Annotated in this window: 50 protein-coding genes, 2 tRNA genes and 2 rRNA genes; 53 read left to right on the top strand and 1 reads right to left on the bottom strand. The window is 36.4% G+C overall.

Going from position 1 to position 48,669, the window contains the following annotated elements; all coding sequences use genetic code 11:
- The 10 genes from rrf to rsmI form a co-directional block, all read left to right on the top strand.
- A 5S ribosomal RNA gene (rrf, locus tag ACXVYO_RS00390) occupies positions 1–105 on the top strand; the annotation flags it as partial.
- 191 nt (positions 106–296) lie between these two features.
- Positions 297–476, top strand: a complete 180-nt coding sequence (locus tag ACXVYO_RS00385; RefSeq protein WP_061678926.1) for a sigma factor G inhibitor Gin — start codon at positions 297–299, stop codon at positions 474–476.
- A gap of 72 nt (positions 477–548) precedes the next feature.
- On the top strand, positions 549–1,970 hold the full coding sequence (locus ACXVYO_RS00380) for an aminotransferase class I/II-fold pyridoxal phosphate-dependent enzyme (protein ID WP_458465739.1): 1,422 nt from the start codon (positions 549–551) through the stop codon (positions 1,968–1,970).
- A 1-nt stretch (position 1,971) separates the two neighbouring features.
- Positions 1,972–2,598: a dTMP kinase gene (tmk, locus tag ACXVYO_RS00375; RefSeq protein WP_061678924.1), complete on the top strand. Its 627-nt coding sequence runs from the start codon at positions 1,972–1,974 to the stop codon at positions 2,596–2,598.
- Between the two features lie 35 nt (positions 2,599–2,633).
- Entirely contained in the window at positions 2,634–3,617 is a 984-nt protein-coding gene (gene holB / locus ACXVYO_RS00370; protein WP_000169570.1) for a DNA polymerase III subunit delta', read from the top strand.
- 5 nt (positions 3,618–3,622) lie between these two features.
- A complete protein-coding gene (locus tag ACXVYO_RS00365) occupies positions 3,623–4,450 on the top strand; it encodes a PSP1 domain-containing protein (RefSeq protein WP_000272429.1) in 828 nt (275 codons plus the stop codon).
- Positions 4,451–4,464: 14 nt separating this feature from the next.
- Positions 4,465–4,818 (top strand): DNA replication initiation control protein YabA, encoded by a 354-nt coding sequence (yabA, locus tag ACXVYO_RS00360; RefSeq protein WP_000412055.1) that lies wholly within the window; start codon positions 4,465–4,467, stop codon positions 4,816–4,818.
- 120 nt (positions 4,819–4,938) lie between these two features.
- Positions 4,939–5,679 (top strand): tRNA1(Val) (adenine(37)-N6)-methyltransferase, encoded by a 741-nt coding sequence (locus ACXVYO_RS00355; RefSeq protein WP_458465738.1) that lies wholly within the window; start codon positions 4,939–4,941, stop codon positions 5,677–5,679.
- Positions 5,666–5,956 (top strand): GIY-YIG nuclease family protein, encoded by a 291-nt coding sequence (locus ACXVYO_RS00350; RefSeq protein ID WP_000414344.1) that lies wholly within the window; start codon positions 5,666–5,668, stop codon positions 5,954–5,956. The genes ACXVYO_RS00355 and ACXVYO_RS00350 overlap by 14 nt, the downstream gene beginning before the upstream one ends.
- Positions 5,925–6,800 (top strand): 16S rRNA (cytidine(1402)-2'-O)-methyltransferase, encoded by an 876-nt coding sequence (rsmI, locus tag ACXVYO_RS00345; RefSeq protein ID WP_458465737.1) that lies wholly within the window; start codon positions 5,925–5,927, stop codon positions 6,798–6,800. Before ACXVYO_RS00350 ends, rsmI begins: the two co-directional genes overlap by 32 nt.
- A gap of 20 nt (positions 6,801–6,820) precedes the next feature.
- Here rsmI and ACXVYO_RS00340 read toward each other — a convergent pair whose 3' ends face one another.
- A complete protein-coding gene (locus ACXVYO_RS00340; RefSeq protein WP_000843036.1) occupies positions 6,821–7,105 on the bottom strand; it encodes an AbrB/MazE/SpoVT family DNA-binding domain-containing protein in 285 nt (94 codons plus the stop codon).
- Between the two features lie 519 nt (positions 7,106–7,624).
- Between ACXVYO_RS00340 and metG the strand changes: the two genes are divergently transcribed.
- The 43 genes from metG to ACXVYO_RS00125 form a co-directional block, all read left to right on the top strand.
- A complete protein-coding gene (gene metG / locus ACXVYO_RS00335; protein WP_458465736.1) occupies positions 7,625–9,607 on the top strand; it encodes a methionine--tRNA ligase in 1,983 nt (660 codons plus the stop codon).
- A 166-nt stretch (positions 9,608–9,773) separates the two neighbouring features.
- Positions 9,774–10,541, top strand: coding sequence for a TatD family hydrolase (locus tag ACXVYO_RS00330; protein WP_458465735.1), 768 nt, complete (start codon positions 9,774–9,776; stop codon positions 10,539–10,541).
- 216 nt (positions 10,542–10,757) lie between these two features.
- Positions 10,758–11,315 (top strand): ribonuclease M5, encoded by a 558-nt coding sequence (gene rnmV / locus ACXVYO_RS00325; RefSeq protein ID WP_000692828.1) that lies wholly within the window; start codon positions 10,758–10,760, stop codon positions 11,313–11,315.
- Entirely contained in the window at positions 11,312–12,190 is an 879-nt protein-coding gene (gene rsmA / locus ACXVYO_RS00320) for a 16S rRNA (adenine(1518)-N(6)/adenine(1519)-N(6))-dimethyltransferase RsmA (RefSeq protein ID WP_098655260.1), read from the top strand. Before rnmV ends, rsmA begins: the two co-directional genes overlap by 4 nt.
- 110 nt (positions 12,191–12,300) lie before the next feature.
- Positions 12,301–13,164 carry a sporulation peptidase YabG gene (gene yabG / locus ACXVYO_RS00315; protein WP_001173738.1) on the top strand — a complete coding sequence of 288 codons (864 nt, stop codon included), beginning with the start codon at positions 12,301–12,303 and terminating at the stop codon, positions 13,162–13,164.
- Between the two features lie 238 nt (positions 13,165–13,402).
- Positions 13,403–13,663: a biofilm formation stimulator Veg gene (gene veg / locus ACXVYO_RS00310; protein ID WP_000044349.1), complete on the top strand. Its 261-nt coding sequence runs from the start codon at positions 13,403–13,405 to the stop codon at positions 13,661–13,663.
- Positions 13,664–13,754: 91 nt separating this feature from the next.
- The gene (gene sspF / locus ACXVYO_RS00305) at positions 13,755–13,934 is read left to right on the top strand and encodes an acid-soluble spore protein SspF (RefSeq protein WP_001985066.1); all 180 of its coding nucleotides are present in this window, start codon (positions 13,755–13,757) and stop codon (positions 13,932–13,934) included.
- Positions 13,935–14,130: 196 nt separating this feature from the next.
- The gene (gene ispE / locus ACXVYO_RS00300) at positions 14,131–15,000 is read left to right on the top strand and encodes a 4-(cytidine 5'-diphospho)-2-C-methyl-D-erythritol kinase (protein WP_458465734.1); all 870 of its coding nucleotides are present in this window, start codon (positions 14,131–14,133) and stop codon (positions 14,998–15,000) included.
- A gap of 54 nt (positions 15,001–15,054) precedes the next feature.
- Positions 15,055–15,903: a pur operon repressor gene (purR, locus tag ACXVYO_RS00295; protein ID WP_061678916.1), complete on the top strand. Its 849-nt coding sequence runs from the start codon at positions 15,055–15,057 to the stop codon at positions 15,901–15,903.
- A 124-nt stretch (positions 15,904–16,027) separates the two neighbouring features.
- Positions 16,028–16,402, top strand: a complete 375-nt coding sequence (locus ACXVYO_RS00290) for a RidA family protein (RefSeq protein ID WP_000869825.1) — start codon at positions 16,028–16,030, stop codon at positions 16,400–16,402.
- A 149-nt stretch (positions 16,403–16,551) separates the two neighbouring features.
- Positions 16,552–16,845, top strand: coding sequence for a septation regulator SpoVG (spoVG, locus tag ACXVYO_RS00285; RefSeq protein ID WP_000454041.1), 294 nt, complete (start codon positions 16,552–16,554; stop codon positions 16,843–16,845).
- A gap of 323 nt (positions 16,846–17,168) precedes the next feature.
- A complete protein-coding gene (gene glmU / locus ACXVYO_RS00280) occupies positions 17,169–18,548 on the top strand; it encodes a bifunctional UDP-N-acetylglucosamine diphosphorylase/glucosamine-1-phosphate N-acetyltransferase GlmU (protein ID WP_061678915.1) in 1,380 nt (459 codons plus the stop codon).
- Positions 18,549–18,566: 18 nt separating this feature from the next.
- Positions 18,567–19,520 carry a ribose-phosphate diphosphokinase gene (locus tag ACXVYO_RS00275; RefSeq protein ID WP_000107421.1) on the top strand — a complete coding sequence of 318 codons (954 nt, stop codon included), beginning with the start codon at positions 18,567–18,569 and terminating at the stop codon, positions 19,518–19,520.
- 72 nt (positions 19,521–19,592) lie between these two features.
- Positions 19,593–20,153 (top strand): aminoacyl-tRNA hydrolase, encoded by a 561-nt coding sequence (pth, locus tag ACXVYO_RS00270; protein WP_458465740.1) that lies wholly within the window; start codon positions 19,593–19,595, stop codon positions 20,151–20,153.
- Between the two features lie 70 nt (positions 20,154–20,223).
- Positions 20,224–20,448: an anti-sigma-F factor Fin gene (locus tag ACXVYO_RS00265; protein WP_000399442.1), complete on the top strand. Its 225-nt coding sequence runs from the start codon at positions 20,224–20,226 to the stop codon at positions 20,446–20,448.
- Positions 20,449–20,553: 105 nt separating this feature from the next.
- A complete protein-coding gene (gene mfd, locus ACXVYO_RS00260; protein WP_458465733.1) occupies positions 20,554–24,084 on the top strand; it encodes a transcription-repair coupling factor in 3,531 nt (1,176 codons plus the stop codon).
- 136 nt (positions 24,085–24,220) lie between these two features.
- Positions 24,221–24,757, top strand: a complete 537-nt coding sequence (spoVT, locus tag ACXVYO_RS00255; protein ID WP_000648309.1) for a stage V sporulation protein T — start codon at positions 24,221–24,223, stop codon at positions 24,755–24,757.
- A gap of 232 nt (positions 24,758–24,989) precedes the next feature.
- On the top strand, positions 24,990–26,591 hold the full coding sequence (locus tag ACXVYO_RS00250) for a putative polysaccharide biosynthesis protein (protein ID WP_458465732.1): 1,602 nt from the start codon (positions 24,990–24,992) through the stop codon (positions 26,589–26,591).
- A gap of 12 nt (positions 26,592–26,603) precedes the next feature.
- Positions 26,604–28,064 carry a bifunctional methyltransferase/pyrophosphohydrolase YabN gene (gene yabN / locus ACXVYO_RS00245; RefSeq protein WP_458465731.1) on the top strand — a complete coding sequence of 487 codons (1,461 nt, stop codon included), beginning with the start codon at positions 26,604–26,606 and terminating at the stop codon, positions 28,062–28,064.
- Positions 28,065–28,078: 14 nt separating this feature from the next.
- Positions 28,079–28,354: an RNA-binding S4 domain-containing protein gene (locus ACXVYO_RS00240; protein ID WP_001234876.1), complete on the top strand. Its 276-nt coding sequence runs from the start codon at positions 28,079–28,081 to the stop codon at positions 28,352–28,354.
- A gap of 57 nt (positions 28,355–28,411) precedes the next feature.
- Entirely contained in the window at positions 28,412–28,720 is a 309-nt protein-coding gene (gene yabP / locus ACXVYO_RS00235) for a sporulation protein YabP (protein WP_001059101.1), read from the top strand.
- Complete coding sequence (gene yabQ, locus ACXVYO_RS00230; protein WP_458465730.1) at positions 28,717–29,370, top strand: spore cortex biosynthesis protein YabQ; 654 nt, start codon at positions 28,717–28,719, stop codon at positions 29,368–29,370. The genes yabP and yabQ overlap by 4 nt, the downstream gene beginning before the upstream one ends.
- Positions 29,367–29,726 (top strand): cell division protein DivIC, encoded by a 360-nt coding sequence (divIC, locus tag ACXVYO_RS00225; RefSeq protein WP_001208737.1) that lies wholly within the window; start codon positions 29,367–29,369, stop codon positions 29,724–29,726. Before yabQ ends, divIC begins: the two co-directional genes overlap by 4 nt.
- An 87-nt stretch (positions 29,727–29,813) precedes the next feature.
- Entirely contained in the window at positions 29,814–30,299 is a 486-nt protein-coding gene (locus ACXVYO_RS00220) for a S1 domain-containing RNA-binding protein (RefSeq protein WP_000021453.1), read from the top strand.
- Positions 30,300–30,459: 160 nt separating this feature from the next.
- A tRNA-Met gene (locus ACXVYO_RS00215) sits at positions 30,460–30,533 on the top strand.
- A 13-nt stretch (positions 30,534–30,546) separates the two neighbouring features.
- Positions 30,547–30,618: transfer RNA gene (locus ACXVYO_RS00210), tRNA-Glu, on the top strand.
- A gap of 260 nt (positions 30,619–30,878) precedes the next feature.
- A complete protein-coding gene (spoIIE, locus tag ACXVYO_RS00205; protein ID WP_458465729.1) occupies positions 30,879–33,350 on the top strand; it encodes a stage II sporulation protein E in 2,472 nt (823 codons plus the stop codon).
- A gap of 370 nt (positions 33,351–33,720) precedes the next feature.
- Entirely contained in the window at positions 33,721–35,151 is a 1,431-nt protein-coding gene (tilS, locus tag ACXVYO_RS00200) for a tRNA lysidine(34) synthetase TilS (protein ID WP_458465728.1), read from the top strand.
- Entirely contained in the window at positions 35,148–35,690 is a 543-nt protein-coding gene (gene hpt / locus ACXVYO_RS00195) for a hypoxanthine phosphoribosyltransferase (RefSeq protein ID WP_000981838.1), read from the top strand. The genes tilS and hpt overlap by 4 nt, the downstream gene beginning before the upstream one ends.
- 85 nt (positions 35,691–35,775) lie before the next feature.
- Positions 35,776–37,677, top strand: coding sequence for an ATP-dependent zinc metalloprotease FtsH (ftsH, locus tag ACXVYO_RS00190; protein ID WP_458465727.1), 1,902 nt, complete (start codon positions 35,776–35,778; stop codon positions 37,675–37,677).
- Between the two features lie 225 nt (positions 37,678–37,902).
- Positions 37,903–38,691 carry a type III pantothenate kinase gene (locus ACXVYO_RS00185; RefSeq protein ID WP_000578367.1) on the top strand — a complete coding sequence of 263 codons (789 nt, stop codon included), beginning with the start codon at positions 37,903–37,905 and terminating at the stop codon, positions 38,689–38,691.
- Between the two features lie 6 nt (positions 38,692–38,697).
- Positions 38,698–39,573 (top strand): redox-regulated molecular chaperone HslO, encoded by an 876-nt coding sequence (gene hslO, locus ACXVYO_RS00180; RefSeq protein WP_458465726.1) that lies wholly within the window; start codon positions 38,698–38,700, stop codon positions 39,571–39,573.
- A 113-nt stretch (positions 39,574–39,686) separates the two neighbouring features.
- Positions 39,687–40,610, top strand: coding sequence for a cysteine synthase A (cysK, locus tag ACXVYO_RS00175; RefSeq protein WP_001261702.1), 924 nt, complete (start codon positions 39,687–39,689; stop codon positions 40,608–40,610).
- A gap of 222 nt (positions 40,611–40,832) precedes the next feature.
- A complete protein-coding gene (pabB, locus tag ACXVYO_RS00170) occupies positions 40,833–42,230 on the top strand; it encodes an aminodeoxychorismate synthase component I (protein ID WP_458465725.1) in 1,398 nt (465 codons plus the stop codon).
- A gap of 5 nt (positions 42,231–42,235) precedes the next feature.
- The gene (gene pabA / locus ACXVYO_RS00165) at positions 42,236–42,823 is read left to right on the top strand and encodes an aminodeoxychorismate/anthranilate synthase component II (protein ID WP_458465724.1); all 588 of its coding nucleotides are present in this window, start codon (positions 42,236–42,238) and stop codon (positions 42,821–42,823) included.
- Positions 42,817–43,689 (top strand): aminodeoxychorismate lyase, encoded by an 873-nt coding sequence (gene pabC / locus ACXVYO_RS00160; protein ID WP_458465723.1) that lies wholly within the window; start codon positions 42,817–42,819, stop codon positions 43,687–43,689. The genes pabA and pabC overlap by 7 nt, the downstream gene beginning before the upstream one ends.
- Positions 43,664–44,524, top strand: coding sequence for a dihydropteroate synthase (folP, locus tag ACXVYO_RS00155; RefSeq protein ID WP_458465722.1), 861 nt, complete (start codon positions 43,664–43,666; stop codon positions 44,522–44,524). Before pabC ends, folP begins: the two co-directional genes overlap by 26 nt.
- Positions 44,525–44,887 (top strand): dihydroneopterin aldolase, encoded by a 363-nt coding sequence (gene folB / locus ACXVYO_RS00150; protein WP_000358076.1) that lies wholly within the window; start codon positions 44,525–44,527, stop codon positions 44,885–44,887.
- Positions 44,884–45,399: a 2-amino-4-hydroxy-6-hydroxymethyldihydropteridine diphosphokinase gene (folK, locus tag ACXVYO_RS00145; protein WP_001059441.1), complete on the top strand. Its 516-nt coding sequence runs from the start codon at positions 44,884–44,886 to the stop codon at positions 45,397–45,399. The genes folB and folK overlap by 4 nt, the downstream gene beginning before the upstream one ends.
- Positions 45,351–45,554, top strand: a complete 204-nt coding sequence (locus tag ACXVYO_RS00140) for a helix-turn-helix domain-containing protein (protein WP_000387029.1) — start codon at positions 45,351–45,353, stop codon at positions 45,552–45,554. Before folK ends, ACXVYO_RS00140 begins: the two co-directional genes overlap by 49 nt.
- A 23-nt stretch (positions 45,555–45,577) precedes the next feature.
- Positions 45,578–46,576 (top strand): tRNA dihydrouridine synthase DusB, encoded by a 999-nt coding sequence (gene dusB, locus ACXVYO_RS00135; protein ID WP_000912237.1) that lies wholly within the window; start codon positions 45,578–45,580, stop codon positions 46,574–46,576.
- A 159-nt stretch (positions 46,577–46,735) separates the two neighbouring features.
- Positions 46,736–48,235, top strand: coding sequence for a lysine--tRNA ligase (lysS, locus tag ACXVYO_RS00130; protein ID WP_000369672.1), 1,500 nt, complete (start codon positions 46,736–46,738; stop codon positions 48,233–48,235).
- Positions 48,236–48,608: 373 nt separating this feature from the next.
- Positions 48,609–48,669: ribosomal RNA gene (locus ACXVYO_RS00125) — 16S ribosomal RNA — on the top strand; the annotation flags it as partial.

Here is a 48,669-nt window from a genome sequence, read left to right as displayed (position 1 = left end):
TGGCAGAGAGGTCACACCCGTTCCCATACCGAACACGGAAGTTAAGCTCTCTAGCGCCGATGGTAGTTGGGACCTTGTCCCTGTGAGAGTAGGACGTCGCCAAGCAATTAAAAACACAAGTCTTTTGACTTGTGTTTTTTTGTGTTTTTAAACAGTACGTAAAAAGAAGTAATGATAATACAAACACGTTGCCCAAGGATTAATCATATTATATAAGAAATTGATGTATATTTTTCTGTAAATTGTTAAGGAATAGGAGTATAAAATATGTCCATTGTAAATAGGGAGGGAAGGATATGAAATCAAAAAATGAAGTTTGTATTGTTTGTGAGACAGAAAGAAAAGAAGGGATATATGTTTATAATAATTTAATATGTTATGAATGTGAAAAAGATATGGTAAATACGGAGACAAATGATCCGAAGTATATATATTATTTAAAACAGCTTCGGAAATTAGAAGTATCATATTTTTAAATAGGCATATGCCTATTATTTTTTTTGTTCTGTATAATAGAGAAAGAATGAAATAATAAGGAAGAGATATAGATGAATCAAAATCGCATACCTTTATATGAGGCATTAATAGAGTTTAAAGAAAGAGGACCGTTGTCCTTTCATGTTCCAGGTCATAAAAATGGTTTAAACTTCCCTCAGGAGGCAGTAGAGGAGTTTAAAGATATACTATCTATCGATGTAACTGAGTTGTCAGGATTAGATGATTTACATAGTCCGTTTGAATGTATAGATGAGGCACAACAATTATTAGCTGATGTATATGAAGTAGAAAAAAGTTATTTTTTAATTAATGGTTCAACAGTAGGGAACTTAGCAATGATTTTGTCTTGTTGCGGGGAACATGATATTGTTCTTGTACAAAGAAATTGTCATAAATCAATTATTAATGGTTTAAAATTAGCGGGAGCAAATCCAATTTTTTTAGATCCATGGATTGATGAAACTTATAATGTACCAGTGGGAATTCATGATGAAATTATTAAGAAGGCAATTGAAAAATATCCAAATGCTAAAGCACTCATTTTAACGCATCCTAATTATTATGGTATGGGGATGAATCTAGAGGCAAGCATCGCTTATGCACATGCACATAAAATCCCCGTTTTAGTAGATGAGGCACATGGTGCTCATTTTTGTTTAGGAGGGGCATTTCCAAAGTCAGCATTAGCATATGGTGCAGATGTTGTAGTTCATTCTGCACATAAAACATTACCCGCGATGACGATGGGATCTTATTTACATATAAATAGTCGCCTAGTAAAAGAAGAAAAAGTTTCTACCTATTTAAGTATGCTACAATCGAGTAGTCCATCGTATCCAATTATGACTTCTCTTGATATTGCACGCTTTACAATAGCGCGTATAAAAGAAAAGGGACAGGATGAAATTGTCGAGTTTTTACGGGAATTTAAAGAAAAATTGTGTTCTATCCCACAAATAGCTATTTTACAATATCCATTACAAGACGAGTTAAAGGTAACCGTACAGACACGTTGTCAGTTATCAGGATACGAATTACAGTCTGTATTTGAAAAGGTCGGTATATATACAGAAATGGCGGATCCATATAATGTCCTATTTATTTTGCCCTTGCAAGTAAATAAGGAGTATATGAAGGCTATAGAGATGATTCGAGTGGCATTGCAATATTATGAGGTGAAAGACAAGAAGGAATCTATTCGTTATACTTATAAAGGGGAAATTTCTCCTTTACCGTATACATATAAACAACTGGAGGGATATGAAACAAAAGTAGTATCTGTAGAGGAAGCAGTTGGGATGATAGCGGCAGAAATGGTGATTCCGTATCCACCTGGAATTCCATTGATTATGTATGGGGAAAGAATTACTTCAGAACATAAAGAGCAAATTATGTATTTAGAGAAAGCAGGCGCTCGTTTTCAAGGCAGTACGAAATATATGAAAGTGTATGATATAGAAAGTGGGTTTTAGGATGAAGGGATTATTTGTAACAATTGAAGGTCCAGAAGGTTCTGGTAAGACAACGTTAATTCAAAGTTTATTGCCATACTTTGAACAAAAAGAACAAAAGGTAATGGCGACGAGAGAACCAGGTGGTATTGCGATTTCTGAGGATATTAGAACGATTTTACATAAACAAGAATACACGATGATGGAAGCACGCACAGAGGCGCTTCTGTATGCTGCTGCACGTAGACAGCATTTGGTGGAAAAAGTTATGCCAGCGCTTAACGAGGACTACCTTGTATTATGTGATCGTTTCATAGATAGCTCTTTAGCGTATCAAGGATATGCAAGAGGATTAGGTATGGATAAAGTATTTGAAATCAATCGTTTCGCAACAGAGGACTGTATGCCTAGTTTAACGATTTACTTAGACATTGAACCAGAGATTGGTTTAGCTCGAATTGAAAAAGATGCAGGACGTGAAGTGAATCGATTAGATATGGAAGATATCTCTTTCCATAAACGTGTGCGTGAAGGATATTTACAAGTTGTAGAACGTTTCTCAGATCGTATTGTATTAGTAAATGCTGATCAACCAATGGAAAAACTTATAGAAGAAGTTGTTCAGATTATAGAAGATAAATTGTTATAATAGAAGGAAAGAATGAAATAAGTGAGGTATGCATTATGACGAAGACGTGGGAGCAGCTTTCTGCTATACAACCCATCGGTGTAAAAATGTTGATGAATAGCATTGCAAAAGAGCGTATATCCCACGCTTACTTGTTAGAGGGAGGGAAAGGGACAGGAAAGTTTGCGACGGCAATTCAAATGGCGAAGAGTTTCCTCTGTTCTCAGCGGAATGGGGTAGAGCCTTGTCATGTATGTACAAATTGTAAGCGAATTGATTCAGGTAACCACCCAAACTTACATATTGTAAAACCAGACGGATTATCTATTAAGAAGCAACAAATTCATGATTTACAAGAAGAGTTTTCAAAAACAGGATTAGAGGCAAATAAAAAAGTATATATTATTGAGCACGCAGACCGCATGACAGCAAATGCAGCGAATACACTCTTGAAATTTTTAGAAGAACCGAGTAGTGATACAACAGCTATTTTACTTACTGAACAAAGTCATCAAATTTTAAATACGATTTTATCTCGCTGTCAAGTCGTTACATTTAGACCATTACCTACGGAATCTTTAATTAGAAGATTACAGGATGAAGGTATTACGGCATCTTTATCAACACTTGCTGCACAACTCACGAATAGTTTTGATGAAGCTTTAGCTTTATGTAGTGATGAATGGTTTGCACAAGCACGAGCTTTAGTGATAAAATTATGTGAAGCGCTCGAAAAGGATAAAGCCTCTATTTTTTTTGTACAAGAAAAATGGGGAAAACACTTTGGAGAGAAAGAACAATTACAGCAAGGTTTAGATATGTTACTCCTTATTTATAAGGATTTATTATATGTTCAACTTGGAGAAGAAGATCGTCTTGTTTTTCATGAGCAGAAAGAGATGTTTGAATCTTTCTCCTATGCTCAGAAGCGCATTGTATCAGCTCTCTTTAATATATTAGAGGCAAAAAATAGAATCAACGCTAATGTAAATGCGCAGCTTGTGTTCGAACAGTTAGTGTTGCGGTTGCAGGAGGGATGACCGTTTTGTATGATGTAGTAGGTGTTCGCTTTAAGAAGGCCGGAAAGGTGTACTATTTTGATCCGAACCAGTTCGATATCTCTGAAAATGAGTTTGTAATTGTAGAAACGGTAAGAGGTATTGAATACGGAAAAGTAGTTATTACCAAAAAGCAAGTTGATGAAAACGACGTTGTATTACCGCTAAAAAAGGTTATTCGTATTGCAAATGAAAATGATCGTACCATTGTTGAAGAGAACAAACATGCTGCAAAAGAAGCATATCAAGTTTGTCAGCAAAAGGTAGTAGAGCATAATCTTGATATGAAACTTGTAGATGTAGAGTATACGTTCGATCGCAATAAGATTATTTTCTACTTTACTGCGGATGGTCGGATTGATTTCCGAGAACTGGTGAAGGACTTAGCAGCAATTTTTAGGACAAGAATTGAACTAAGACAAATCGGTGTTCGTGATGAAGCGAAGATGCTTGGTGGTATTGGTCCGTGTGGTCGTATGCTTTGTTGTTCTACTTTTTTAGGTGATTTTGAACCTGTATCTATTAAGATGGCAAAGGATCAAAATTTATCATTAAATCCTGCAAAAATCTCTGGTTTATGTGGTCGTTTAATGTGTTGCTTAAAATATGAGAATGATGAATACGAGGCAGCAAAGGAACAACTTCCTGATTTAGATCAACGTATACAAACCCCGCATGGTACTGGCCGTGTTATCGGATTAAATATTTTAGAAAGATTAATTCAAGTGGAACTAGTAGACAAGGAACGGATAGTAGAATATACGTTAGATGAGTTAGTGAATAAAGGGGTCGTTTCGAGTCAAACCACAGATTAATGAGGTGGGTGCTTGTGGAGAAAAAAGATATTTTTGCATCGGTTTCTAGTATGGAAGAGCAAATTGGACATTTATACAAACAGTTGGGAGAATTAAAACAACATCTTGCAGAGTTGTTGGAAGAAAACCAACATATAAAAATGGAAAATGAAAATTTGCGACACCGTTTTGAAGAAGTGCAGATTAAAGAAAAACAAAAAACTCAAAAACGTAAAGAAGTGAAGCCGAAGACAGCTGATATTGGTGAAGGCTACGATAATTTAGCAAGACTATATCAAGAAGGTTTTCATATTTGTAATCTGCATTATGGAAGTGTACGTAAAGAGGGAGATTGTTTATTCTGCCTGTCATTTTTAAATAAAAAGTGAAATTACCTTTCCAATGATAATTGGAAAGGTAATTTTTTATACATGAGAGTAGAATGAAATATGTTTTTTATTAGTAGAAGATGAAATAGGGTAGGTTAAGTGTAAGAAAAGGAGTAACATATGAATTTATATGAAGATGAACGTTTAGATTACTTATTAGCGCAAGATATGAAGATTGTACAAAGCCCATCAGTATTCAATTTCTCGTTAGATGCTGTTTTACTTGCAGACTTTGCTTGGGTACCAATTCAAAAAGGTAATTTACTTGATTTGTGTACAGGTAATGCAGTTGTGCCCCTTCTATTAAGTACAAGAACGAAAGGAAATATTACAGGTGTGGAAATTCAAGAACGTTTATATGATATGGGAATCAGAAGCGTTCAATACAATAAGTTAGAAGAAAGAATTCAATTAATACACGGGGATTTGAAAGATATGCCGGAGAAACTTGGACGTCATCAATATGACGTTGTCACATGTAATCCGCCTTATTTTCAAACACCTGCAACGTCTGAGAAAAATATGAATGAACATTTAGCGATAGCTCGTCATGAAATTATGTGTACATTAGAGGATGTTGTATCTGCAAGTAGTCAGCTAGTAAAGCAAGGCGGGAAAGTAGCATTTGTACATCGCCCCGGCCGTTTACTAGATATTGTTACATTAATGCGTAAATACAAAATTGAACCAAAACGTGTACGGTTTGTTTATCCAAAGGCAGGGAAAGAAGCAAATACGTTGTTAATTGAAGGAATTAAGGACGGAAACGCAGATTTGAAAATATTGCCACCTCTTTTTGTATATGAAGAAAATAATGAATATACAAAGGAGATTCGTTCAATTTTATATGGAGAAGAATAAGCATTGTTTTTATGTAGTAGAGTGCTCTGACGGAAGTTATTATGCTGGATATACAAATCATATAGAGAAGCGGATTCAGACGCATAATAGCGGAAAGGGAGCTAGGTATACGCGTGCTAGACTTCCTGTTGTTTTAAAATATGTAGAATTTCATGAAGATAAGCGTACAGCGATGCAAGCAGAGTACTATTTTAAGCAATTAAATAGAAAACAAAAAGAAGAATATATGCAAAAAGGAGAACGCTATGTGGCAACAAAAAAGCTTTCAACAAAATGAAAAGGGAGTTTTATATTTAGTACCAACTCCTATTGGAAATTTAGAAGATATGACATTTCGTGCAATCCGAATTTTAAAAGAAGCTGATTTAATTGCTGCTGAAGATACGAGACAAACGAAAAAACTTTGTAATTACTTCGAAATTGAAACACCTGTTATGAGTTACCATGAGCATAATAAGGCAGTAAGTGGGAAGAAAATATTAGATAAGTTAGACGAAGGAAAGACAGTAGCACTTGTTAGTGATGCTGGTATGCCTTGTATTTCCGATCCGGGTTACGATATTGTTGTAGAGGCTGTAGCGGAACAGTATCATGTTATCCCGCTTCCTGGGGCAAATGCGGCCCTTACAGCGTTAATTGCGTCAGGCCTTGAAACAAAACAATTTTATTTCTATGGATTTTTACAAAGAAATAAAAAAGAAAGAAAAATGGAGTTAGAGAAGCTTCGTTATGTACAAACTACAATGATGTTTTATGAAGCGCCTCATCGTTTAGATGATACTTTAATCTCGATGCAAGAAGTGTTGGGAAATAGAGAAATTGTATTATGTCGAGAGTTAACGAAAAAATTCGAGGAATTTATTCGTGGAACAGTCGAGGAAGCAATTGAGTGGACGAAACAAAATGAAGTTCGTGGCGAGTTTTGTATTTTAGTAGCTGGTTCAATGGAAGAACCTGCCCCAGAAGAACAATGGTGGGAATCTATTTCGGTATATGATCATATTGAACATTATATAAATGAAAAAGGTATGAATTCAAAAGAGGCGATAAAAACAGTCGCTAAAGATCGAGATTTGTCGAAACGGGACGTATATCAAACCTATCATGTCGATAAAAAATAAGCTTCTCATAATTGAGAAGCTTATTTTGCTGTTTCGATATAATCTTGAAGTTCGTTTAAGATTTGCTCAGCGCCTTCTTTGCTTAAGATAATTTTACCTTCAGCTAAAGATAGGTTACCATCAGATACTTCACCAGTTACTTGGCAAGTCATGTTTGGCTTATATTTTTTTAAGATGATTTTCTCGTCATCAACGTAGATTTCAAGAGCATCCTTTTCTGCAATACCTAAAGTACGGCGTAATTCGATTGGAATTACTACACGACCTAATTCATCAACTTTACGAACGATACCAGTAGATTTCATAATTCTTTTCCTCCTAAAGAAATAGTTTATAAGTTTCGAGTCTATTTTCTAGATTCGTCATTTTTCGACAAAATACCCTATGGACATATGATACCAATCATTTACATTTCCGTCAATTCTTAAATTCTATATTTTTTAAAAAGATTTATAGATTTCTTACTTCTTATATATAATAGAATGCGAGTAATTTCTACTATTATTTAACTTTATTTTCTGAAAAATTTATAAATTGTAAGTGAGGATTGTATATTTTCTTGAAATATGAGTAATAGATGATAAAGACACTAGGTATTAACTCGTTTTTTATCCCATGTTAACGAGCAGTAAGATTCCCACTTCAAAACTCGATTGGAGGAAAGAAGTCAAGTGGAGATCGGGCTGCTCGTAAAAGCCCGATTGGTGCGGGCTAATAATCCGCGGGAGTGAACAAAACCCCACAGATTAAAGTTTCACTTTATATATAAGTTTTTGATATACTGTTTATAAATACATATGAGGTTATCCGGGAGGTCCAAAACAATGACAGAGGAAAACAAGTCCTTTTATATTACTACCCCAATTTATTATCCAAGTGGAAAATTACACATTGGACATGCTTATACAACAGTAGCAGGAGATGCGATGGCACGATATAAGCGTATGCAAGGATATAATGTTCATTATTTAACAGGAACTGATGAGCATGGACAGAAGATCCAAAAGAAAGCAGAAGAATTAAACGTGACACCACAAGCATATGTGGATAATATCGTTGCAGGAATTAAAGAACTTTGGGAGAAGATGGATATCTCTTATGATGATTTTATTCGTACAACTGAAGATCGTCATAAAGATGTTGTTGAAAAAATCTTCAAGCAACTAGTAGATCAAGGTGATATTTATCTTGATGAATATGAAGGTTGGTATTCTGTACAAGATGAGACATTCTATACAGCGCATCAATTAGTAGATCCAATTATGGAAGGTGACAAAGTAGTTGGAGGAAAAAGCCCAGATAGTGGTCATGATGTAGAACTTGTTCGTGAAGAATCGTATTTCTTTAGAATGGGTAAATATGTCGACAGACTATTAAAATTCTATGAAGATAATCCACATTTCATTCAGCCAGAGTCTCGCAAGAATGAAATGATTAATAACTTCATTAAACCAGGCTTAGAAGATTTAGCGGTTTCTCGTACTTCATTTGACTGGGGAGTTCGTGTTCCAGGTAACCCAAAACACGTTATTTACGTATGGGTTGACGCATTATCTAACTACATTACAGCATTAGGTTATGGAACAGAAAATGAAGAGATGTATAAGAAGTTCTGGCCAGCTGATGTGCATTTAGTTGGAAAAGAAATCGTTCGTTTCCATACAATTTATTGGCCAATCATTTTAATGGCATTAGACTTACCTCTTCCGAAAAAAGTCTTTGCTCATGGTTGGATTTTAATGAAGGATGGAAAGATGAGTAAGTCAAAAGGGAACGTAGTAGATCCAGTTACTTTAATCGATCGTTACGGATTAGATGCATTACGTTATTACTTACTTCGTGAAGTTCCATTCGGATCTGATGGCGTATTCACACCAGAAGGATTCGTGGAGCGTATTAATTTCGATTTAGCAAATGACTTAGGTAACTTATTAAATCGTACAGTAGCTATGATTGATAAGTACTTTAACGGAGAAATCCCTGCATTTAAAGCAAATGTAACGGAATTCGATGAAACGTTAGTAATGTTTGCACAGGATACATTGAAAAAAGTAGAAGAAGCAATGGAGAATATGGAATTCTCTGTAGCGTTAAGCTCAATTTGGCAATTGGTTAGCCGTACGAATAAATATATTGATGAAACACAACCTTGGGTACTAGCAAAAGATGAGAATGATCGTGAAAAGTTAGCTTCTGTAATGGCCCATTTAGCAGAAGTACTTCGTCAAACAGGTATTATGCTTATGCCATTCTTAACAGTAGCACCAAGCAAGATGTTTGCTCAGCTTGGCCTTACTGATGAAGCACATAAGTCTTGGGAAAGTCTATCTACAGTTGGCTGTATTCCAGCTGGAACAAAAGTAGAAAAGGGACAACCGATTTTCCCACGTTTAGAAATGGAAGTAGAGGTAGAGTACATTAAAGAACAAATGAAAGCCTCTGCTCCTAAAGTAGAAGAGAAAAAAGAAGAAGAACCGAAGGCAGAAGAAATTACAATTGATGATTTCTTTAAAGTAGAATTACGCGTAGCTGAAGTACTATCTGCTGAGCCTGTGAAAAAAGCAGATAAGTTGTTAAAAATCCAGCTAGATTTAGGTACAGAAAAGCGCCAAGTTGTTTCTGGAATTGCAAAATTCTATTCGCCAGAAGACCTAAAAGGTAAAAAGGTTATTTGTGTAACAAACTTAAAACCTGTAAAACTACGTGGTGAATTATCACAAGGTATGATTTTAGCGGGTGAAGAGAATGGCGTATTGTCATTAGCAACAATTGACCAAAATCTACCAAATGGTACAAAAATCAAGTAATTAAGACAAGAAAAGAGATGTTTCACGTGTAACATGTGTGAAGCGTCTTTTTTCTTTTTACACTCTCAATTTTTGCATTAAGATTGTAGTATTGTTATCGTTAAGTTAGTAAAGGGCTTATTTGTGTAGAATAAACTTGATTTCAATATAAAAGGAGTTATGTATGATGTTGTTTGATACACATTCACATTTGAATGCAGAGCAATTTGAAGAAGATTTGCAAGAAGTCATTGCACGAATGAAAGAAGCGGGAGTTACTTATACAGTTGTTGTTGGTTTTGATGAAGTAACGATCAAAAAGGCGATTGAATTAGCTGAAACTTATGATTTTATTTACGCTGCAGTTGGATGGCATCCAGTTGATGCAATCGACATGACGGAAGAACATTTAGCTTGGTTAGAAGAACTTGCTTCCCATCCTAAAGTTGTTGCACTTGGAGAAATGGGATTAGATTATCACTGGGATAAGTCTCCAAAAGAAATACAGAAGGAAGTATTCCGTAAACAAATTACATTAGCCAAAAAGGTGAAATTGCCGATTATTATACATAACCGCGATGCAACTCAAGATATTGTTGATATTCTAGAAGAAGAGAATGCGGCTGAAGTGGGAGGCATTATGCATTGCTTTAGTGGCAGCGTAGAAGTAGCAGAGCAATGTGTTGATATGAACTTTTTAATTTCGTTAGGCGGACCAGTTACATTTAAAAATGCTAAGAAACCGAAAGAGGTTGCTGCGGAGATTCCGTTAGAGAAATTGTTAATAGAGACGGACTGTCCATATTTAACACCACATCCATTTCGAGGGAAACGAAATGAACCGAGTTATGTAAAACTCGTAGCAGAAGAAATTGCAAACTTAAAAGGAATTTCTTATGAGGAAGTAGCAGCAGTAACAACAAAAAATGCAAAAGTTTTATTTGGTGTTGAATAAAAAGGAGTGGGAGAACCCATTCTTTTTTTATTTTTGTGAAAAAATAGCGGGAGTGATAGAGAAAATAAAGGCGAATGAGGAAGTGCTACAATAAGGAGAGAGAACAAAGTTTTGGACATTCTATTTTTTAAAATGTAAGAATGGGGAAAATAATAATGGAAAAGTCGTCATTTTTTTGTTTTACTAAGTAGAGACGAAACGAGTGTGGAGGCAAGCATGAAAATTAAAGAGATTATCGTTGTAGAAGGTAAAGATGATACAGTTGCGATTAAGCGTGCTGTTGATGCGGATACAATTGAAACGAACGGTTCAGCAATCGGTGATCATGTTATTGAGCAAGTTAAATTAGCGCTGCAAAAACGAGGCGTTATTATTTTTACAGATCCGGATTATCCTGGAGAGCGTATTCGGAAAATTATTTCTGATAAGGTTCCTGGATGTAAACATGCCTTTTTACCGAAGGAAGAAGCACTTGCTAAAAGGAAAAAAGGTGTCGGAATCGAGCATGCTTCTAATGAATCAATTCGCCGTGCTTTAGAGAATATACATGAAGAAATGGAAGCTTACACAAGTGAAATTAGTTGGAGCGATCTAGTCGATGCAGGCTTAGTGGGCGGAGAAATGGCAAAGAGTCGCAGAGAAAGAATGGGTAAGCTATTAAAGATTGGTTATACAAATGCAAAACAGTTACATAAACGTTTACAAATGTTTCAAGTTTCAAAAGAAGCATTTGCAGAAGCTTATAAGCAAGTCATACAGGAGGAAAAAAAATGAAGGATATCGCAACGCCAAATCGTACGAAAGACATTGTTGAAAAGTACGGATTTTCATTCAAAAAAAGTTTAGGACAAAATTTTTTAATTGATACGAATGTATTAAATCGTATCGTCGATCACGCTGAAATTGGTTCAGAAAGTGGTGCAATTGAAATTGGACCAGGTATCGGTGCGTTAACAGAGCAATTAGCGAAGCGTGCTAAAAAAGTAGTGGCTTTTGAAATTGATCAGAGATTATTACCGATTTTAGATGAGACGTTAGCTCCATATAGCAACGTTACAGTTATAAATAAAGATGTACTAAAGGCAGATGTACATGAGGTGTTTAGTGAGCAATTTGAGGAAGGGCAAGATGTAATGGTAGTAGCTAATTTACCGTACTATATTACAACGCCAATTTTATTTAAATTGCTTGAAGAGAAATTACCGGTTCGTGGATTTGTTGTTATGATGCAAAAAGAAGTGGGAGATCGTTTAGCTGCTAAACCTGGAACGAAAGAGTATGGTTCTTTATCCATTGCTATTCAGTATTATACAGAGGTAGAAACGGTTATGACTGTACCGCGTACAGTGTTTGTGCCACAACCAAATGTTGATTCTGCGATTATTCGTCTTCTGAAGCGTCCGAAACCAGTTGTAGAAGTAACAGATGAGAAATTCTTCTTTGAAGTAGTACGAGCGAGTTTTGCACAGCGTCGTAAAACTTTAATGAATAATTTATCAAATAATTTAAATGGTTTCCCGAAAGATAAAGAGCTGTTGGATCGAATTTTAACAGAAGTAGGAATTGATCCAAAACGAAGAGGCGAAACGCTATCTATCGAGGAGTTTGCAACATTAAGTAATGCATTAGTTCTTCATAAATTGTCATAAAAATAGAAAAGGGACAGTTCAACTTGAACTGTCCCTTTTGTCACCTTTCTTCTCCCACATTCATACTTTAAAAACAGGTAAGATGGCCTAACGAGTTTGGAGGTAGGAGAATGGCTTTACATGTTGGAGAATTAGTGGAACGATATTCTCATAATAGGGATATCCTTTTTCGTATTATAGAAATAAAAGGCGAGATAGCTATATTATTTGGGGAGGAAATTAGACTGGTGGCGGATGCGCCACTTGAAGATTTAATTAGTATAGATCAACGAGAACATAAAAAAAGAGCGAAGCGTGAGAAAGAAACGATGGAGCGTACGTATCGATTGTTTCAACAAGATTATGTATTAATGAAACAAAGGCATGAACACACTTCAACGGGTGGATATACAAGTGAGGTGAATTATTTTCAAATGCCAGGACGTGTATTGCATATAGATGGAGACCCGTTATATTTGCGCAAGTGCTTAGATTTATATAATAAAATTGGTGTTCCTGTACAAGGTATTCATTGTAAAGAAACAGAAATGCATGAAAAGGTAGTAGATTTAATAGATCATTTTCGTCCGGATATTTTAGTTATTACAGGGCACGATGCATATACAAAATCAAAAGGGGTAAAGGGAGATTTAGCAGCATATAGACATTCAAGGCATTTTGTACAGGCTGTTCGAGAAGTGAGAAAAAAATATCCATCATTGGATCAACTCGTTATTTTTGCTGGGGCATGTCAATCCCACTTTGAAGCATTAATTCGAGCAGGCGCTAATTTTGCTAGTTCACCATCTAGAATTAATATTCACGCACTAGATCCTGTATATGTGGTGGGTAAAATTAGTTTTACGTCATTTATGGAGAGAGTCAATGTATGGGATGTTGTACGTAATACGATTACCGGTGAAAAGGGACTTGGCGGGATTGAGACGAGGGGGATTTTACGAACTGGATTACCCTTTCAACATTATGAAGAGTAAGCAAGGTACATACGTATCTTGCTTTTTTGTATGGAAAGGATTTAAATCAGCTTGGATAAAAAGAGATAAGAACGTACAGACTACATAATGATACTTTTACAATATAGTATTTCTTCTATCTATTCGAACGCATAATGCTTTTATAATGATATTGTCTGTGAGTTGCGGTTAATAATTGGGATAGATATATCGTGTTTTAAGTGTTCAATCTAAATTACAGCGAGGTGTAACGAAGTATATGTCAAAACGTTTAGATGAAATTAAAAGCGAATTAGATCACCATCTTGGACAGAGACTGATGTTAAAGGCAAATAGTGGGAGAAGAAAAACAGTAGAACAATCAGGTGTACTGGCAGAAACGTACCGTTCTGTTTTTGTTGTACAATTGGATCAGCAAGAAGATGCGTTGCAACGTGTATCGTATAGCTATGCGGATGTTTTAACAGAGACAGTAGAGTTAACATTTTATGGTGAACCTCATAATGAAGTGATTTTATAATTGATGTATCGTTACATATATTCCCACAAATGAAAAGTTATATTATTTTGCATACTACTTATACCGTAGCAAAATAAGGAGGGACTCTGCATTGAGTAGACGAAGAGGTGTCATGTCAAATCAATTTAAAGAAGAGCTTGCAAAAGAGCTAGGCTTTTATGATGTTGTTCAGAAAGAAGGCTGGGGCGGAATTCGTGCGAAAGATGCTGGTAACATGGTGAAACGTGCTATAGAAATTGCAGAACAGCAATTAATGAAACAAAACCAGTAGTTGTAAGATACTTTCTATGCTACGGTAGCCGAGGAGTGATTCCTCGGCTTTTTGTACTCTAAAAGGTGCCATCATTTTACATAAGTAGTTTCATTCTGAATGCTTTTCGTTATAATTAGGGAAGTGTCATCGTCTTACTATAAATTTATGGTAAAATAAACGATAAAAGATTGAGTACATAGAGTGGGTGAATAGATTGAAGCTACTAGTGAAAGCACCAGCAAAGATTAATCTGTCGTTAGATGTACTGGGAAAAAGACAAGACGGATATCATGAAGTGAAAATGATTATGACAACAATTGATTTAGCGGATCGTTTAGAACTAATGGAATTAGCAGAAGACCGTATTGAAATTTTATCCCATAATCGGTATGTCCCAGACGACCAAAGAAATTTAGCTTATCAAGCAGCGAGATTATTAAAAGAGAAGTTTAATGTAAAAAAAGGCGTATCTATTACTATTGAAAAAACGATTCCAGTAGCAGCTGGATTAGCAGGTGGAAGTAGTGATGCAGCAGCGACATTACGTGGCCTTAATAAATTATGGAATTTAGGGCTTACAATTGACCAGTTAGCAGAGCTTGGCGCAGAAATTGGATCAGATGTATCGTTTTGCGTATATGGTGGGACAGCAATTGCCACTGGAAGAGGAGAGCAAATTGAGCACATAAAAACTCCGCCTTCTTGTTGGGTTATCTTAGCAAAACCCCATATTGGTGTATCTACTGCTGATGTGTATGGAAATTTAAAGTTAAATCGAGTTACACATCCAAATGTGGATAAAATGGTTGATGTCATAAATTCTGGGGATTACAAAGGGATTTGTGATACTGTTGGTAACGTTTTAGAAGATGTAACGTTTGCGATGCATCCTGAAGTTGCACGTATTAAGGCACAGATGAAGCGATTTGGGGCGGATGCCGTATTAATGAGTGGAAGTGGTCCAACTGTATTTGGCCTTGTGCACCATGATTCGCGAATGCATCGTATATATAACGGATTAAAAGGATTTTGTGAACAAGTATATGCAGTACGTTTATTGGGAGAGCGAGAAACGCTTGAATAAAGACGTATAATACGGTATGATTTGTTTAGAATATTCGTGATTTGAGGTGAGAGTATGAAAATTAGACGAAGTACAAGATTAGTCGATATGACGTATTACTTGTTACAAAATCCTCGTCAGCTAGTTTCTCTCACTTTTTTTGCTGAAAGGTATCAATCAGCTAAGTCTTCCATTAGTGAAGATTTAGTTATTATTAAGCAAACGTTTGAACAACAAGGGGTCGGCACATTGCAAACGATACCAGGAGCAGCAGGAGGAGTGAAATATATACCATATATAAGTGCGGAAGAGGCAGATCTCATTATTGGAGAGCTTTGTAGCCTATTTGAAAATCCAGGTCGTATTTTACCTGGTGGTTACTTATATATGACAGATCTTTTAAGTAATCCTCGTCATATTAATGGCGCAGGTCGTTTGTTTGCTTCTGTTTTTGCTAGGCAACCAATTGATGCGGTTATGACGGTGGCAACGAAGGGGATTCCACTTGCTTATGCGGTGGCAAATTACTTAGATGTACCGGTAGTAATTGCAAGAAAAGATAATAAGGTAACAGAAGGCCCAACAGTTAGTATTAACTATGTATCAGGTTCTTCTAAGCGAATTCAAACAATGACGTTAGCAAAGCGTAGCCTTCCAGAAGGATCAAATGTTTTAATTATTGATGACTTCATGAAAGCTGGCGGGACAATTCAAGGTATGATGAGTATGTTAGAAGAGTTTAAGGCTAATGTTGTTGGTATTGGTGTATTAGTAGAATCCACGGATATTGAAGAAAGGCTAATTAATAATTTTGTATCATTAATTCGTCTATCAGAAGTTGATGTGAAAGAAAAAGCGATTCAAGTGGAAAAGGGAAATTATTCACTGGCACCATTTGATGAAGGGCTTGTAGAGGCTGAGTAAAAAGGTAAAGCAGATCGCTTTATCTTTTTTTTATTCTATTTATAAATTATAAAATAGATGGACAAACTGCTTTTCGTGCACTATTTTTAAAGAGTAAAAATAAATAATAAAAGGGTGAAAAAACATGAAAGTTGTTCAAACAAGCAATGCACCACAAGCAATTGGACCATATTCACAAGGGATTATTGTAAATAATATGTTTTACAGTTCAGGACAAATTCCGTTAACTGCAAGTGGAGAGCTTGTAGCAGGAGACGTTACAGTACAAACAGAGCAAGTATTTCAAAATTTACAAGCGGTATTAGAAGAAGCAGGTGCTTCATTTGATTCAGTAGTAAAAACAACAGTATTCTTAAAAGATATGGATGATTTTAATGCTGTTAATGAAGTATACGGCTCTTATTTCTCTACTCATAAGCCAGCTCGTTCTTGTGTACAAGTAGCAAAATTACCGAAAGATGTTTCAGTTGAAATCGAAGTAATTGCCCTAGTTAAGTAGTTCTTTGTAAGCGATAACCTCTACAAATCTCTATATTCAATTACATTAAAAATTTTTATCTTAAAAATTTTTAAAAAATTAAAGGGAAAATAGAAATTTTGTGGAATTTATAATATATCGCTTATTTAGAAAAGGGTGGTGAACACAAGATGGAAGTGACTGACGTAAGATTACGCCGCGTAAACACAGAAGGCCGCATGAGAGCAATTGCCTCTATTACTCTAGACCATGAATTTGTTGTTCATGATATTCGTGTAATTGATGGTAATAATGGATTATTTGTAGCAATGCCAAGTAAACGTACTCCAGATGGAGAGTTCCGTGACATTGCACATCCAATTAATTCTGGTACACGCTCTAAAATTCAAGATGCGGTTTTAACAGAGTATCATCGTTTAGGCGAGTTAGAAGAGGTTGAGTTTGAAGAAGCGGGTGCTTCGTAAAATTCGAATGAAAAGGGCTTTTTAAAGAAAGCCCTATAATTTTGCAACAAACTCCTGTAAGCATTTACAGGAGTTTGTTTTTTTTGTGGTTTTATACATTTCACGTGCGGAAAATTCAGAATTTATTAAAATGAAGAGGAAAACTTCTAATTTTTTCAAAATCAATTTAAATAGTATAGCTTATTTCTTAAAAAAGATACTAAAGAGTAAAACATCGTATGAGAATTATGGTAAAATTTAATAGTTAAAATGTGTTTCTTGAAATATATGATGATTTAGGATAATATCGTTAATGGATAAATAGGTTGCGATGGAGGGTCTATATGTCAAACAGATTTGCAGTGATTCTAGCTGCAGGTAAAGGCACACGTATGAAGTCTAAGCTATACAAAGTGCTTCATCCTGTATGTGGAAAACCTATGGTACAACATGTTGTCGATCAAGTATCTCAATTAGGATTGCAGAAACTTGTAACAGTCGTAGGACATGGTGCTGAAATGGTACAAGAACAGCTAGGAAACGTAAGTGAGTTTGCATTACAAGCAGAACAACTTGGTACAGCGCATGCTGTAGATCAAGCTGCAAGTGTACTTGCAAATGAAGAAGGAACAACTTTAGTTATTTGTGGTGATACGCCGCTAATAACTGCTGAAACGATGGAATCATTGCTTCAGCAACATAAAGAAGCAGGGGCAATGGCAACGGTGCTAACAGCTTACATAGAAGAGCCTGCTGGATATGGTCGTATCGTTCGTAACGAGAATGGTCATGTTGAAAAGATTGTTGAGCATAAGGATGCAAATGAGAAAGAATTAGCTATTAAAGAAATCAATACAGGTACGTATTGTTTTGATAATAAGGCTTTATTCGCTTCGCTTTCTAAAGTTTCAAATGATAACGTACAAGGTGAATATTACCTGCCAGATGTTATTGAGATTTTAAAAAATGAAGGTCACATTGTATCGGCTTATCAAACAGAGCACTTCGATGAAACGTTAGGTGTTAACGACAGAGTCGCTCTATCGCAAGCGGAAATCATTATGAAAAACCGTATCAACCGAAAGAACATGGTAAATGGTGTTACGATTATTGATCCAAGTAACACGTATATTTCTGCTGATGCAATTATCGGTAGTGATACAGTTCTTCATCCAGGAACAATTATTGAGGGAAACACTGTAATCGGTTCTGATTGTGAAATTGGACCGCATACAGTAATTCGCGATAGTGAAATTGGAGATCGTACGACAATTCGTCAATCTACTGTACATGATAGTAAACTTGGTACAGAAGTATCGGTTGGTCCATTTGCACATATTCGCCCAGATTCAGTTATTGGAGATGAAGTACGCGTTGGAAACTTCGTAGAAATCAAAAAAACTGTTTTTGGTAATAGAAGTAAAGCTTCACACTTAAGTTATATCGGGGATGCGCAAGTTGGAGAAGACGTGAATCTTGGTTGTGGTTCAATTACGGTGAACTATGACGGTAAGAATAAATTCAAAACTGTGATTGGTAACGGGGTATTTATTGGATGTAATTCAAACCTTGTTGCTCCTGTAACAGTTGAAGATGGTGCTTATGTGGCAGCAGGCTCTACAATTACAGAGAATGTTCCATCAAAAGCATTATCTGTAGCACGTGCACGTCAAGTTAACAAAGAAGACTATGTTGATCAATTGCTGAATAAGAAAAAATCATAATGTGGAGGGTTAATCTAGATGTCGACTCAATATCTAAATTCTAATTTGAAAGTATTCTCTTTAAACTCTAATAAGGAACTTGCGGAGCAAATTGCAAAGCACATTGGAGTAGGACTAGGAAAATGTTCTGTTGATCGTTTTAGTGATGGAGAAGTTCAAATTAACATTGAAGAAAGTATCCGTGGTTGCGATGTATTCATTATTCAATCTACAAGCTTCCCAGTAAACGAACATATCATGGAATTACTTATTATGATCGATGCATTAAAGCGTGCATCTGCAAAAACAGTTAATATTGTTATTCCTTACTATGGTTATGCGCGTCAAGACCGTAAAGCGCGTTCTCGTGAACCAATTACATCGAAACTTGTAGCAAACTTGCTTGAAACAGCAGGTGCAACTCGTGTAATCACTCTAGATTTACATGCTCCACAAATTCAAGGGTTCTTTGATATCCCAATCGACCACTTAATGGGTGTACCGATTCTTTCAGATTACTTTGAAACAAAAGGTCTTAAAGATATCGTAATCGTGTCACCTGACCATGGTGGGGTAACTCGTGCTAGAAAAATGGCGGATCGCCTAAAAGCACCAATCGCTATTATTGATAAGCGTCGTCCTCGTCCGAACGTATCAGAGGTAATGAACATTATCGGTAATATTGAAGGTAAAACAGCAATTTTAATTGATGACATCATTGATACAGCTGGTACAATTACATTAGCGGCAAACGCTCTTGTTGAGAACGGTGCTTCTGAAGTATATGCTTGCTGTACACACCCAGTATTATCTGGTCCAGCAATTGAGCGTATCCAAAACTCAAATATTAAAGAGTTAGTTGTAACGAACTCTATCGTATTACCGGAAGAGAAGAAAATCGACAAAGTACATGAGCTTTCAGTTGCTCCATTAATCGGAGAAGCAATCATTCGTGTATACGAAGAAGAATCTGTAAGTGTATTATTCAATTAATTGGATAGAATGAGACGTAACCAAGATTGGTTACGTCTTTTCGTATCGAAAAAAGAAAGTAGTGGTACAAGAATGAAATTGATAGTAGGACTTGGGAACCCGGGTAGAGAATATGAATTAACAAGGCATAATATTGGATTTATGGCAATTGATGAACTTGCAAAGCGTTGGAATATTGCTTTGAATGAACAAAAATTTAAAGGAGTATTTGGTGCAGGATTTGTTAATGGAGAAAAAGTAATCTTATTAAAGCCACTTACATATATGAATTTATCTGGGGAAAGTATTCGTCCACTCATGGATTACTATAAAATTGATGTTGAGGACTTCGTTGTCCTGTACGATGATTTAGATATTCCTGTAGGTAAATTACGCCTTCGTATGAAAGGTAGTGCTGGTGGACATAATGGTGTAAAATCAACAATTTCACATTTAGGAACACAAGAGTTTCAACGCATCCGCATGGGAATTGATCGTCCGAAAAATGGCATGAAGGTAGTAGATTACGTACTAGGACGTTTTACATCGGAAGAAATTCCTGATGTGGGTCATTCTATTGAAAAAGCAGCGGATGCATGTGAAGAATGGTTAAATAAACCTTTTCTTCAAATCATGAATACCTTCAATAGTTAAGGGTATGATTGGGAATATTTTGTTTTATTTTTACCCATACTAGTAGTAATTGGATTTTTAGGAGGCTAGTATGGAAGGGTATTATTATTGCAGACATTGCGGGAGTAATGTAGGCTCCGTTACTGCAGAAAAAGTATATAGCGACGTTTTATTTCAACTAACAGAGCAAGAAGTAGTAGAGATGATTCATTTTCATGAGAATGGAAATATATATATACAAACGATTTGTGAATCGTGTCAAGAAACGCTCGCATCTTATCCTGAGTATTATGAATATGAAAAATTTCTGCAATAAAATGTTGTCGCTTTGGCATGTCCAAAGCATTTTTCTGTTTTCTTTTTCCAAAATATTTGCATAAAATATAGTGGCTTGCTCTTTATGTTGAGAGGGGTTTTGAAAATGATAGGTTTATTAGAGCAATTTTATAAAAATGAAGAGATCCAATCGGTTATTAATGGACTAGAAGATGGTTTAAAAGAACAACTTGTATCAGGTATGGCAACCTCTTCTCGTTCATTATTAATGGCGGCCTTATATAAAAAAACAAAAAAATCACAACTTATTGTGACGCATAATTTATATCAAGCACAAAAAGTGCATGAAGATTTAGTGGCGTTACTTGGTGAAAAAGATGTGTGGTTATACCCAGTAAATGAATTGATAGCATCAGAAATTGGTGTTGCAAGCCCAGAATTGAAGGCGCAACGTATTGAAGTATTGAATCGTTTAGCGGCAGGAGAGAATGGGATTATTGTAGCGCCAGTTGCGGGACTACGCAGATTTTTACCAATGAAAGAATTGTGGAAGCAAAGGCAAATCGAAATCAATCTAGGGCAAGAGATTGATTTAGATACATTCTTGCATACTTTACATCATATTGGTTATGAGCGTAAGTCGATGGTAGAAGCTCCTGGGGAATTCAGTTTGCGCGGGGGAATATTAGATATTTATCCATTAACTGAAGAGTTACCATTTCGTATTGAATTTTTCGACACAGAAGTTGATTCTATTCGATTATTTGATGTGGATGAACAGCGCTCTCAAGATAAAAAAGACAGCGTTAGATTTGGTCCAGCAACAGAATTTTTATTTTCACAGGAAGAATTGAAGTCGGGAATTAAGCGTCTTGAGGAAGGCTTGACTAAGACGATGCAAAAACTGTCCGATGATAAATTGAAGACTGCAGTGCTTGAGACGGTAAGTCATGAAATTGAGATGTTAAAAAACGGGCAAAGTATAGAACAGATGTTTAAATATTTATCTATTTTCTATAACGAACCTGCTAGTCTGATAGATTATTTACCAGAAGATGGTATTGTAATTTTAGATGAGATTTCCCGTATTCAAGAAACAGCATCACATCTTGAAACGGAAGAGGCGGAATGGTATATCTCACTTCTTGGTGAGGGTACAATTATTCAAGACTTATCTTTCTCACACTCGTTTGAGGAATTTCTTCATCATAAAAAAAGAAGTTTTGTATATTTAACGTTATTCTTACGTCATATAGCACATACACATCCGCAAAACATTGTGAATGTGACATGTAAAACAATGCAAGATTTCCATGGGCAGATGCAGTTGCTGAAAACTGAAATTGATAGATGGAACGAAGGGCATTTTACGACGGTTGTGCTCGGCACAGATGATGAACGTGTAAAAAAACTACAACATATTTTAAGTGATTATGATATTGAGGCAGATATCGTAGAGGGCACAGATATATTATTGCCTGGGAGGTTACAAATTGCTGTAGGTGATTTACATGCAGGATTTGAAATGCCGATGCAAAAGCTTGTTGTTATTACTGAAAAAGAGCTTTTTCATAAGAAAGTTAAAAAATCACAACGTAAGCAAAAGTTATCTAATGCCGAACGTATTAAAAGTTATTCGGAATTAAAAGTTGGAGATTATGTAGTTCATGTAAATCATGGTATAGGTAAATTCTTAGGTATCGAGACATTAGAGATTAATGGCGTTCATAAAGATTACTTGAATATTAAATATCAAGGCAATGATAAGTTATACGTTCCAATTGAACAAATTGACCAAGTGCAGAAATATGTAGGATCTGAAGGTAAGGATCCTAAAGTTTATAAATTAGGTGGAAATGACTGGAAAAAGGTTAAAACGAAAGTTGAAAAATCTGTACAAGACATTGCGGATGACCTAATTAAATTATATGCTGAACGCGAAGCTTCAAAGGGTTATGCATATACACCAGATACGGCAGAACAACAAGAGTTTGAATCTTCTTTCCCGTATCAAGAGACAGAGGATCAATTACGGTCTATTGAAGAGATTAAGAAAGATATGGAACGCGGACGTCCGATGGATAGGCTTCTTTGTGGTGATGTAGGATATGGAAAGACAGAAGTAGCTATCCGTGCGGCATTTAAGGCAATTATGGATGAAAAACAAGTTGCAATTTTAGTGCCGACAACAATTCTTGCACAACAACACTATGAAACAATTCGAGAGCGTTTTCAAGATTACCCAATCAATATAGGATTATTAAGTAGATTCCGTACGAGAAAACAGCAAAATGAAACAATTAAAGGCTTAAAAGATGGCACGGTAGATATCGTAATTGGAACGCATCGTATTTTATCTAAAGATGTTACTTATAAAGACTTAGGCCTTCTTATTATTGATGAAGAACAAAGATTTGGTGTAACGCATAAAGAAAAAATTAAACAATTAAAAGCAAATGTTGACGTATTAACATTAACGGCAACTCCGATTCCGCGTACACTCCATATGTCTATGCTTGGTGTGCGTGACTTATCTGTTATTGAGACACCACCAGAAAATCGTTTCCCAGTCCAAACGTATGTAGTAGAGTATAATCCAGCGTTAATGCGAGAAGCGATAGAACGAGAGCTTGCAAGAGGTGGGCAAATTTACTTCCTATATAATCGTGTGGAGGATATCGAAAGAAAAGCAGATGAAATTTCGATGTTAGTTCCAGACGCGCGTGTAACTTATGCACATGGGAAAATGAACGAAAGTGAATTAGAGTCTGTTATGCTATCGTTTTTAGAGGGTCAGCATGATGTTCTTGTAAGTACAACAATTATTGAGACGGGTGTAGATATTCCGAATGTAAATACGTTAATTGTATTTGATGCAGATCGTATGGGATTATCGCAGCTGTATCAGCTTCGTGGGCGTGTTGGACGTTCTAATCGTGTTGCATATGCATACTTTGCATACAAACGAGACAAAGTGTTATCAGAAGTTGCAGAGAGGCGTCTACAAGCCATTAAAGAGTTCACAGAGCTTGGATCAGGTTTCAAAATTGCGATGAGAGACTTATCTATTCGTGGTGCAGGTAACTTGTTAGGTGCCGAACAGCATGGATTTATTGATTCTGTCGGATTTGATCTATATTCTCAAATGTTAAAAGATGCAATTGAACAGCGTAGAGGAACAGATGGGGTTGAAAATACAGTTAATGTTGAAATTGATTTAGAAGTAGATGCATATTTACCAGATGCTTATATTTCAGATAGTAAACAAAAAATTATGATGTATAAACAGTTTAGAGGTGTTTCTGCAATGGAGGATATTGAAGAGTTGCAGGAAGAGATGATAGATAGATTTGGTGATTATCCGCAAGAAGTTGGTTACTTATTACAAATTGCAAATATTAAAGTATTGGCAATGAAAGAACAAATTGAGTTAATTAAGCAAAATAAATTTGAAGTAACAATTCTGTTCTCAGAACAAGCAAGTCAAAATATTGATGGTGGAAAATTATTCATGCTTGGAAATAGTTTTGGACGTATGATCGGTCTAGGGATGGAAGGATCACAATTGAAAATCGTTATGAAAACAAATGGCTTAGAGACATCGAAGTGGTTAACAATTGCTGAAAATTTATTAAAAGGCCTACCAGATGTAAAAAAAGAAGTCATAAATGCCTAATATAAGATAAAAAAATACAATTCGGCGTGCATAGAAGAACTAATGTGTAAAATACTATGTCTAACAGTTGGTGATTTTTACATGAACAGGTAAATTCACCACTTTCATCATCAGTAGAAAGTGAGGCAGCATTAGAATGAAAGCAACTGGAATAGTACGTCGAATTGATGATTTAGGTAGGGTAGTAATCCCGAAGGAAATTCGTAGAACTTTACGTATTCGAGAAGGAGACCCGCTAGAAATATTTGTTGATCGCGATGGAGAAGTAATTTTGAAGAAATATTCTCCGATTAGTGAACTAGGTGATTTTGCAAAAGAATATACGGAAGCTTTATACGATAGCTTAGGACATAATGTGCTTGTATGCGATCGTGATTCTATTATCGCGGTAGCAGGCATATCTAAAAAAGAATACTTAAATAAAAGCGTTGGCGATTTAATTGAGAAGACAATGGAAGATCGTAAGTCTGTAATTATGACGGATGAAAGCGAAATTTCAATTATTGATGGAGTAACAGAAAAAGTTAGTTCCTATACGATTGGCCCGATTGTTGCGAATGGGGACCCAATTGGAGCTGTTATTATCTTCTCTAAAGAGGCAATTATAAGTGAAGTGGAGCATAAGTCAGTAAATACAGCTGCGAGCTTTTTAGCGAAACAAATGGAGCAGTAAGGTCATATCGAATTTTAGAAGTAGCAATCTTTCCTAATTATGATATTTCTTCTTGAGAAATCAATTATTTGGAGATATATGTATATTGAAAAAAGGTAGCGCTTTGCTACCTTTTTTCGTTGAACATTTCTAGCGTTGCACGAACGTATTATTACTCGTGTAGGTAAGGAAGCTTGTCCTTTTCTTTATGATATAATACGAGGGGTGAGAATAGAAAAAGGAGTTTTCTTGTATGGAATCAAAGAAGTATCAAGCCTTTTGGCGTGGGGCTATTATATTAACAATCGCAAGTTTTGTTACAAAGGTATTAAGCGCTTTTTACCGTATTCCATATCAAAATATAGCGGGTGATATTGGTTTTTATATTTACCAACAAATTTATCCGTTTTATGGATTTTGTTTAATTTTAGCTACTTATGGATTCCCCATTATAATTTCAAAAATGGTTGCGGAACGATTAGAGCAAGGGAAACAAAAAGAAGCAGAAGAAATTATTTGTATATCTTTTTGGTTTTTATTGGGAATTGGTTTCATAGGCTTTTTTACATTGTTTTTTGGTGCCGAAGCAATTGCAACAGCTATGGGCGATATACACTTAGATAAGTTATTACGTGTTATTTCATTTTCATTCATATTGATGCCGTTTCTATCTGTAGCAAGAGGATATTTTCAGGGGTTCAATAATATGATGCCAACAGCTGTTTCGCAAGTAATAGAACAAACGATTCGTGTTTCTATTATTGTATTTTTATCTCTATTCCTAATTGCTCACGGATTTGATTTATATACTGTCGGTGCAGGTGCTATGTTAGGTTCAATCGCAGGCGGACTGATTGGGATTATCGTACTTGTACTTTATATGCGTCATGACTTTCGTTCTATATTCTTCAAAAGTGTAAAGAGAATTAAGGGGAAAAAGAGGATCATTAAAATTCTATTTTGGCAGGGTTTGGCGATTTGTGTTAGTAATTTAGTGCTTATTTTTATACAAATGGCTGATTCTGTTTCCTTCTATTCTTTACTTATTGGGGCAGGAGAGCCAGCTGAAAGTGCAAAGGTATTAAAAGGTGTGTACGACAGAAGTATCCCGCTTATGCAATTAGGGACTGTCGTGACAACTTCTTTCTCGTTGTCGCTTATTCCAATTATTACAGCGGCGAAGGAAAGAGGAGATCTTTCCTTTATTCGAGAAAAGGTAAAGTTAGCAATGAAAATAACATTTGTTATTGGATTTGCAGCGGCCATTGGATTAACTTGTATTATTCAGCCTACGAATATTATGCTGTTTGAAAATAGTGATGGGTCAGATGTTTTATCCATTTTATCTTTATCTATTTTATTTAGTTCATTGTCGATTACAACTGCTTCTATTTTGCAAGGGCTAGGACAAACATTAAAACCAGCAATATTCGTTATATTTGGGAGTTGTTTAAAGTTAGCTTTAAATTATATATTAATGCCATATTTTGGTGTGAAGGGAGCTGCGATTGCAACCTTAGTTGCGTTAATTGTAATTTCTGTGTTAAATAGTGCATTACTTATGCAAGCCGTATCAGAATCGCTCATCGATAAACGTAATATGTTAGGTGTAGTTATTAGTGGTATTGGTATGGGATTTGTATTAATAATGTTTATGCGTGTAATGCAAATGTCTGGATTAGTAATTGATACGGAACATAGAGGAATCGCGACAATTGAGGCATTGTTAGGTGTAGCTATCGGCGGATTGGCATATATGTTTTTGATTTTAAAATTACGTGTATTTACAAAAGCGGAAATAGGAACCGTGATGAAAAAAGAAAAAAAAGAAGGTTCATTGAAGAAGAGTGGATAGAGGTGGCAGATTGTGAGTGGAATCATTACTATTTTAGGATTAGGTGCTGGTGAGTTAGATCAGTTAACGATGGGTGTATATCGAAAAATAAAAGAAGCAGATCACATGTTTGTACGAACGAAGGAACATCCCGTTATAGAAGAGTTGGAGAAAGAAGGTATACAATACACAGCCTTTGACAGTGTATATGAGGCACATGATACATTTGAAATTGTATATGAAACAATTGCGAATACATTGTTAGAACGAGCTGAAGGCGCAGAAATCATTTATGCCGTGCCAGGGCATCCGCTTGTAGCGGAAAGAACGGTTCAGCTACTATTGGAAAAAGGCGAAGTAGCGAATGTTGAAGTGCGCATTGAAGGTGGACAAAGTTTCCTTGATCCAATGTTTGCAAGTCTAAAGATTGATCCGATTGAAGGATTCCAATTAATTGACGCCACATCATTTGAAAGAGGACAATTAGAATTACGTCAACATTTAATCTTTTGCCAAGTATATGACGCATTCGTTGCATCTGATGTGAAATTAACATTAATGGAGATGCTGCCAGATGATTATGAAGTATATATCGTAACAGCTGCAGGGACTTCATTTGAACAAGTTAAAAAGGTGCCATTGTACATGTTAGATCATGAAACGGAATTAAATAATTTAACGAGTGTATATGTACCACCCGTTCAGGAACGTGCGTCCTTGTATCAACAGTTTGATGTGCTTAGAGAAATTATTGCAGATCTTCGTGGACCAAATGGTTGTCCGTGGGATAAAAAGCAAACACATCAATCTTTAAAGAAGTATTTAATTGAGGAAGCTTATGAAGTGTTGGAAGCAATTGATGAAGAGGATGACGACCACTTAGTAGAGGAATTGGGTGATGTATTATTACAAGTTATGCTGCATGCTCAAATTGGAGAGGATGAAGGTTGGTTCTCTATAGATGATATTATTCGAACTTTATCTGAGAAAATGGTTCGTCGCCATCCGCATGTATTTGGGAATGCAGATGTAAATAGTGCTGATGAAGTACTTGCCAATTGGGAAGAAATTAAAAAACAAGAAAAAGGATTTGTGAAGGAATCTGTTTTAAATGGAGTCCCAAAAAGTTTGCCACAGTTACTACGCGCTTATGAAATCCAGAAAAAAGCTGGCAAGGTTGGTTTTGATTGGGTTGATGTACAACCGATGATAGAGAAAGCTTTAGAAGAATGGCAAGAGTTCCAACAAGAAGTTACAAATATGGATGAGGCGAAGATGTTAGGTGAATTTGGCGATTTACTATTTGCGTTTGTTAATATAGCTCGTCATTATAAAATAGATCCCGAAGAGGCGTTACATGCAACGAATGAGAAATTCGTCGGTCGTTTCTTATACATGGAAGCAAAGGTAGCTGAAATGAATAAAGAGATGCAAGATTTATCATTAGAGCAGTTGGATGTTCTATGGGAAGAGGCAAAACAAACAGAGCGTTAATAGGGGGATTTGATATGCGTTTAGATAAGTTTTTAAAAGTATCACGTTTAATTAAAAGAAGAACATTAGCGAAAGAAGTAGCTGATCAAGGAAGAATATCAATTAATGGTCAAGTGGCAAAAGCGAGTTCAGATGTGAAAGTAGCTGATGAATTAACAATTCGTTTTGGTCAAAAAATAGTAACCGTAAAAATAAACGAATTGAAAGAAACGACCAAAAAAGAAGATGCAGCAAATATGTATAGTTTAGTTCGCGAAGAAAAGGTCAAGGCTGAAGAAGGCTTGTTCTAAAATCAATTATCCCTTCATACATTACTATTAGCTAGTATAAATGTAGGGGGGATTTACGTGAATAATGGTTACTCACCTATGTCTTCTAATCAACAAAATGTTTCTGTAGAGCATGATATTATTATGCGTGGCAGGCGTGTAATTGATATTACCGGTGTAAAGCAGGTAGAGAGTTTTGATAGCGAAGAGTTTTTGCTTGAGACTGTAATGGGCTTTTTAACAATTCGTGGTCAAAATTTACAAATGAAAAATTTAGATGTGGAAAAAGGTGTTGTATCGATTAAAGGGAAAGTTCATGAGATGCTGTATATTGATGAGAATCAAGGGGAGAAAACTAAAGGATTCTTTAGTAAGTTGTTTAAATGAGCCTAACAATTCAGTTGTATACGATGCTCTCAATGATCGGAATGGGTGCTTGGATTGGAGCGTCTTTAGATACATACCAACGATTTTTAAAGCGGCAAGAACGTAAACGTTGGCTTGTGTTTATACATGATATACTATTTTGGATTGTCCAAGCGTTATTCGTCTTTTACGTATTGCTTCTTGTAAATGAAGCTGAACTACGTATATATGTATTTTTGGCATTATTATGTGGTTTTGCGGCGTATCAAAGCTTATTGAAAGCAATATACATGAGATTGTTAAATTTTCTCATCTATATTTTTATGCAAACAACACACTTTTTTGTTCAAATTATAAAGCTACTCATGATAAAACCTGTTATTATTATAGCGCAGCTATTTATTGCATTTATATTATTCTTATTTCGTATACTGCTTTCAATTGGACATGTGTTATGGAAAATGGTGGTTTGGATATTACTTTTCATATGGAAAGTTTTTTTCTGGCCTGTTCGATTTATTGCTTCGCTCATATGGAAACTTCTCCCTAATCGTGTTAAACTTTTTATAATGAAACATGTAGGGTTCCTGCAATATATAGCAAAATTAAAGGGACACATCTTCCAATTATGGGAGCGTATAAAAAAGAAGTTAGGGGGACCTCGGAAATGAGGGAACTGAGACAAAGAACAATCGAAAAACAGAGTCCAAATCCTGTTAAAGAGCATATAATACAAACGGATGAGAACAGGAAGCGACTTTATCGCCGTTTAGCGGTTTTTCTTGTCTTTGCTTTTACAATTATTGCGAGTATTAGTGTAACGTTTTATCAACAAAACAGTTCCATTAGAGCAAAAGAAGCAAAAGTTAAGGACATGAAAAAAGAACTGGATTCATTAACGAATAAAGAAAAGAGTCTAAAAGACGAAGTTCAAAAGTTAAATGATGAAGAGTACGTATTAAAGATTGCTAGAAGGGATTATTTCTTCTCTGGAAAAGGGGAGATAATTTTTCCTGTTTCTAAGTAGAGTATGTCTTATTGACACTATATTTTAGGATTATATATAATAAAGTAAAATTTGACTTTTTAACCACTAAGGAGGAGCATTTTTTTTATGTCAATCGAGGTAGGCAGCAAGTTACAGGGTAAAGTAACAGGTATTACAAATTTTGGGGCTTTTGTGGAGCTGCCAGAAGGCTTAACGGGTCTTGTTCATATTAGTGAAGTTGCTGATAATTATGTGAAAGATATTAACGATCACTTAAAAGTGGGCGACCAAGTAGAAGTAAAAGTTATTAACGTTGAAAAAGATGGCAAGATCGGTCTATCTATTAAAAAAGCGAAAGAGCGCGAAAAAACAGAAGGAGATCGTCCACGTGGTGAATACCAACGCGGTGGCGGCGATCAACAACGTTCTGGACGTCCACAACGTAATCGTTCTTTCAACAGAGATAATCGTGGCGGCGGTAACGAACGAGCTCCAAAAGAAACATTCGAGCAAAAGATGGCACGTTTCTTAAAGGATAGTGAAGATCGTTTAACTTCTTTAAAGCGTAACACAGAATCTAAACGTGGTGGCCGTGGCGCACGTCGCGGATAATAAGAACGTTTAATTCTTAGCATATAGAGAGGTACCCAGGGCGATTGCTCAGGGTGCTTTTTTATATGTGAAAATATATTTTTAAAAAAGTTTTCAAGATGTGTTGACTTTAATTTATATCTGATGTAAGATACTAATTGTCCGTTAAATAAGACGACATGGCGGTGTAGCTCAGCTGGCTAGAGCGTACGGTTCATACCCGTGAGGTCGGGGGTTCGATCCCCTCCGCCGCTATATTTAATTTAACGGCCCGTTGGTCAAGTGGTTAAGACACCGCCCTTTCACGGCGGTAACACGGGTTCGAATCCCGTACGGGTCATCCTAAAAAGATCATGCAAATTTGCATGATCTTTTTTTGTTAAATAAATTAAGACATACAACACTTCTACAAAATCACCCTATATTTTCTGAATGTTCGATTAAAATATTAAGGATACATTAAATACCGTGTATATATGTAGAGTTATTTCGAATAAAAAGTCGAACGATTATAAAAGTGAAAACTGTTGTTTTGACAAAAATCCCAATAATCATCTTTTATAATGACAGTAATTAAACTATGCAGGTGGTGTTAAAAATATGCCTAAAGCAGGAAGGAATACTATGAATACAAGTGCATTGGCAATGAATGAGAGTCAGCTTGGAGCAGTAAAGTGGACAAGTAAGTTGCGAATGAAGTTTGAACAAGTTTTCTTTAGATGGGGATTCATTATTGTTGTTATTGGTTTTCTTTTGGGACGAGCATATATATTAACAAACATTTTACCGTTTGCACTGCCGTTTTTTGCTGCTGTTTATGTTATGAAGCGGGATAAAATGCCGCTCGCGTTCTTGGCTCTAATGGGGGGCGCACTTTCAGTTTCGATAGATAATTTATTCTTTACCTTTGCATCTATTTTTACTTTCTTCATTTATAATATCTTCTTTAGTAGGTTTACACGTAAAACTGTTGGACTTGTTCCATTCCAAGTATTTATCTCCGCATTAACCGCACATTTAGTTGTCGTATATTTTGCGCAACAAACTGTTACCATGTACGATTTACTCGTTAGTACGATTGAGGCAGGGCTTAGCTTCGTATTAACTATGATATTTTTACAAAGTGTTCCGCTTTTAGTCGAACGAAAAGGTAAACAACAAGCGCTAGAGACAGAAGAAGTTGTTTGTTTAATTATATTACTAGCATCTGTTTTAACTGGTACAACAGATTGGTTTGTATATGACGCTTCTATTCAGCATATTTTTACTAGGTATTTAGTGCTCGTGTTTGCATTTATCGCGGGGGCTGCTACGGGATCTACAGTGGGGGTCGTCACTGGATTAATATTAAGTTTAGCGAATGTCTCCAGTTTGTCTCAACTTAGTCTGCTTGCTTTTTCTGGGTTGCTTGGTGGTTTGTTAAAAGAAGGGAAGCGTTTAGGTGTTAGTTTAGGTCTATTAATTGGGACGAGCTTGATTACGCTATATGTAGACAAGCAAACAAACATAGTGACAACTTTAATTGAATCCGGTGTGGCGATTGCGTTCTTCTTATTAACACCGAAACTTGTTATGGATCGTATTGCTAAATTCATGCCAGGCACACAGGAACATTCGCAAGATCAACAACAGTATTTAAGAAGGATGCGTGATGTTACAGCGAATAAAATTAATCAATTTGCCAATGTATTTGCTGCTTTATCTAATAGCTTTTCTGTATATGGATATGTGGAGGAGGAAGATAAAGAGACGGAGGCAGATTTGTTCTTAAGTACAATTACTGCAAAAACATGTCAAACATGCTTTAAAAAGGATCAATGCTGGGTAGTTAATTTCGATAAAACGTACGATTATATGAAACAAATAATGAGTGAAACGGAAGAGGGGACGTTGCAGCATAATCGGAAGTTAGTTCGTGAATGGGACAAACATTGTGTGAGAGGAAAGAAAGTGACGGATTTAGTAGCTGGTGAATTAGATCATTTCTATGAGGGGCAGAAATTACGAAAACAAATGAAGGAAAATCGTAGAATAGTAGCGGAGCAACTGTTAGGTGTATCAAAAGTTATGGAGGATTTTGCTAAGGAGATACAAAGAGAACGAGAAAATCATCAAGTACAAGAAGAACAGATTTTGCAAGCGTTTCGTGATTTTGGCGTAGAAATAGAGCACGTTGATATTTATTGTTTAGATAGAGGAAGTATTGATATTGAAATGCTGATTCCGGTTGCATCTAATGAACATGGAGAGTGTGAAAAATTAGTTGCACCGATGCTTTCTGATATTCTCAAGGAAAATATAGTTGTTAAACATGAAGAAAAGTCTTCTTATCCGAACGGTCACAGCTTAATATCATTTGGTTCAGCAAAGACGTATTCTCTTGATACTGGATTGGCCACAGCTGCAAAAGGCGGTGGGTTTGTTTCGGGTGATTCTTACGCGATGATGGATCTAAGCGTCGGTAAATATGCGCTTGCAATTAGTGATGGTATGGGAAATGGGCAAAGGGCTCATATGGAGAGTAAAGAAACGGTGAAATTATTACAAAAAATACTTCAATCAGGCATTGATGAGGAAATAGCGATTAAGTCTATCAATTCTATTCTTTCTTTAAGAACAACAGAAGAGATGTTTACGACGTTAGATTTAGCCATGGTAGATTTGCGAGATGCGAGTGCGAAGTTTTTAAAGATTGGATCGACACCGAGTTTTGTTAAACGCGCGAATAATATTTTGAAAATTGAGGCAAGTAATTTGCCGATGGGGATTATTGAGGATGTTGAAGTTGATGTAGTAGGTGAACAATTAAAAACGGGTGATATTCTTATTATGATGAGTGATGGGATTTTTGAGGGAGCACAACATGTGGAGAATCATGAACTATGGATGAAACGAAAAATTAAAGAATTACAAACCGAAGATCCACAAGAAATTGCTGATATCATTATGGAAGAGGTGATTCGCTCTGGTGATGGTTATATAAATGACGATATGACCATTGTTGTGGCGAAAGTGAAGAAAAATATGCCGAAGTGGGCTACGATTCCAATTGTAGGAATGCAGGCACAATAAAGTGAAACTTTAATCAGTGGGGGGCTTCATCCCCCACTGATTATTAGCCCGCACCAATCGGGCTTTTACGGGCAGTTGATTCCCTAACTAACTTCTTTGTCTTCACTGAATTTTGAGGTGGGGGGCTTACTGCCCGTTAATGCGGGATAAACTTTAAGTGTGATATTTCTTTCTAAAAACCTAGGTGGATGCCTAGGTTTTTTTGCTTTAAAAGATAATGTTATTATTTTTGTGAATATGTACGGATGATGTAAGATAAAAAATGTAATTTTTGTATATCTTTTTTTTGCACAATGTTTGTAAAAGTTGTACCATTATAAACAAGGTAACTAACGTTGCTGTTCTTGTTTAATGAAAGGTGATTACGAAGTTGAAAGATACATTTGTTGAAAAGGTAGATGACTTTGTAAAGCAGCATGATGTATTAAAGGAACGTTCAACAATTGTTGTAGGGGTTTCTGGTGGCCCTGACTCTTTGGCTCTTCTATATTATTTGTTAGAAAGAAGAGCAGCAAAACAGTTTGAAATTGTAGTGGCACATGTGGATCATATGTTTAGAGGTGATGAATCTCATGAGGACCTACAGTTTGTGCAGGACCTTTGTAAGGGACTGGGAGTTATTTGCGAAACGATAAGGATTAATGTGTCGCAATATCAACAGCAATACGGGATGAATGCACAAGTTGCTGCTAGAGAATGCAGATATGCATTTTTGGAAAGAATAATGAAGAAATATGATGCGAGATATGTAGCTCTTGGACATCATGGTGATGACCAAGTAGAGACGATTTTAATGCGCCTTGTGCGAGGGAGTACTTCGAAAGGATATGCAGGCATTGCAGTGAAGCGTCCTTTTCATAATGGATATTTAATTAGGCCGTTACTTGGAGTAACGAAGGAAGAAATTGTTGATTACTGTAATAAGCTAAAAATAATTCCTCGTATAGATCCAAGTAATAAAAAGGAAGTATATACAAGGAATCGATTACGTAAATATGTCCTTCCGCATTTGAAAGAAGAAAATTCAAAAGTGCATGAGAAATTCCAAAAATTTAGCATGCAGATGCAAGAGGATGAGGCGTATTTGCAGGAATTAGCTTTTGAGAAAATGAATAAAGTAATTACAAAAAAAAGTGATAAACAAATTAGCTTATCAATTCCTGCCTTTGAATCCATGTCTATGCCTTTACAAAGAAGAGGGATTCAACTAATATTAAACTATCTTTATGAATATAAGATTCCATCTTCTCTTTCCTCTATACATATTGACAAAGTGATTGAGTTTTTTAAGCGGACACAACCTTCGGGTTCACTTGATTTCCCAGGTGATTTAAAAATTGTTCGCGCATACGAGGAGTGCAACTTTGGATTTAAACAAGAAATTGTTTCTCCTTTTTTACAAGATTTATCAGTGCCGGGGACAATTACGCTATCGAACGGGGATAAGCTTGTAGCAGAGGTGAGCGAAGATATACCAAGTAACATGAATGAAACAGTATTTGTTGCTAAGTATAATGATATATCATATCCACTCCGAATTCGTTCTAGAGAAAATGGAGATCGTATGTCAATACAAGGTATGAATGGCACAAAAAAGATAAAAACTATTTTTATCGAAGCAAAAGTACCAAGAGAAAAAAGAGAAGAATGGCCGGTCGTTTGTGATGCAAGTGGGAATATTATTTGGATACCCTTGTTGAAGCGATCTACATTTGCTATCTCGAAAGAGATGGCAAAGAAGGATAAATATATGATTATTCACTACAAAAGCAAGGAGTCTTCCGGGAGGATAATGAAATGATGAATCAAGATATCGAAAAAGTATTAATTTCTGAAGAACAAATACAAGAAAAGGTGCTCGAATTAGGCGCAATTATTGCAGAGGATTATAAAAATACAGTACCTCTTGCAATCGGCGTATTAAAGGGTGCAATGCCATTCATGGCAGATTTATTAAAGAGAACAGATACATATCTTGAAATGGACTTTATGGCTGTATCTAGTTACGGTCACTCTACTGTTTCAACAGGCGAAGTGAAAATTTTAAAAGACCTTGATACTTCTGTAGAAGGTCGCGATATTTTAATCGTTGAAGATATTATTGATAGCGGTCTTACGCTAAGCTACTTAGTAGACCTATTTAAATATCGTAAAGCGAAGTCTGTAAAAATTGTTACGTTATTAGATAAGCCGACAGGCCGTAAGGTAGATTTAAAAGCGGATTATGTTGGGTTTACTGTTCCACATGAATTTGTTGTAGGGTATGGATTAGATTATAAAGAGCAGTACCGTAATCTTCCTTATGTAGGAGTATTAAAACCAAGTGTTTACTCAAATTAATTAAATACAGGCGTCACAATTGTATAGGAAAGTTTTTCCATGTTACGATTTACTATAGTGTTTATGCCGTGAGAGGAGGTTAGGAATGAATCGTATCTTCCGTAATACCATCTTTTATTTACTGATATTCCTAGTAGTAATTGGAATCGTGAGCTATTTTAATGGTTCGACACAAAAAACGACATCAGTTAGCTACGATAAATTCATTACTAAACTAGAAAAAGGTGAAGTGCGTAATGTGCAACTTCAACCGAAAAATGGTGTATTTGAGGTAAAAGGACAATTTAACAACTCTAGCCAAGGAGAACAATTTGTTACTTATGCACCAAATACTGAGGAATTACAAAAGAAAATTAATGACAAAGCGCAAGGTGCTGAAGTTAAGTATCAACCAGCAGAAGAAACAAGTGCTTGGGTAACGTTCTTTACTTCTATCATTCCGTTTGTTATTATCTTCATTTTATTCTTCTTCTTATTAAACCAGGCTCAGGGCGGCGGTAGCCGTGTTATGAACTTCGGGAAAAGTAAGGCGAAGTTATATAATGACGAAAAGAAAAAAGTTCGTTTCAGAGATGTTGCTGGAGCGGATGAAGAGAAACAAGAGCTTGTTGAGGTAGTTGAATTCTTGAAAGACCCTCGTAAGTTCGCTGAAGTTGGTGCCCGTATTCCGAAGGGTGTTCTATTAGTAGGACCTCCAGGTACAGGTAAAACTTTACTAGCACGTGCCGTTGCAGGTGAGGCAGGCGTTCCATTCTTCTCTATCAGTGGTTCTGATTTCGTAGAGATGTTCGTCGGTGTCGGTGCATCACGTGTGCGTGATTTATTCGAAAATGCAAAGAAAAATGCTCCTTGTATCATTTTCATTGATGAAATTGATGCAGTAGGACGTCAACGTGGCGCAGGTCTTGGTGGTGGCCATGATGAGCGCGAACAAACGTTGAACCAATTACTTGTTGAAATGGATGGATTCGGTGCAAACGAAGGTATTATTATCATCGCTGCAACAAACCGTCCTGATATTCTTGATCCAGCGTTATTACGTCCAGGTCGTTTTGACCGTCAAATTACAGTAGATCGTCCAGATGTAAATGGCCGTGAAGCTGTACTGAAAGTACATGCTCGTAATAAACCGCTTGATGATCATATCAACTTAAGAGCAATTGCAACTCGTACACCAGGGTTCTCTGGTGCTGATCTTGAAAACTTATTAAACGAAGCTGCTTTAGTAGCTGCGCGTCAAGATAAGAAGAAAATTGATATGAGTGACATTGATGAAGCGACGGATCGTGTTATTGCAGGTCCAGCTAAGAAAAGTCGTGTTATCTCTGAAAAAGAACGTAATATCGTTGCATTCCATGAAGCTGGCCATACTGTAATTGGTGTTGTCCTTGATGAAGCAGATATCGTTCATAAAGTAACAATTGTCCCTCGTGGTCAAGCTGGTGGATATGCAGTAATGCTTCCGAAAGAAGATCGTTACTTCATGACAAAACCAGAGTTACTTGATAAAATCACTGGTTTACTTGGTGGTCGAGTAGCTGAAGAGATTGTGTTTGGTGAAGCAAGCACAGGTGCTCACAATGACTTCCAACGTGCGACTGGTATTGCAAGACGTATGGTTACGGAATTCGGTATGAGTGATAAGCTTGGACCGATGCAATTCGGTAGCTCACAAGGTGGTCAAGTGTTCTTAGGAAGAGATTTCCATTCGGAACAAAACTACAGTGATGCAATTGCACATGAAATCGATGTGGAAATGCAAACTATTATAAAAGAATGTTATGCTCGCGCGGAACAAATTCTTACTGAAAAACGTGATAAGCTAGATATTATTGCGAAAACGTTACTTGAAGTAGAAACGTTAGATGCAGAGCAAATCAATCATTTATATGATTATGGCAGATTGCCAGAGCGTCCAACATCTTCAGATGATGTGAAAGTAAACATCAATATGAAGAAGGACGATGAAGAATCAGAAGATAAGTAAGAGATGAAGGAGTGACGATGGTCACTCCTTTTTTTATTTGTGGAACGAAATGAAGTAGAAAAAGAATTTAAATAAATTTGGTATTAAAAATTGAAATAGAGCGTAATCTTTTTGTAAAATGATGAGGATAGAAAAGCTGATTATATAAGTATGTGTGATATGATGTTTTTATAAGTTTTATACATACTGAACAAATATAGATTAAATAAGATAAGTGGTGAGAATATGATTTTTGTATTGGATGTAGGGAACACAAATGCTGTGCTAGGCGTGTTTGAAGAGGGGGAACTTCGTCAACATTGGCGCATGGAAACAGATCGTCATAAGACAGAAGATGAATATGGAATGCTTGTAAAGCAGTTGCTTGAGCATGAAGGTCTTTCGTTTGAAGATGTGAAAGGTATTATCGTGTCTTCAGTCGTACCACCAATTATGTTTGCTTTAGAGCGCATGTGTGAAAAATATTTTAAAATTAAACCGCTTGTAGTAGGTCCTGGAATAAAAACGGGGCTAAATATTAAATATGAAAATCCACGTGAAGTAGGCGCGGACCGAATTGTAAATGCGGTAGCAGGAATCCACTTATACGGAAGTCCGCTTATTATTGTCGATTTTGGTACGGCTACTACATACTGTTATATTAACGAAGAAAAGCATTATATGGGTGGAGTTATTACACCGGGAATTATGATTTCAGCAGAGGCTTTATATAGTAGAGCGGCAAAACTTCCTCGTATTGAAATTACAAAACCAAGCAGTGTTGTTGGAAAGAATACGGTAAGTGCGATGCAATCTGGTATTCTTTATGGTTATGTTGGACAAGTGGAAGGTATTGTTAAGCGTATGAAAGAGGAAGCTAAACAAGAACCGAAAGTTATTGCAACAGGTGGATTGGCGAAATTAATTTCAGAGGAATCGAATGTAATTGATGTTGTAGATCCATTTTTAACATTAAAAGGTTTGTATATGTTATACGAGCGTAATGCAAATTTACAGCATGAGAAAGGTGAATAAATGAGTATGAAAGATTATTTAGTAAAAGCGTTAGCGTTTGATGGAGAAGTGCGTGCATATAGTGTACGTACTACAAACACAGTAAGTGAGGCGCAAAGACGTCATGATACATGGAGAACAGCTTCAGCGGCACTTGGTCGTTCTTTAACTGCAGGTACAATGATGGGCGCAATGTTAAAAGGTGACCAAAAGTTAACGATTAAGGTAGAAGGTAATGGTCCGATTGGTCCCATCTTAGTAGATGCTCATGCAAATGGGGATGTACGTGGTTATGTAACGAATCCGCATGTTGATTTTGAAGGAACGGAACAAGGGAAATTACGTGTATATCAAGCGGTAGGTACTGAAGGGTTTGTAACAGTAATTAAAGATATTGGTATGCGTGAGCCGTTTATTGGTCAATCTCCAATTGTTTCAGGAGAATTAGGGGAAGACTTCACGTATTATTTTGCAGTTTCTGAGCAAACACCTTCTTCTGTAGGAGTTGGCGTTCTTGTAAATGGAGATGACAGCGTATTAGCGGCAGGTGGATTTATCCTTCAAATTATGCCAGGTGCACAGGAAGAAACAATTTCATTCATTGAAGATCGTTTGCAGAACATTCCTCCTGTATCAACGTTAATCGAACAAGGGCTTTCTCCAGAAGAGTTACTGTATGCAGTTCTTGGAGAAGATAAAGTAAAAGTATTAGAAACGATGGATGTTCAATTTAATTGCACATGCTCACGCGAACGTATTGAGAGTGTGTTAATTAGTTTAGGTAAAACAGAGTTAGAGCAAGTTCGTGCAGAAGAAGAAGAGACAGAAGTTCATTGTCATTTCTGTAATGAGCGATACAAGTTCTCTAAAGACGATATTACAAATTTAATTGAGAGTTTGTAATAAGGAAGTTAAGGGGATTCACCCTCTAAATAGATTGACAAACAGGGAATTTTCTGACAAAATCTAAATATAGACAAAACCAATAAAAATACTCGGTGTTAGGAGTGACAGGAATGCGAGTGGCACAATCAGTTTCAGAATTAATCGGGAAAACGCCGATCGTTAAGTTGAACCGCATCGTAGAATCAGACAGCGCAGATATATACTTAAAATTAGAATTTATGAATCCGGGGAGCAGCGTTAAAGATCGTATTGCATTAGCTATGATTGAAGATGCTGAAAAAAAAGGATTATTAAAAGAAGGCGATACAATCATTGAGCCGACAAGTGGTAACACAGGAATTGGTTTAGCGATGGTAGCGGCTGCTAAAGGATATAAGGCAATTTTAGTAATGCCAGAAACAATGAGTATTGAGCGTCGTAATTTATTACGTGCTTACGGTGCAGAATTAGTATTGACTCCAGGGCCTGAAGGAATGGGTGGAGCGATTCGTCAAGCGACTGAATTAGCAAAAGAGCATGGCTACTTTATACCACAACAGTTCAAAAACCAATCAAATCCAGAAATTCATCGTTTAACAACAGGGCCAGAAATTGTTGAACAAATGGGCGACCAATTAGATGCATTTATTGCGGGTATTGGTACAGGTGGGACGATTACTGGTGCTGGTGAAGTACTGAAAGAAGCGTATAAAGATATTAAAATTTATGCAGTAGAACCTGCGGATTCACCGGTATTATCTGGTGGGAAACCGGGTCCACATAAAATCCAAGGAATTGGGGCAGGATTCATCCCAGAGACATTGGATGTAGAGGTATATGATGAAATTGTTCAAGTAAAAACAGAGCAAGCATTTGAATATGCAAGAAGAGTGGCTAAAGAGGAAGGGATTTTAGTGGGTATCTCTTCTGGAGCGGTTATTTATGCGGCAACAGAAATTGCGAAAAAGTTAGGTAAAGGGAAAAAGGTACTTGTTATTATCCCAAGTAACGGTGAACGTTATTTAAGTACACCACTTTATCAATTTGAGTCTTAATTATATGTGATTGAAAAAGCATCCTTGGAAAAAAGGATGCTTTTTCTTTTTGGATTGGAAATAGGAAAAGAGTGAATGACTAGAAAACTTCATGTAAAATAAGAGGTAGTATAATTAATTTATTTTCACTAGCCTTCTAGTATAACTACTCTATATACATAAAGAATGTAGTTTGAAGTGGTTAATCTAAGAGGGTGGGATAAAAGAAGACGGGGTGTTGATATGCAACGAAGAAAATCTTTAGCGCTTTCTATTCCATATCATTTAGATTTCTTTAAGCAATATAAATTTCTTTCTAAGGATAAACCGCAACATATTTTGTTAGAGAGTGGACGTGGCGGTCGTTATAACATTGTGGGATTAAACCCAGTAGCGGTAATCCGAGGGAAGGATGAAACGTTACATATAAGCGAAAGTGGTAAGGAAACAATAAAGCGAGGAAACCCATTAGATTTAATGCGGGAATATATGGAGCGATGGGAAACGGACTATAATCCGGAATACCCGCCATTTCAAGGTGGTGCGATTGGTTACTTTAGTTATGATTGCATCCGTTATATTGAAAAACTTCCTTCTCTTGCGGAGGATGACATTAATATACCTGATATATTCTTTTTATTATTTGACGATGTGTTTGTGTATGATCAAGAAGAGAAATTATTATGGATTATTACACATTATGTAGATAAGCTTGAAGAGGCAAAAGAGCGATTAAATGGGTGGAAGGTTCTTTGGGCGACAGAAGCGCCGGAAGTGACTATACCATTTGCATGCCCTGAAAAGAAAAGTGAAGCAGTTGCTTTTACAGAAGAAAGCTTTATGAAGGCGGTTGAATGTATTCAAGAATATATTGGTGCTGGTGATGTGTTCCAAGTAAACTTGTCGACGAGACAAGAAAGAACGTTACAAACACACCCGCTAGAAATTTATACAAGTCTTCGTGAAATTAATCCATCTCCATATATGGGTTACTTGGAGCTTGGAGATTTTCAAATTGTTAGTGGATCGCCAGAGTTGTTAATTAAGAAACAAGGAACCGAAGTAAGTACAAGACCGATTGCTGGAACGAGATCTAGAGGTGCGAATGAGCAAGAGGATGAGGCATTAGCAAGAGAATTAATTGAGAACGAAAAAGAAAGAGCAGAGCACGTCATGCTTGTAGATTTAGAACGAAATGATTTAGGACGTGTTTGTAAATATGGCACTGTAGAAGTAGATGAATTTATGGTAATCGAGAAATACTCACATGTAATGCATATTGTTTCTAATGTGCGTGGTGAGGTGGATGAAGATAAAGATGCCTTTGATTTAGTGAAGGCTGTATTCCCTGGGGGAACAATTACTGGTGCCCCGAAAATACGTACGATGGAAATTATTGAAGAATTAGAACCTGTTCGCAGAGGGATTTATACAGGTTCAATCGGTTGGATCGGTTATTCTGGAGATACAGAATTGAATATTGTAATTAGAACACTTCTTGCTAAAGATGGAAAGGCTCATGTACAAGCAGGAGCGGGAATTGTAATTGATTCAAATCCGGAAAATGAATATAAAGAGTCGTTAAAAAAGGCGATTGCTTTATGGCGTGCAAAAGAACGTAGTGAAGAAACGGTTAGGTGAGAGAAATGATATTAATGATTGATAATTATGATTCTTTTACATTTAATTTAGTGCAGTTTCTAGGAGAACTTGGACAAGAGCTTGTTGTTAAACGTAACGATGAAGTGACTGTTTCAGATGTTGAGAATATGAAACCAGACTTTTTAATGATTTCACCAGGTCCGTGTAGTCCGAATGAAGCAGGTATTAGTATGGAGGTTATTCAATACTTTGCTGGAAAGATCCCGATTTTTGGGGTTTGTCTTGGGCACCAATCGATTGCACAAGTGTTTGGTGGAGAGGTTGTTCGTGCGGAGCGCTTAATGCATGGGAAAACGTCGCTTATGCATCATGACGGAAAGACGATTTTTTCGGATATTCCTAATCCGTTTACTGCGACGCGCTATCATTCCCTTATCGTTAAGAAAGAGACGTTACCTGACTGCTTAGAGGTAACATCTTGGACGGAAGAAGGGGAAATTATGGCGCTCCGTCATACAACGTTACCGATTGAAGGTGTACAGTTCCATCCGGAATCGATTATGACTTCCCACGGGAAAGAGTTGTTGCAGAATTTCATTCGTAAATACAGTCCAAGTGTGACATCATGTTAATTTACGTAAATGGTGAGTATGTAGAAGCAAATGAAGCAAGAATTTCTCCTTATGACCATGGTTATTTATATGGTCTTGGAGTTTTTGAGACATTTCGTATTTATAATGGTCATCCTTTCTTATTGGATGATCATTATGACCGTTTAATAGATGCGCTGGATACATTGCAGATTAAATGGACAATGACGAAAGATGAAGTATTGCTTATTTTGAAGAACCTACTCGTTAAGAATGAATTAGAGCATGCATATGTTCGTTTTAATGTATCGGCGGGTATAGATGAAATTGGATTGCAAACGGAAATGTATGAAGAGCCGTCTGTTATTGCTTTTATAAAACCTTTAGCAGCCCCGGGAGATGTAGTGGAAAAAGAAGGGGTTGTTTTAAAGCAAGTACGAAATACACCAGAGGGTGCGTCTCGCTTGAAGTCTCATCATTATTTAAATAACATTTTAGGAAAACGTGAAATTGGAAATGTTGTGAATAAGGAAGGTATTTTCCTTACTGAAGCAGGTTATGTTGCAGAGGGGATTGTTTCGAATCTCTTTTTCGTAAAAGGTGATATTTTATATACACCTTCGTTAAAAACGGGGATTTTAAATGGTATCACTCGTGCATTTATTATAAAGGTTGCTGAAGAGTTAGGTATAGAAGTAAAGGAAGGTTTCTTTACAAGAGATGAATTACTTTCAGCTGATGAAGTTTTCGTAACAAACTCGATTCAAGAAATTGTTCCACTTTATCATGTAGAAGGACGAGATTTCCCGGGTAAAGTAGGTATGGTTACAAAAAGGTTTATGAGTCTTTATGAAATGCAGAGAGAAAAATTGTGGAGCAGAAATGAATTGCGAAGAGGAGATGTGTAGTTTGAAGTGGGATTATGATTTGCGCTGCGGCGAATATACATTGAACTTAAATGAAAAAACCTTAATTATGGGGATTTTAAATGTAACGCCAGATTCGTTTTCTGATGGTGGGAGTTACAACGAGGTAGAGGCTGCGGTGCGCCATGCGAAAGAAATGCGAGATGAAGGTGCTCATATTATTGATATCGGCGGTGAATCTACTCGCCCGGGTTTTGCTAAAGTATCAGTGGAAGAAGAAATAAAGCGAGTTGTTCCGATGATTCAGGCAGTTTCAACAGAAGTAAAATTGCCTATTTCTATCGACACGTATAAAGCTGAAGTTGCAAAACAAGCAATAGAGGCGGGTGCTCATATTATTAATGATATTTGGGGAGCGAAGGCGGAACCGAAAATCGCTGAAGTTGCAGCTCATTACGATGTACCTATCATTTTAATGCATAATCGCGATAACATGAATTATCGCAATTTAATGGCTGATATGGTTGCTGATTTATATGACAGTATTAAAATTGCTAAAGATGCTGGTGTGCGAGATGAGAATATCATTTTAGACCCAGGCATCGGTTTTGCTAAAACACCTGAACAAAATTTAGAAGCGATGCGTAATTTAGAACAGTTAAACGTACTAGGTTACCCAGTGCTGTTAGGTACTTCAAGAAAGTCCTTTATTGGGCATGTGCTAGATTTACCGGTAGAGGAACGTCTTGAGGGAACGGGAGCTACCGTTTGTCTCGGTATTGAAAAGGGCTGTGAGTTTGTTCGGGTTCATGATGTGAAGGAAATGGCGCGTATGGCTAAGATGATGGACGCGATGATTGGTAAGGGGGTAAAGTAATTGGATAAAATCTATGTTCATGATATGGAGTTTTACGGTTATCATGGTGTATTCCCAGAGGAAAATAAATTGGGTCAGAGATTTAAAGTGGACTTAACGGTGGAATTGGATTTGAAGCAGGCGGGAGAAAGTGATGACTTAGAGCATTCTGTCAATTATGGAGAGCTTTTCGAATTATGTAGAAAAGTTGTTGAAGATAGAACGTATAAGCTTGTAGAGAGTATCGCTGAAAATATTGCTGCAGATATATTGAAACAATATGAGAGTATTTTCCGTTGTACAATTAAAGTAATTAAACCAGATCCGCCGATACCTGGGCATTATCGTGCTGTAGCAGTGGAAATTACGAGAGAACGTCCATGAATAATATAGCTTACATTGCATTAGGTTCAAATATCGGAGAACGTCACACATATTTAACTGAAGCGATTCAGTTTCTAAATAAAAATCCTTATATCCAAGTTGAGGATGTTTCGTCTGTATATGAAACGGAACCAGTTGGTTATACTGACCAAAGTTGCTTTTTAAATTTAGTTGTAAAAATTTCTACCAATTTATCACCGCAAGAGTTATTGAAAGTTACACAAAGAGTAGAGAATGATTTAGGAAGAAAAAGGGAAATTAGATGGGGTCCGAGGACCATCGACCTTGACATTTTACTATATAATCAAGAAAATATTGAAGCAGAGAATCTTATTGTTCCGCATCCACGGATGTTCGAAAGAGCTTTTGTTATCGTTCCGTTGTTAGAGATTAATCAAGATATTAAACAAAACATTTCACGTTCACAAGTAGAAGAAATGAAAAGGCGAGAGGGAGTAACGGTATGGAAGCAGAAAAATGGGGAAGACGCATTCGTGCTTTTCGAAAGCTAAAAGGCTATACGCAAGAAGGTTTTGCTAAAGAGTTAGGGGTATCTGTATCTGTTTTAGGTGAAGTTGAGAGAGGGAATCGATCACCTTCCCAAGATTTTGTAGTGGAAGTTGCTAAGGCATTGAAGGTTTCGGTGGAGGAATTAATGCCAAAGTGACTATGAAGGAAGGAGTAAGTCGAGTGTTAAAGATCGCAAATATTGAGATGAAAAACCCGGTTGTATTAGCACCGATGGCGGGAGTATGTAATTCTGCATTCCGTTTGACAGTAAAAGAATTTGGTGCAGGCCTAGTTTGTGCTGAAATGGTAAGTGATAAAGCGATATTACTTAATAACAAAAGAACATTAGATATGTTATATATTGATGAAAGAGAAAAGCCATTAAGTTTACAAATTTTCGGTGGAGAGAAAGAAACTCTTGTAGATGCTGCGAAATATGTAGATAAATATACGACAGCAGACATTATTGATATTAATATGGGGTGCCCAGTACCGAAAATCATTAAGTGTGATGCGGGAGCAAAGTGGCTTTTAGACCCGAATAAAATATATGAAATGGTAGCGGCAGTTGTAGATGCTGTTGAAAAGCCAGTTACAGTTAAGATGCGTATTGGTTGGGATGCAGATCATATTTTCGCAATTGAGAATGCGAAAGCTGTTGAGCGTGCTGGCGGACAAGCGGTAGCGGTTCATGGGCGTACACGAGTACAAATGTATGAAGGGAAAGCGGATTGGGATATTATTAAACAAGTAAAGCAAGCTGTAAATATCCCGGTTATCGGAAATGGTGATGTCGAAACGCCACAAGATGCAAAGCGAATGCTTGATGAAATTGGTGTAGATGGTGTTATGATTGGTCGCGCTGCCCTTGGAGACCCATGGATGATTTATCGTACGGTAAAGTATTTAGAGACAGGTGAATTAATGCCGGAACCGACAGTGCGTGAGAAAATTGACGTGTGTATGTTGCATCTAGATCGTCTTATCGATTTAAAGAACGAAAATGTCGCTGTAAGAGAGATGAGAAAGCATGCAGCTTGGTATTTAAAGGGTGTTCGAGGTAATGCAACTGTACGCAATGGTATCAATGCTTGTAATACACGTGAAGACCTTGCGAATGTATTAGGTGCATTTGTAGAAGAAGTAGAAGCGAAACAACAAACAATTCACGTTGGTTAATAATAGATAGCGAAGATTGACATTCTTCTATACACTTCCTATAATTACGTGAAAGAAAGAAGAACTGCCAGCTAGTTGCTGGCAGTTTTTCTAGTTGAGTAGAAAATGCTATACTGTATATATTGTAAAAATTAATAGAGCTGGAGTGATATCAATACCATGGATAACATGAACCACGAAGAATTAAACGACCAATTGCTTGTTCGTCGTGAAAAGTTACATAACTTACGTGAGCAAGGAATCGATCCGTTCGGTAAACGATTTGAACGTACAAATGCAACAAATGACTTATTAAGCTTATATGGAGAGTTCTCTAAAGAAGAATTAGAAGAGAAAGAAATCTCTGTTTCTATTGCTGGTCGTATTATGACAAAACGCGGTAAAGGAAAAGCTGGATTTGCACATATTCAAGATTTACATGGGCAAGTTCAAATTTATGTTCGTAAAGATGCTGTTGGAGATGAAGAGTACGAATTATTTAAAACAGCAGATTTAGGTGACTTAGTAGGTATTGAAGGTAAAGTATTCAAAACAAACGTTGGAGAACTTTCAGTGAAAGCAACGGGCTTTACACTATTAACGAAATCTCTTCGTCCATTACCGGATAAATATCATGGGTTAAAAGATGTTGAACAACGTTACCGTCAACGTTACTTAGATTTAATTACAAGTATGGAAAGCCGTGAAACATTCGTTACACGTAGTAAGATCATTCGTGAAATGAGAAGATACTTAGATGACAATGGTTACCTTGAAGTGGAAACACCTATGATGCATGCAATTGCTGGTGGAGCTTCTGCACGTCCTTTCATTACGCATCATAATGCGTTAGATATGGAATTATACATGCGTATCGCAATTGAACTTCATTTAAAACGCCTTATTGTGGGTGGGTTAGAGAAAGTTTATGAAATCGGTCGTGTATTCCGTAATGAGGGTGTATCAACTCGTCATAATCCTGAGTTTACAATGATTGAATTATATGAAGCGTATGCTGATTATAAAGATATTATGAAACTAACAGAAAATATGGTTGCTCATATTGCGAAGCAAGTACTAGGTACAACAACAATCCAATATGGTGATTATGAAATTAATCTAGAGCCAGAATGGACACGTCTTCATATGGTAGATGCGATTAAAGAACACTCTGGAGCAGATTTCTGGAATCCAATGAGTGTAGAAGAAGCGCGTGAACTTGCAAAGGAACATAATGTAGGTATTAAGGATACGATGGAAGTTGGTCATATTATAAATGAATTCTTCGAACAAAAAGTAGAAGATAAATTAATCCAACCAACGTTTATTTACGGTCATCCGGTAGAAATTTCGCCACTTGCGAAAAAGAATGACGAAGATCCACGATTCACAGATCGTTTCGAATTATTTATCGTTGCACGTGAACATGCAAATGCATTCACTGAGCTAAATGATCCGATTGATCAAAAAGAACGTTTTGAAGCGCAACTAAAAGAGCGCGAACAAGGTAATGATGAAGCCCACATGATGGATGATGATTATATTGAAGCTCTTGAGTACGGTATGCCTCCTACAGGTGGACTAGGAATTGGTATTGATCGTCTTGTTATGTTATTAACGAATGCACCATCTATTCGTGATGTATTATTATTCCCTGCTATGCGTCATAAACAAGACTAAGCTTTGGAGATTTCTCCAAAGCTTTTTTTATTTGATCAAGAGCTACGTGGGGATAGTAGCTCTTGATGGTGCGAGAAATTATATTTATATAGAAGAAATGTGCTGTTTTTATACTTTTTTACTAAGTTAAAAATTTTATTAGAAAAACTATTGCATTTTAATAATCAAACTGGTATATTTATATTCGTTGCCACGAAAGGTAACAAGCAAAACAAACGAAAAACAACTTATTGAAAAAAGTTGTTGACGAAAATATAACGAAATGTTATATTAATAAAGTCGCTTCTGAGCGACAGACAAGTTCTTTGAAAACTGAACGAAACAAACAACGTGAAACGTCAATTTTTATTTTTAGATGCTAGACAAACTAACTTTATTGGAGAGTTTGATCCTGGCTCAGGATGAACGCTGGCGGCGTGCCTAATACATGCAAG

The organism is Bacillus sp. BC08, assembly GCF_054326875.1.
This window is presented reverse-complemented; position numbering and strand designations above follow the sequence as displayed.

Bases quoted from the DNA above. Each gene is read 5' to 3' on its own strand.
- pabB (WP_458465725.1), top strand. From the start codon at position 40,833: ATGCAACGAAGAAAATCTTTAGCGCTTTCTATTCCATATCATTTAGAT.
- spoVT (WP_000648309.1), top strand. From the start codon at position 24,221: ATGAAAGCAACTGGAATAGTACGTCGAATTGATGATTTAGGTAGGGTA.
- ACXVYO_RS00220 (WP_000021453.1), top strand. From the start codon at position 29,814: ATGTCAATCGAGGTAGGCAGCAAGTTACAGGGTAAAGTAACAGGTATT.
- cysK (WP_001261702.1), top strand. From the start codon at position 39,687: ATGCGAGTGGCACAATCAGTTTCAGAATTAATCGGGAAAACGCCGATC.
- ACXVYO_RS00355 (WP_458465738.1), top strand. From the start codon at position 4,939: ATGAATTTATATGAAGATGAACGTTTAGATTACTTATTAGCGCAAGAT.
- divIC (WP_001208737.1), top strand. From the start codon at position 29,367: ATGAGGGAACTGAGACAAAGAACAATCGAAAAACAGAGTCCAAATCCT.
- ACXVYO_RS00330 (WP_458465735.1), top strand. From the start codon at position 9,774: ATGTTGTTTGATACACATTCACATTTGAATGCAGAGCAATTTGAAGAA.
- ACXVYO_RS00140 (WP_000387029.1), top strand. From the start codon at position 45,351: ATGGAAGCAGAAAAATGGGGAAGACGCATTCGTGCTTTTCGAAAGCTA.
- pabC (WP_458465723.1), top strand. From the start codon at position 42,817: ATGTTAATTTACGTAAATGGTGAGTATGTAGAAGCAAATGAAGCAAGA.
- folP (WP_458465722.1), top strand. From the start codon at position 43,664: ATGAATTGCGAAGAGGAGATGTGTAGTTTGAAGTGGGATTATGATTTG.
- ACXVYO_RS00340 (WP_000843036.1), bottom strand. From the start codon at position 7,105: ATGAAATCTACTGGTATCGTTCGTAAAGTTGATGAATTAGGTCGTGTA.
- ACXVYO_RS00240 (WP_001234876.1), top strand. From the start codon at position 28,079: ATGCGTTTAGATAAGTTTTTAAAAGTATCACGTTTAATTAAAAGAAGA.
- metG (WP_458465736.1), top strand. From the start codon at position 7,625: ATGACAGAGGAAAACAAGTCCTTTTATATTACTACCCCAATTTATTAT.
- ACXVYO_RS00350 (WP_000414344.1), top strand. From the start codon at position 5,666: ATGGAGAAGAATAAGCATTGTTTTTATGTAGTAGAGTGCTCTGACGGA.
- pabA (WP_458465724.1), top strand. From the start codon at position 42,236: ATGATATTAATGATTGATAATTATGATTCTTTTACATTTAATTTAGTG.
- purR (WP_061678916.1), top strand. From the start codon at position 15,055: ATGAAAATTAGACGAAGTACAAGATTAGTCGATATGACGTATTACTTG.
- rnmV (WP_000692828.1), top strand. From the start codon at position 10,758: ATGAAAATTAAAGAGATTATCGTTGTAGAAGGTAAAGATGATACAGTT.
- glmU (WP_061678915.1), top strand. From the start codon at position 17,169: ATGTCAAACAGATTTGCAGTGATTCTAGCTGCAGGTAAAGGCACACGT.
- hslO (WP_458465726.1), top strand. From the start codon at position 38,698: ATGAAAGATTATTTAGTAAAAGCGTTAGCGTTTGATGGAGAAGTGCGT.
- ACXVYO_RS00290 (WP_000869825.1), top strand. From the start codon at position 16,028: ATGAAAGTTGTTCAAACAAGCAATGCACCACAAGCAATTGGACCATAT.
- yabQ (WP_458465730.1), top strand. From the start codon at position 28,717: ATGAGCCTAACAATTCAGTTGTATACGATGCTCTCAATGATCGGAATG.
- ACXVYO_RS00380 (WP_458465739.1), top strand. From the start codon at position 549: ATGAATCAAAATCGCATACCTTTATATGAGGCATTAATAGAGTTTAAA.
- veg (WP_000044349.1), top strand. From the start codon at position 13,403: ATGTCAAAACGTTTAGATGAAATTAAAAGCGAATTAGATCACCATCTT.
- mfd (WP_458465733.1), top strand. From the start codon at position 20,554: ATGATAGGTTTATTAGAGCAATTTTATAAAAATGAAGAGATCCAATCG.
- ACXVYO_RS00275 (WP_000107421.1), top strand. From the start codon at position 18,567: ATGTCGACTCAATATCTAAATTCTAATTTGAAAGTATTCTCTTTAAAC.
- ACXVYO_RS00385 (WP_061678926.1), top strand. From the start codon at position 297: ATGAAATCAAAAAATGAAGTTTGTATTGTTTGTGAGACAGAAAGAAAA.
- tmk (WP_061678924.1), top strand. From the start codon at position 1,972: ATGAAGGGATTATTTGTAACAATTGAAGGTCCAGAAGGTTCTGGTAAG.
- spoIIE (WP_458465729.1), top strand. From the start codon at position 30,879: ATGCCTAAAGCAGGAAGGAATACTATGAATACAAGTGCATTGGCAATG.
- ftsH (WP_458465727.1), top strand. From the start codon at position 35,776: ATGAATCGTATCTTCCGTAATACCATCTTTTATTTACTGATATTCCTA.
- lysS (WP_000369672.1), top strand. From the start codon at position 46,736: ATGGATAACATGAACCACGAAGAATTAAACGACCAATTGCTTGTTCGT.
- yabG (WP_001173738.1), top strand. From the start codon at position 12,301: ATGGCTTTACATGTTGGAGAATTAGTGGAACGATATTCTCATAATAGG.
- hpt (WP_000981838.1), top strand. From the start codon at position 35,148: ATGATGAATCAAGATATCGAAAAAGTATTAATTTCTGAAGAACAAATA.
- ACXVYO_RS00265 (WP_000399442.1), top strand. From the start codon at position 20,224: ATGGAAGGGTATTATTATTGCAGACATTGCGGGAGTAATGTAGGCTCC.
- rsmA (WP_098655260.1), top strand. From the start codon at position 11,312: ATGAAGGATATCGCAACGCCAAATCGTACGAAAGACATTGTTGAAAAG.
- spoVG (WP_000454041.1), top strand. From the start codon at position 16,552: ATGGAAGTGACTGACGTAAGATTACGCCGCGTAAACACAGAAGGCCGC.
- holB (WP_000169570.1), top strand. From the start codon at position 2,634: ATGACGAAGACGTGGGAGCAGCTTTCTGCTATACAACCCATCGGTGTA.
- folK (WP_001059441.1), top strand. From the start codon at position 44,884: ATGAATAATATAGCTTACATTGCATTAGGTTCAAATATCGGAGAACGT.
- rsmI (WP_458465737.1), top strand. From the start codon at position 5,925: ATGTGGCAACAAAAAAGCTTTCAACAAAATGAAAAGGGAGTTTTATAT.
- pth (WP_458465740.1), top strand. From the start codon at position 19,593: ATGAAATTGATAGTAGGACTTGGGAACCCGGGTAGAGAATATGAATTA.
- ACXVYO_RS00185 (WP_000578367.1), top strand. From the start codon at position 37,903: ATGATTTTTGTATTGGATGTAGGGAACACAAATGCTGTGCTAGGCGTG.
- ACXVYO_RS00250 (WP_458465732.1), top strand. From the start codon at position 24,990: ATGGAATCAAAGAAGTATCAAGCCTTTTGGCGTGGGGCTATTATATTA.